This window comes from Cyanobium sp. L1E-Cus (assembly GCF_024345755.1).
In the GTDB taxonomy this organism is placed as follows: domain Bacteria; phylum Cyanobacteriota; class Cyanobacteriia; order PCC-6307; family Cyanobiaceae; genus Cyanobium_A; species Cyanobium_A usitatum.
The window spans coordinates 109141-164291 of sequence record NZ_JAGQBS010000006.1; the positions used below are offsets into that span (position 1 = coordinate 109141).

Consider the following 55151-nt stretch of genomic DNA (forward strand, 5'->3'; position numbering starts at 1 on the left):
CCCATCACCGAGGTTGCCGGGGAAGGTGAGCACCGGCAGAGGCTCTGGCAGATCAGCCAGCACCAAGGAAAGCCCAGGCAGCAGCTGTCCTTTTAACTCGACCGCCGCCAGAGCCAGACCATCGGCCAGCAGGGTGTGGGTGGTGATGCCCCCCTTGCTGATCAGGTAACCCAACTGGGGGGCCAGGGCAGCAGCCAGCCGGGCCATCAGCGCCGCCAGAGCGTCGCCTAAGCGGCGGCGCTGCGCCACTGATGCGCACTGGAGCTCACCCCGGCTGGTGTACAGCACGGGCGTTTGCCCCTGGGCCAGCACCCGCCGCAACTGAACCAGCCAGTCGGCCTCCAGGGAAGCCAGCAGGGGCTCCGGCAGGGGGCCTTCCAGCAGCCGCGCCAGCTTGGCGACGGGCAGCTCCAGCCCCACGCAGCGGGGCTCCGTGAGCAGCTGGGTGAGCTGGGCATCAGCCAAAGGCACGTGGGAGCCCACCAGCACCAGCCCTGGATTGGGGCGGCGCAACCGGGCCAGGGCAGCTCCAGCCAGGGGCTGGGGCGGCAAAGCTGCTAAGGCCTGGATCCAACTGGCCGCCGACTGGGAAAGCACCGCCCGCGGCCAGGCCTGGCGCACCACCTGGGCCAGGGCGGCCAGTTGCTCAGGTCGCTCCCCGTCAACGGCCACCACGGGCACGCCATCTAGGGCCGCCAATCGCTCTGCCAGGGCCTGGCCGCCATCGCTTACGGCGTAATCCAACTCGGCGCCGGTCAGACGCTGGACCTGGTGTGCGGCGATACGGCCCCCGCTTTTTTCCTCCACCCAAACCGGCAGATCGCTGCTGGCGTAGCCAAACAGGCGGTCGCGGGCGAAGGCGGTTTCGTGCACGGGCTGGCCGTGCAAGCGATGCACCCCCTCCACAGTGGTGCGGCCCCCCTCAAAAAAGGCCGGGATCAACAAGGTGGCCGCAAAGGGGCCGAGCTCGGCTGCGATCACCTCCACCTCCAACGGGAAGTGACCCCGCAGGGTGGAGTCGCCGCGACTCACCAGCCACCAACGCTCAATGCCTGCCAGGGGCAGGGCCGCGGCCAGAGCCCGGCAGATCTGGCGTACCCGCTCCGCGGCTGCTTCCGGCGCCAGGGCCCGGGTGTTAGCCAGCAGAAACAGCAGCGGCGAAGAGTGCCGCAGCCCCGCCGCCAGGGTGGCGGCATCCCAGCGCAGCAGCAGCGGGCAGCTGTGCACCGTCTGGGAGCCGGTGGGGTCATCGTCGATGACGATGATTTTGGAGGAGGCGGCCATGGCACCATCGTGCCGTGATGACTCCGGAGCCCAGGGAGCTGCAGGAGCTGGTGCGCGAGCTGCACCAGCAGGCTGCGCCCTGGCAACCCGCCGGCCTGGGCAGCCGACTCAACTGGGGGCCGCCAGTTATGGGCGCCAGCGCCACCGTGAGCTGTAGGCGGCTGAGCGGCATCGTTGAGCACAGCCCTGGCGATTTCACTGTGACGGCCCTAGCCGGCACGCCCCTGGTCGAATTGCAAGCCGAACTGGCCCGCCACAGGCAATGGCTAGCCCTTGACTGGCCCTGGGGCAGCGGCCCAAACGGCCAAGCCAGCGGCAGCCTGGGCGGCCTGGTGGCAAGAGGCCTGGCCGGCGGTCTGCGCCAGCGCTATCTGGGCGTGCGCGACCAGATCATTGGCCTGGAATTGATCCGCAGCGACGGCACCCGCGCCCGGGCCGGGGGCAAGGTGGTGAAAAACGTGGCCGGCTACGACCTGATGCGCTTGATGGCGGGCAGCTGGGGAGCCTTAGGACTGATCAGCAGCCTCACTCTGCGCACCATGCCGGAGCCACCCCAGCGGCGCGGCCTGAAGCTGGCGGGGCCGCTCGAAGCCCTCGGCCAACTGGCCGCCTGGCTGCTGGGCTCAAGCCTCAGCCCGGAGCGGATCGACTGGTGGCGCCCCCCTGGCCCCCAAGAAGAAGACACCGGACTGCTGATCAGCCTGGCCAGCATCAACGCCCTCACTCTCAATGAGCAGATCGGCTGCATCGCCGCCAAGGCTGCTGCCTTGGCAATTACGGCCCAAACTCTTGAACCCGCCGAACTCGCAAGCCTGGTAGGCCAAAGCCAAGGGTCTGAAACTGGGTCCAGCGACTGGTTGCTGCGGCTGGCGGTGCGCCCCAACCAGACGACTGCCCTGCTCAACGATCCAGCCCTGGCCGGCTTGCCGGTGGTCCTAGGGGCTGGCAGTGGCCTAGGAATCGCCTGGGCAACTGCCTCAGCCCTACCGACCTACAAGGTGGAGGCGCTCAGGCGCCATTGCCAGCAGGTTGGTGGCTTCCTGACGGTGCTACGCCAGCCCGCCAGCAGCAAACTGCCGGCCTGGCTGGATGCCCCATCGCGGCCCATGATCGAAGCGATCAAGCGGCAGTTTGACCCGAAGCAGCAACTGTCGCGCGGTCGTCTGCCGGGAGTTGAGCCGCCCCCGAGCTAAGGCCGGCGATCCAGTCGAGCAGGGCAGCATTCACCTGATCTGGCACCTCGTCGTGAGGACAGTGACCCGCCTCGAGCACCACTTCGCTGGTGCCTACCGGAGCATGGCGCTGGAAAGCAGCCCGCCGGCCCACGGCATTGATCCAGGGGTCCCGGATGCCCCAGAGCAACAGCAACGGACATGTCAGCTGGGCAAACAACTCATCGAGGGGCTGGCCTCGGGGGATATCAAACACGGTGCGGAAAACACCGAAGGCTCCCGGATCCAGCGACGGCCGCCGGATCGCCTCAACCAAGGCTTCATCGACGTTGGTCTTGTCGACGTACACCTGGTTGAGGGTGCGGCGAATCGTGGCCGGCCGGCGCAAATTTTCAAACAACAACCGCTGCAGCACCGGGCTTTTGAGCAGGGCTCCCGCAATGGTCTGGCGGGTGATCGCTCCCCAGCCCTTAGGCGGCGCCTGCTCATCGCTGAACGGCCCTGCCGCATTTAGCAGCACCACCCCGGCCGCCTGGTCCCCCAGGGCAGCGCCAGCAGCCAGGGCTGAAAAACCGCCCAGGGAATTACCCACCAGCACCGTCGGTCGGCCGATGCGCTCGCTCACGTATGCGGCCAGCTGGTCGCGCCAGAGGGGGCCGCCATAGGCAAGCTCGGCCGGCTTGGCGCTGCGACCGAAGCCCAGCAGGTCGATGGCGTGCACCTCATGGCGCTGGGCCAGCACGGGAATGTTGTGGCGCCAGTGGTCGGTGGAAGCACCAAAGCCATGCACCAGCAGGATCGCGGGGCCATCGGGATCAGCTGGCGCCGCTGCGATGGCGTGCACTGGATGGCCCGCGTAGCTCCAGGGCTGGGGTGCAGACACGGAAGCCACCTTGATGCGTCCAGGGTGGTCGATGCTAGGGAGATCTGCGGCGCGCCATTGCCCCTCACCAGCCCTGACTGGAGCCCCTTCCTGCCGGGGATTGCCCTGTGGGCCCTGGCCCTATACCTCCCCTTGAGCGGCCCCCTGGGGCGCCTGGAGGAAGCCCTGGCCGCGGGCTCCCTGCCGAGCCCTGTCCAGCAGGTGATGCTGGTGATTAGCAGCTTGCTGCTGGCCCTGGCCATCGGGGTGCTGGCCGACCTGAGCCTGAGCTGGGCCCTAGGCCCCGACTGGGCCAGCAGCCTCGGCCTGATCGCCGCAGGCTGGGGGCTGTTCACAGCGCTCGCCAGTCGAGCCAGGGAAGACGGGGAATGATTGCTGGTGTGCGGGCCCGGTAGGTGGCGTAATCGGGATAGGCAAGCTCAAGGGCCCGCTCCTCGCGGCGTGCCTTACCGCCCAGCACGGCCACCAGGGCCAGCAGCAGGGCCAGATGCAGCAGGCTGCCCAGGGCCAAACTCACCCCCAGGGAACAAAGCAGCACCGCTTGATAGAGGGGGTGACGGCAACGGCCGTAGGCCCCACTTGTCACCAACGGGGCGCCAGGAATCGGATCAGGCAGGGGCGTAAGGCTCGAACCCAGCCCCCAGAACGCCTGGACTGCCAACACCAGACCCAGCAGCAGCAAAATGGCACCGGCTAAGGCCAGCGGCAGGGGCCAGGCATAACCCCAGGCACCGGGGGCAGGCCAGGGCGGCAGCAGGTGGGCGGCAATCAGGGCCAACTGGGCGAGCAGCCACCACTCACCGTGGCGGTTGTCTAGCCAGCCCCCCCAACTCAGGCCCCAGCGGTCAGGTTGGAATTTCGGCAAGTGGATCAAGATCCGGACCTCCAGCGCTGCCACCCAGCACCAGTCTGAGCAGAATCGGCGCCAGGAAGGTGGTGCCGATCACCATCAGCAAGATTGCGGCCTCCAGCGGCTTGGTAAGCAGCCCTGCCTGGGTACCCAGGCCAAGAAAAATCAAGCCCACCTCGCCCCGGGGCATCATCCCCAAACCAACCACCAACCGGTTGGTTTTCTCCTTGCTGAAATAGCTCCAGCCGGTTGCCACCTTGCCGGCAATCGCCACGGTGAGCAGGAAGGCCGCCACGATCAATCCCTCCCGGTTTTCAGGGTTCAGCGGATTGAGCACCGACAGATCCATGCCCGTGCCAATCAGCACAAAGAAGATCGTGGCAAACAGGGCAACTAGGGGCTTAACGGTGTCCTGGATCGCATGGGTGTGCTTAGAAGAGCTGAGAATCAAGCCTGCAGCGAAAGCGCCAAGAGCGGCTTCCAGGCCGATCGCCTGGGCCACAAAACAGCAGAGCGACAACACCACGAAAGCCGCCACGACCACTTCGCCAGGGGCCTTGAGCTGATCGAGCAGCCAGTCGAAGCCAGGAGCAGCAGTGCGGCTCAGGAACAGGGCCGCCGCCACAAACACAGCTGCCGCCGCAACCAACTTCAGGATCGGGCCCACGGTGAAGCCCTCGCCGCCAGCCAGGCTCACCACCACCGCAAGGATCACGATGCCGAGTATGTCGTCGAGTACGGCCGCGCCGATCACCGTCTGACCCTCGCGAGTGCGCAGAAACTTCAACTCACCAAACACACTGGCGGTGATGCCGATGCTGGTGGCCGTCATCGCCGCACCGGCGAAGATCGCCGGAATCAGGGGCACATGGAAGATGTAATAAAGGCCCGCAGTGCCTAGGGCAAAGGGAAGCACCACCCCGGTTACGGCAACGGTGGTGGCCTGGGCACCCACCGCTACCAGCTCCTCGAGCTCGCTTTCCAGTCCGGTGAGAAACAACAGGGCAAACAGACCGATCTGGGAGACCGCTTGCAGATTCGGGAAGGTCTCGGCGTAGATCTCCTGCACCATTTCCGGTGAGAGATCGGCCAGAGAGCTGAGCAAGCCCAAGCCCCAACTGCTGAGTTGGACCTGGGTTTCGGGCGGCACGATCAAATGCAGGCCGGAAACGCCAATAAGAACGCCAGCTACCAGCTCGCCCAGGATCGTGGGCAACTGCACTCGCACCATCAGCTCCGCCAGCAGCCTGGCCGCCACGAAGATCACTAGAAACTCCCCCACCGAAATCAGGGTTTCAGCAACTTCGGCTTGGTGACTGCCGATTTCAAGCAAAAGCGCTGGCAGAACCATGGATAGGTGAGTTCGCGGTAGTGGGAGGCGCGACCATAAAGCCGCCCGCGCCACGGTGTTTGGACCCTGATCACTATCAGGCCGTGGGGTTTGGGTTTGGCAACCGTGGCTACGGTTTGAATAACGAGTAGATGACGCGAGTAATGGCAGAGCAACTGCAGCGTCTTGATTCCTGGTGGCGGGCCGCCAACTATTTAGCGGTGGGGATGATCTACCTGCAGGACAACCCCCTGCTGCGCGAACCGCTGCAACCTGCCCATATCAAGAGTCGGCTGCTGGGGCATTGGGGCTCGAGCCCGGGTCAATCTTTTATCTGGGCCCATGCCAACCGGGTGATCCGGTCCCACGACCTCGACATGATTTATCTGTCGGGCCCGGGCCATGGCGCCCCTGGGGTGCTGGCGCCCACCTACCTCGACGGCTCCTACAGCGAGATCTATCCCGACAAGTCGACGGATGCTGCCGGCATGCAGCGCTTCCTTAAGCAGTTTTCCTTCCCCGGCCACATCGGTAGCCACTGCACACCCGAAACCCCTGGCTCAATTCACGAAGGCGGCGAGCTGGGCTACGTGCTCTCCCACGCCTGCGGAGCGGTGTTCGACAACCCCAGCCTGATCGCCCTGGCCTGCGTCGGCGATGGCGAGGCGGAAACCGGGCCCCTGGCCACCAGCTGGCACATCAACAAGTTCCTCAACCCCGCATCCGACGGCGCCGTGCTGCCGGTGTTGCACCTCAACGGCTACAAAATCGCCAACCCCACCCTGCTGGCCCGCATCCCCAGGGAGGAGCTCGCCAGCTTGATGCGGGGCTACGGCTGGGAGCCCCTGTTTGTGGAAGGCAGCGAGCCGATGGCGATGCACCAAGCCATGGCAGCCGCCATGGACAGCGCCATAAACCGCATCCAAGAGGTGCAGGCGGAGGCCCGCCGCAGCGGCGATCCCACCAACGTCAACCGACCCCGTTGGCCCATGATCGTGTTGCGATCGCCTAAGGGCTGGACAGGGCCGGCGGAGCTGAATGGCAAAAAGCTGGAAGGCTTCTGGCGCAGCCACCAGGTGCCCCTGCCCGATCCCAAGCGAGACCCGGCCCAGCTAGGGCAACTCGAGGCCTGGCTGCATAGCTACCGCCCTGGCGAACTCTTTGATGGGCAGGGCAGCCTGATACCCGAGCTGCGCGCCCTCTCGCCAAGTGGCCAGCGCCGCATGGGCTCCAACCCCCATGCCAACGGTGGGCTGCTGCGCCGCCGCCTGAATCTGCCGCCGGTCCATACCTATGCCGTGCCCGTTGAGCAACCGGGCCAGCACGAGGCCGAAAACACCGCTCCCCTGGGAGAGCTGCTGCGCGATGCAATTGCCCTGAACCCCGATTCCGTGCGCGTGTTCGGACCGGATGAAACCGCCTCCAACCGGCTGCAAGCCATCTACGAGATCAGTAAAAAGGTGTGGATGGAGGAATTTCTGCCGGAAGACCTCAACGGCAGCGAACTCTCCCGCAGCGGCCGCGTTGTCGAGATGTTGAGCGAACACACCTTGGTGGGAATGATGGAGGGCTACCTACTCACCGGCCGCCATGGTTTTTTCCACACCTATGAGGCCTTCGCCCATGTGATTGCCTCGATGTTCAACCAACACGCCAAGTGGCTGGAATCCTGCATTCACCACGCCCCCTGGCGCGCGCCGATTTCCCCCTGGAACTGTCTGATCTCCAGCACCGTGTGGCGCCAAGACCACAACGGCTTCACCCACCAGGATCCTGGCTTCATCGATCTCGCCGGCAACAAAAGTGGCGAGGTGGTGCGGGTCTACCTGCCGGCCGATGCCAACAGCCTGCTGGCGGTAGCTGAACAGGCGCTACAGGAAACGAATGTGTGCAACATCATCGTTTCTGACAAACAGAAGCACCTGCAATATCTAACTCTGGAGCAGGCCCGGGCCCACGTGGCCAAGGGCATCGGCCTATGGAGCTGGGCAAGCAACGACGAATGCGGCACCGAACCAGATGAGCCTGATGTGGTGATGGCCTGCGCTGGCGACATCCCTACTAAGGAAACCCTTGCCGCAGTTGAAATTCTGCGGCGTGAGATCCCGAGCCTAAAAATTCGAGTGCTCAATGTGGTGAAGCTATTTGCTCTCACCACTCCGGGCGAACACCCCCACGGCCTCAGTGATCGGGACTTCAACAGCCTGTTCACCACGAATCGACCGGTGATCTTCAATTTCCACGGTTACCCGTGGCTAATCCACCGACTCACCTACCACCGCACCAACCACGTCAACTTCCATGTGCGCGGATATAAGGAGAAAGGCAACATCAACACCCCTCTGGAGCTGGCGATGAACAATCAGATCGACCGCTTCAACTTGGTTATTGATGTGATTGACCGGGTTGCGGGCCTGGGCTCCCGCGCTGCCCACGTCAAAGAGCGCATGAAGGAGGCGATTTTGGCCAACCGGGCCCACGCCCATGAGCACGGCATGGATGCGGAAGATGTCACCAACTGGCGATGGAACCCACTGCCTGCAGCGGCCCATGCGGGAGAATCACTCAAATGAGCGACCTCCAACCCAGCAACCTGCGTCTGCCCACCCCGGGCTGCTACGCCGACCCAGATCGCAGTGGTCTGACCGCCGAAAACGTGTTCGACGGCATGACCGAACACCTTTTTTACACGCTCGGCAAGCTCGCCCCCACGGCCAGCCGCCACGACCTCTACATGGCCCTCAGCTACGCGGTGCGCGACCGGCTGATGACCCGATACCTGGCTGGCATTGAAGCGCTCAGTGCCACCCCGACTCGAGTGGTGGCCTACCTCTCCGCTGAATTTCTGATCGGGCCCCAATTGGGCAACAACCTGTTGATGCTGGGCATCCAGCAAGAAGCGGCAGAAGCCTTGCGCCGTTTCGGCATCAACGACATCAACGAGATCCTCGATGTCGAAGAGGAGCCTGGCCTGGGCAACGGAGGCCTGGGACGACTGGCGGCCTGCTTCCTGGAGTCGCTGGCCTCGCTGGAAATCCCAGCCACCGGCTACGGCATCCGCTACGAATTCGGCATTTTTGACCAGCTGATTCGCGATGGCTGGCAGGTGGAAATCACAGATAAGTGGCTCAAGAGCGGCTGGCCCTGGGAGCTGCCCCACCCCGATCAAGCCTGCTTCGTGGGCTTCGGTGGCCACACCGAGAGCTACCGCGATGAGCACGGCACCTACCGGGTGCGCTGGATTCCGGCAGAGCACGCCATCGGCATTCCCCACGACGTGCCGGTGCTGGGCTATCGGGTTAACACCTGCGACCGGCTGAGGTTGTGGCGAGCCGATGCCGCCGAATCGTTTGACTTCTATGCCTTCAACAGCGGCGACTATTACGGCGCCGTAGAGGAAAAGGTGGGCTCCGAGACCCTCTCCAAGGTGCTCTATCCCAACGACGGCACGGATGAGGGTCGGCGCCTGCGCCTGAAGCAGCAGCACTTCTTCGTGAGCTGCTCCCTGCAGGACATGATCCGCAACCTCGATGCCCGCGGCCTCCCAATCACGGATTTCCCCGATCACTGGGCGGTGCAGCTAAATGACACCCACCCGGCCATCGCCGTGGCGGAGCTGATGCGCCTGCTACTCGACGACAAGCACCTGGACTGGGAGGTCGCCTGGAACATCACCAGTCGCGCGCTCTCATACACCAATCACACCCTGCTGCCGGAAGCCCTCGAGAAGTGGGGCTTGGGGCTATTTGGCTCCCTGCTACCCCGCCACCTGGAGCTGATCTACGAAATCAACCGCCGCTTCTTGCAACAGGTGCGTTTGAAATATCCGGGCAACGAGCAGATCCTACGCAAGGTCTCGATCATCGATGAGGAGGGCGACAAAGCCGTCCGTATGGCCAATCTGGCCACCGTTGCTTCCCACCACGTCAACGGCGTAGCAGCCCTGCATAGCGAACTGGTCAAAACCGAGCTGTTTCCAGAATTCGCGGCCCTATGGCCCGAGAAATTCACCAATGTCACCAACGGCGTCACCCCGAGGCGCTGGGTGGCCCTGGCCAATCCGCAGCTTTCGGCCCTACTGAATGAATCGATTGGCACCGGCTGGATTAACCGCCTCGATGAGCTGCGCCGCCTGGAGCAGTTTGTCGACGACAGCAGCTTCCTCGAGCGCTGGGAGGCCACCAAGCTGGGCGTTAAGGGCCAGCTGAGTCGTTACATCCATCGCCACACGGGTGTGCTGGTCGATCCCACCTCCCTGTTCGATGTGCAGGTGAAGCGGATCCACGAATACAAGCGCCAGCACCTAAACGCCCTACAGGTGGTGGCCCAGTACCTGCGCATCAAAAATGGTCAGGCTGAGGGTATGGCCCCGCGCACGGTGATCTTCGGCGGCAAGGCGGCACCCGGCTACTACATGGCCAAGCTAATTATTCGTTTCATCAACGGCATCGCCGAAACGATCAACGCAGACCCCGACATGGAGGGCCGGCTGCGGGTGATCTTCCTGGCTGATTACAACGTCAAGCTGGGTGAGCGGGTTTATCCCGCCTCCGACCTCTCGGAGCAGATCTCCACCGCCGGCAAGGAAGCCTCCGGCACCGGCAACATGAAGTTCGCCATGAATGGGGCGCTGACCATCGGCACTCTCGATGGCGCCAACGTGGAAATCCGCGAACAGGTGGGGGCGGAAAACTTCTTCCTGTTTGGCAAGACCGCTGAGGAGATTTCCGAGCTGTCCCAGTCGGGTTATCGCCCCTGGGAGCTGATCGGGGGAATGCCCGAGTTGGCCGAGATCCTGCGACTGGTGGAGCAGGGCCACTTCAGCAATGGAGATGGCGACCTATTTAGGCCGCTGCTGCAAAACCTCACCGGCCGGGATCCCTTCTTCGTGCTGGCCGACTTCAACGACTATCTGCGGGCCCAGTCCGAGGTCGACCTGGCCTGGGCCGACAGGGGTCGCTGGAACCGCATGTCGTTGCTGAATTCAGCCCGCAGTGGCTTCTTCTCTTCAGATCGCTCAATCCGCGACTACGCCGAGCGGATCTGGAAAGCCGAAAGCTTCCCGGTCACGATCACCTGCGAGCTGGACTGAGCAGGGAGATGGTCTAACCGGGCAGGTCTGGAGTTTGGTGGAGCAGCCGATTCAGCCTTAGGCGATCGGCATTAAGCGGATCAGGGGCCAGCTCACCGGCCACTTCCCGAAACTTTTGCTCCACCTCGTCGGGCACCCGCACGTCAAAGATGCGCTCCATCAGCGCCTCAATGGAGAAGAGGTGGGCATTGATGTTTTCCAGGTCCGCCATGGCCTGCTGGAAGGCATCGGGCTCAGCGCCCTCATCCTCAACAGCCCCTGTACCTGCCCCTTGGCCGCCAGGAGCGGCATTGGCCGGACTGGCGGCAGCTTCCGTGGCCTCCTGCTGCTTTTGCAACTCTTCCATCACCCGGCCTGCCAGGGTGCGAAAAGACTGCAGCGCAGCCCAATTAAGCTCCTGCTGCTGACGCAGGGTGGGGTTTTCACGGATCAATCGGTCATGTTCCCGATAGAACCGTTGGCAATCAGGGCATTGGCAGGGCTCTTCTGGCACCGCACTCCCTTTGGATCTCAATCACCATCATGGCACTCACGCCGCCAAGGGGATCTCGATCGAGGTCACCACGTTGATTACGTCGCGCAGCCGCATCGAATCGGCAAACCAGCCCATGGCTTGCTCGGTATCACCACTGCGCTCAGCGTCGGTGGCCTGCTCCTCGTGAGCCTCAGCTAGCAGGGCCAGCCAGCAAAGGCAGCGGGCTTGAACCACCGAAAGGTCGAGCTCATCGGGCTGGCTATCGGCGATGCGTTCGCTCTCCTGCTGCACCAGCAGACGCAGACGCAGATCGTGAAGCTGGGTCATCGCGGTCAAACGACTGGGACCACGCTAGCCCCGGTGCTGCGAATGGGTAGGGCACCACCTGTAGCGCTCGCTACCCCAAGCCGTGAAGGCTGGCTTGGCGAAGCTTCATCGCGTGACTGGGCTTTTAAAGAACGGGGCTGGCGGGACTCGAACCCACGACCTACGGTTTAGGAAACCGTCGCTCTATCCGGCTGAGCTACAGCCCCATCCCGGCCATCCCGCAAGACGTCCGTGTCGGCATTATGGAATGCGAAAGCAGGCGAGGTGATCGCGATCAGGGCTGCGGCACCTCCACGGAGGTAGCTGGAGCGCTTGGTTGAGGAAAGTCCGGGCTCCCCAATGGCCAGGCTTGCTGGGTAACGCCCAGTGCGGGTGACCGTGAGGACAGTGCCACAGAAACACACCGCCGATGGCAGGGGGCTCGCCCCCCGCACAGGTAAGGGTGCAAGGGTGCGGTAAGAGCGCACCAGCAGCATCGAGAGGTGCTGGCTAGGTAAACCCCAGCTAGGAGCAAGGCCCAGGGACAACGGTTGGCCATGACACCCGTCCCGTTTCAAGTGCGCCGCTCGAGGCCGCCGGCAACGGCGGTCCCAGACAGATGATCACCCCCCACCGGCTCGCTGGTGGGAGAACAGAACCCGGCTTACGTCCTGCTTTCACCACTTTTCCCCCGCCAGCCCATGCGGCCCGAACGCCACCAGCAGCTGGTTGCCTTCCTGCGCTCCCTGGGCCTGGAGGTTGGCGACCGTGACCTTGCCCCCATAGAGGAGGCCCTCAGCCACACCTCAGCGGGCCTGGCCCGCAACCACGAGCGCCTGGAATTCCTTGGCGACGCCGTGCTGCGCCTAGCCGCAGCGGAGTTTCTGCAACGGCACTATCCAAACCTGAGCGTGGGGCGCTGCTCTGCCCTGCGAGCCCAATTGGTAAGCGACCGCTGGCTGGCCGAACTGGGCGAGCACTGCAAGATCGAATCCGTGCTGCACCTAGGCCCAATGGCCAGTGGTGATCAGGCCGGACGGGCCACGGTGCGGGCGGAATGCTGTGAAGCCCTGCTAGGTGGCCTCTATGAAACCTGGGGCGCCGGCCAGGGCGGACTGGAGCCGGTGCACCGCTGGCTCTCTCCCCACTGGCAGGGCAGCAGCAGCGAATTGCTGGCCGATCCGGACCGCCACAACTGGAAGTCGGCCCTGCAGGAGTGGACCCAGGCGGCCGGGCTGGGCCTGCCGCACTACGACTGCCAGGAGCGCAGCCAAGTCCACGCTGACCCGCGCCGCTTTTATTGCAGCGTGGCGATTGCGGGCCAGGCAAGCCATACCGGCTGGGGGCCTTCAAGGCGCAGCGCCGAACAGGAGGCAGCCCGGGCCGCCCTCGCTGTGATCAAGCCTGCTCGAGGAGCTTGAGCGGCATGGTGACGAGCTTGTCCCAGTTGCCGCCCTCAAACAGCACGGCGGCCTGCTGACCACTGATCCGTTGCACGAAGCCCCGGTAGCCGTTGTAAATCGAGCGGCCGTCACGCACCACCACGGTGGAGCCCGGCAGGATCGGCAGGTCGGCCATGATTTGAGCGAGGCGTAGGGCCATTATCGGGTGACGCGGGAAGTAGCTGGCCATGGCCGATCAAACCAGCAGCAGCCAGATCGCCACTCCTGCCCCCGACGATCTACTTGTGGTCGGCAAAGTGGTTTCAGCCCAAGGGCTCCAGGGCGAGCTGAGGGTGCTGCCCATGAGCGATTTCCCGGAGCGGTTCACCCGGGCAGGCCGGCGCTGGTTGCAGCGGCGGGAAGAGGCGCCGCGGCAAGTGGAGCTGCTGAGCGGCAGGCAACTGCCAGGCAAGGAACTGTTTGTGGTGCGACTCGCCGCCATCGACAGCCGGGAAGCGGCCGAAGCCCTGGTGGGTGACCAGTTGCTGGTGCCCCTAGCCGACCGCCCCAAGCTGGCCAAAGGTGAATTTCACCTGCTCGACCTGGTGGGCACCGAAGTGCGGCTGCTGGAGGATCAACGGCCCATTGGCAAGGTTCGCGACCTGATCCACGCTGGCAACGACCTGCTGGAGGTAGAGCAGGAAACCCCCGATGGCCCGCGGCGACTGCTGATCCCCTTCGTGACTGCGATCGTGCCAGAAGTCCATCTCGAGGAAGGCTGGATCGGCATCACCCCGCCCCCCGGGCTGCTGGAGCTTTAGGCGACTCTTAGAAGGCAGCCGTTTGCTGGTTAGCCAAAGGTGAACTTGAATGGGTTCAACCCAGTCCGGTCCATGGCAACTAGCCCTAGCTCCCTAAGCAGTGCACTTGTGCCGGTGATCCTGTGCGGCGGCACGGGCACGCGGCTGTGGCCGCTGTCGAGAGCTAGTTACCCCAAGCAGTATTGGCCCCTGGCAGGCACGGGAGAAGACACGCTGCTGCAACAGACCCAGCAGCGCCTGGCGGGTTTGCCGGGTTTAGGAGCCCCTCTGCTGATCTGCAATGAAGACCACCGCTTCATCGTGGCCGAGCAATTGCGCCAGATCGGCGTGGAGCCCCAAGCGATCCTGCTGGAGCCGATCGGCCGCAATACCGCTCCGGCGGTGGCGGTAGCAGCGCTGCAGGCCACCGCCCATGGGGAAGATCCCCTGCTGTTGGTGCTGGCGGCAGACCACGTGATCCGTGATGCCGCCACCTTCCGCGCCACGGTGACTGCGGGGATGGCAGCAGCTGAAGCCGGCCAGCTGGTGACATTTGGAATCGTGCCCACGGCGCCAGAAACCGGCTACGGCTACATCGAAGCCGCCCAGTCGCTGCTCGGTGCCAACGAACCGGTACCAATCGCCCGGTTTGTGGAGAAGCCGGATCGGGCCACCGCGGAGCAATTTCTTGCCACGGGGCGCTTCACCTGGAACAGCGGCATGTTCCTGTTCAAGGCCAGCGCGATCCTGGCCGAATTGGAGCGGCTGGCGCCTGAGGTTGTGAGCGCCTGCCGCTCCTCGCTAGAGCACGACAGCGCCGATCTCGACTTTCTGCGGCTGGAGCGGGAGGCCTTTGCCAGCTGCCCCAGCGTGGCGCTGGATGTGGCGGTGATGGAGCGCACCGACCGCGGCGCCGTGTTGCCCCTGGAGGCAGGTTGGAGTGATGTGGGCAGCTGGAGCGCCCTGTGGGAAACCGCCGATCAAGACAGCGACGGCAACGTGCTGCGGGGACGGGTGATCAGCGAGGGAAGCAGCAATTGCTATCTACGCAGCGAGCATCGGCTGGTGGTGGGACTCGGTGTAGAGGATCTGGTGGTGGTGGAAACCGATGACGTCGTGCTGGTAGCCCACCGCGACCGAGCCCAGGAGGTCAAAGCAATAGTGGGGCGGCTGGAGAGGGAAGGGGCACCAGAGAGCAAGGCCCACCGCAAGATCTACCGCCCCTGGGGCTCCTACGACGGCGTCACCGAGGGTGAGCGCTGGCAGGTGAAGCGGATCGTGGTCAACCCCGGTGCCAGCCTGTCGCTGCAGATGCACCACCACCGCGCCGAACACTGGATCGTGGTGCAGGGAACGGCGGTAGTGGAAAAAGATGGTGGCAGGGAGCTGGTAGGCGAAAACCAGAGCACCTACATCCCCCTGGGTTGCCGCCACCGCCTCTCCAACCCGGGCAAGATTCCGGTGGAGCTGATCGAGGTGCAGAGCGGCCCCTACCTAGGCGAAGACGACATAGTCCGCTTTGAAGATCGCTACGGACGCAGCGACGCCAGCCCAGCTCCAACCCTCACTCAACCGTGACGCTCTTGGCCAAGTTGCGGGGTTGGTCCACATCCAGGCCCCGGTGGGCGGCAATGTGATAGCTGAGCAGCTGCATGGGAATCACAGTTAGCAGCGGGCTGAGTAGCTCGTCTACCGCCGGCACCGGCAGCAAGACATCAAACAACTCAGCGTCTGGGCATTCGGGTGCCACACCGATCAGCTGGGCATCGCGGGCCTTGGCCTCCTGGGCATTGCTGAGCACCTTGTCGAACACCGCACCAGGCATGGCGATTGACACCACTGGCACCTTGGCATCAAGCAGGGCGATCGGCCCATGCTTCATCTCGCCGGCCGGATAGCCCTCGGCGTGGATGTAGCTGATCTCCTTGAGCTTGAGCGCCCCCTCCAAGGCAATCGGGTAGTTGATGCCACGGCCTAGGAAGATCACATCCTGAGTGCCCTCAAAGCGGTGGGCCAGGGAAGCGCAGCGCTGGTCGTGGTCTGCCACCAGGGCCTCCAGCTGCTGGGGCAACTGGCGCAACTGGGCCACCAGCGCCTTGAGCTCCTCGCAGCTGCGGCCCGAGCTAACGCCACCCTGCCGCTGGCCCACTCGCCGCTCCGCAAATGCCAGGGACAACCCGTAGAAAGCCAGCAGCTGGCCAAGGAAGGTCTTGGTCGCCGCAACCCCCACCTCAATGCCGGCGCCAATGTCAAGGATGTGTTCCACCATCCGGGCCAGGGAGCTTTCTGCCCGGTTGGTTATGCCCAGCAGCCGCGGCCGGTAGGCCGGATCGGCCACTAGCCGGCGACGCTCCTGCTCCATCGCCAGGGCCGCCAGGGTGTCGGCGGTTTCCCCCGACTGGGTCACGCCGATCGTGAGCGTGTGGGGGCTAAGCGGCGGCGGCGCATAACGAAATTCACTGGCATAAAAAACGCTTGTGGGGATACCAGCCAGCTGCTCCAGCAGATAGGCGCCCACCTGGGCGGCGTGGCGGCTGGTGCCGCAGGCCAGGATCTGGATCCGCTCCACACCCTCAAACACCTCAGCCGCCAGAGGTAGTGCCACCAATGGAGTCGCTTCCCCTGCCACAACCTCTGGCAGGTGCCGGGCCACCCAAAGGGCGGCCGTTTCAGGCTGCTCGTGGATCTCCTTGAGCATGAAATGGCGGAAGCTGCGCTTATCCGCCACGTGCTCGGTGCCGCTAAGCAGGCTGGGGCTGCGCTGAACCCGCTGGCCCGCGGCGTCATAAAGCTCGATGCCCAGCGGGGTGAGCAGGGCCACCTCGCCGTCTTCCATCGGCAAAATAGTGCGGGTGAAGCCCGCCAGGGCAGGGGTGTCGCTGGCGCAGAGAAACTCTCCCTCCCCCAGCCCAATCAGCAGGGGCGCAGCCTTACGGGCCACCACTAGGGCGCCAGGGGCCTCTGCCCACACCACCGCCAGGGCATAGGCCCCCTGCAGCAACGGCAACACCGACTGCAAAGCAGCCAGTAGCAGCACCGCTGAAGCCTGCTCACCTGCCGCCCGGCGGCGATCCAGCTCCCGAGCCAGCAGGTGGGGAATTACCTCCGTATCGGTCTCGGAGCGGAACAGCACCCCTTGCGATTGCAGCTCCTCCCTCAAGCCGCGGTAGTTCTCGATGATGCCGTTTTGCACCACCGCCAAACGGCCAGAGCCATCGAGGTGGGGGTGGGCGTTGCGCTCCTCCGGCTTGCCGTGGGTAGCCCACCGGGTATGGCCAATGCCGCACTGGCCGGGAGCTCTCTGGACCTCAAAGCGGGTCGTGAGATTGACAAGTTTGCCCTCCGCCTTGAGGCAATGGAGGCCAGCCCCATCAACCGTGGCAATACCGGCGGAGTCGTAGCCGCGATATTCCAGCTGGCGCAGCCCCTCCAGCAGTTGGGGAGCCGCCTCCCGCGATCCAATCAGGGCAACGATGCCGCACATAGGCCTGGGCCAGCGAGGAGCGCAACAAAAAAGCCCGGCGAAGGGCCGGGCTTGAGCTTATTGGCATTAGCGCCAATGATCTTCAGTAGGACAAGCCCATCGAGCGACTGGTTTCGTCGCCCAAGTAAACGCGAATGCTCAGGAAGTCGGTGGGGCAAGCGGTTTCACAGCGCTTACAACCGACGCAATCTTCCGTGCGGGGAGAGGATGCGATCTGGCCGGCTTTGCAGCCATCCCAGGGCACCATCTCGAGCACGTCGAGTGGGCAGGCACGCACACATTGGGTGCAACCGATGCAGGTGTCGTAAATCTTGACGGCGTGGGACATGGGCCTGAGCCGGGAACAAACGGCGTGGAACCCAACGTACCCACAGCCTCCGGACCCACAGCAAAGGAGCCCGCAGCCCGTCACCCTTGTTCATACGCCGGGGGGAGCCCAGCGGGGTGACCCGTAGAGTGCATCGACTCTCACAGCGGCCATGTCCCAGGAAGCGATCTACGAGAAAGTGCGCTCGATCGTTGCCGAGCAGCTCAGCGTTGACGCTGGGGAAGTGAAGCCCGAATCAAACTTTCAGAATGATCTGGGTGCCGATTCCCTCGACACCGTCGAGTTGGTAATGGCTCTGGAAGAAGCCTTTGACATCGAAATCCCTGACGAAGCTGCAGAAGGCATCACCACCGTTGGCGATGCCGTCAAGTTTATTCAGGACAAGCAGGCCTGAGCCACCCCATGGTGCAGGGTCTCCAGCGCGTCGTCGTCACCGGTCTCGGCGCGATCACACCGATCGGTAACGACGTCTCCAGCTACTGGGAGGGTCTGAGCACGGCGCGCAACGGCGTGGCGGGCATCACTCTTTTTGATGCCAGTCGTCATGCCTGTCGCTTCGCAGCTGAAGTTAAAAATTTTGACCCCTCCGGCTGGCTAGAGCCAAAGGAATCCAAGCGCTGGGATCGCTTTTGCCAGTTTGGGGTAATCGCCGCCAAGCAAGCCGTCGCCCATGCGGGCCTCACCATTGATGAGTCCAACCAACACCGGGTGGGCACAGCCATTGGCTCCGGCGTTGGCGGCCTGCTGATGATGGAAACCCAGGCCCACGTGCTCAAAGATCGGGGCCCCGATCGGGTGAGTCCGTTCTGCGTGCCGATGATGATCCCCAATATGGCGACTGGCCTGACGGCCATTGCCCTTGGCGCCAAGGGACCCAGCAGCGCGGTGGCCACCGCCTGCGCCGCAGGCTCCAATGCCATAGGTGATGCCTACCGGCTGATCCAGCTGGGCCTGGCTGACGTGATGGTCGCTGGTGGCGCTGAATCGGCCATTACCCCTTTGGGGGTGGCGGGATTTGCCAGCGCTAAGGCCCTGTCCTTCCGCAACGACGATCCCAGCACGGCCAGTCGCCCCTTCGACGCCGAGCGCAACGGCTTCGTGATCGGCGAAGGCGCCGGAGTGATTGTGCTCGAGAGCCTGGAGCACGCCCAGGCTCGCGGTGCCCAGATCCTGGCCGAGGTGGTGGGCTACGGCATGACCTGCGACGCCCACCACATCACCTCACCTACCCCGGGGGGGGTCGGCGGTGCTGAAGCCATGCGTCTTGCCCTCAAGGATGCCCGGCTTGAGCCAGAAGCCGTCGACTACGTCAATGCCCACGGCACCAGTACTCAGGCCAACGACAGCAACGAAACCTCCGCCATCAAGAGTGCCCTCGGGGATTGGGCTTACCAGATACCCGTGAGCTCCACGAAATCGATGACCGGCCACCTCCTTGGAGGCAGCGGCGGCATTGAGGCGGTCGCCGCGGTGCTGGCTATTGAGCACAACCTGGTGCCACCTACCATCAATTACCAAAATCCGGATCCGGCCTGCGATCTGGATGTGGTTCCCAATCAGGCCAGGGAACACACCCTCAACGTGGTGCTCTCCAATTCCTTCGGGTTTGGCGGTCACAACGTCTGCCTGGCGTTCCGCCGCATGGCGTGAGCCTCCTCCTCCCACTCCCCCACCTGCCTTAGCCATGGTCGCCGCTCCCTCCACATCCGTTGAATCGCTCTGCGTCAACAGCATCCGCTTCTTAGCGATTGACGCGATCAATAAGAGCAATTCGGGCCACCCCGGCCTGCCCATGGGCTGCGCCCCGATGGCCTTCGCCCTGTGGGACAAGGTGCTTAAGCACAACCCCAAGAACCCCAAGTGGTTCAACCGGGACCGCTTCGTGCTCTCGGCTGGCCACGGCTGCATGTTGCTTTACGCGCTGCTGCACCTCACCGGCTACGACTCAGTAACCATCGAAGACATCAAGCAATTCCGCCAGTGGGGTAGCCGCACCCCTGGTCACCCTGAAACCTTCGAAACCCCCGGCGTTGAGGTCACCACCGGCCCCCTGGGCCAGGGCATCTCCAACGCCGTGGGACTGGCTATCGCCGAAGCGCACCTGGCTGCCAAGTTCAACAAGCCCGGCTGCGACCTGGTTGATCACTACACCTACGTGATCATGGGCGACGGCTGCAACCAGGAAGGCGTGAGCGGTGAAGCCGCCTCCCTGGCCGGCCACCTGGGCTTGGGCAAGCTGATTGCCCTCTACGACGACAACCACATCACCATCGACGGCAACACCTCGGTCTCCTTCACCGAGGACGTGCTGAAGCGCTACGAGGCCTATGGCTGGCACACCATCCACGTCAAGGATGGCAACACCGATGTGGCCGCCATTGCCCAAGCCATCGAGGCAGCCAAGGCCGTCACCGACAAGCCCAGCTTGATCAAGGTGACCACCACAATCGGCTACGGCTCGCCAAACAAGGCCAATACCGCTGGAGTTCACGGCGCAGCCCTAGGCGCCGACGAAGCAGAGCTCACCCGCAAAGCCCTCGACTGGAGCTACGGCGAATTTGAGGTTCCCCAGGATGCCTACGACCACTGGCGCCAAGCGATCAGCCGCGGTGAAGCACTTGAAGCCACCTGGAACGCCAGCCTGGCCACCTACCGCAGCCAGTACCCCGCTGAAGCGGCTGAATTCGAGCGCCAGCTTCGCGGCGAGCTGCCCCAGGGTTGGGACGCTTCCCTGCCGAGCTTCAGCCCAGAAGACAAGGGTTTGGCCACCCGCATGCACTCCTACAACGCCCTTAACGCCTTCGGCCCCAACCTGCCCGAGCTAATTGGCGGCTCGGCCGACCTCACCCACTCCAACCTCACCGATATCAAAGGCGAGGCGAGCTTCCAGAAGGGTGCCGAAGCCAACCGCTACCTGCACTTCGGCGTGCGCGAGCACGCCATGGCGGCGATCATGAATGGCATCGCCTACCACGGCAGCGGCCTGATCCCCTACGGCGGCACCTTCCTGGTTTTCGCTGGCTACATGATCGGCGCCATGCGCCTTTCGGCCTTGAGCGAGTTGGGAGTGATCTACGTGCTCACCCACGACTCGATCGGTCTGGGCGAAGACGGCCCAACCCACCAGCCGGTGGAAACCCTCGCCAACCTGCGCGCCATCCCCAACCTGCTGGTGATGCGCCCCGGCGATGGCAACGAGACCATGGGTGCTTATCAAGTAGCTGTCACCAACCGCAAGCGCCCCACCGTGCTGGCCCTCAGCCGCCAAGCCATGGCCAATCAGCCTGGTTCGGCTGCAGCCCATGTGGCCAAAGGTGGCTACATCCTGGAGGACAGCAATGGCACCCCGGAACTAATCCTGATCGGAACCGGCACCGAGCTGGAGCTCTGCACCAAAGCCGCAGCCCAGCTGCGCGCCGAAGGTAACAACGTGCGGGTAGTTTCGATGCCCTGCATCGAGCTGTTCGAAGAGCAGGATGCCGCCTACCGCGAAAGCGTGCTGCCCGCCGCCGTGCGCAAGCGCGTTGTGGTGGAAGCCTCCAGCTCCTTCGGCTGGCACAAGTACACCGGCTTCGATGGCGCCTGCATCTCGATCGACCGCTTCGGCGCTTCGGCACCTGGTCCGGTCTGCCTCGAGAAGTTTGGCTTCAATGTCGAGAACGTGGTAGCAACAGCTAAGTCGCTGCGGTAAGCCGGAGCCAAGAATCCCTCCCTGCCCATCTCCCCCGGCTCAAACCGGGGTTTTTTGTACAAACCCTCCATGTCCTTGGCACCCAAGACAGCTGATAGCCATAAACTCCTGAGCATAAGAACCCGCGCCATTACGATGGCCCTCTGCGTAGGAGCGCTGATATTCAGCCTCTTAGCGTGGAGGCAAGGTTTTGCCTTCTTGTCAAATGGCTCCGGTGATCTCGTCGGAGAACTGTACACAATCAATAAAACCTGCCAACCTGACGCCTACTGGCCAGGGTGGCCGATCAACCCCAATAGAACAGGGATCGCGCTTGGCAATTTTTCGCCCAATCTCGCCCTCTACCTAACACAATTTATCTCATGCAAGCTGAGCCTGGCGCTACACGGCAACAGCTTGCAGACATTTCTAGCCACAGGTATAATCCTGACTTTTTCTTTAGGCTACATTGCATGCAGAATAGCCAAGCTCAGCAGATTTACAAGCCTCTTCAGCGCCATAAGCATGGCCACAGCGCCCTGTGCCTTTTCCAGGGTAGGGCACCTTGGGCACCTTTCCCTATCACAACTATGGCCAGTCCTGCCTACGATCGCTTGCTGCATCGTGATCCTCAATGAATACAAATTGGAACGCTTATCAGGCAACTGGAAACAGGGCATTAAAGGGTATGGGCTTGGCTGCCTTTTTGGCGCCGTTAGCTTCCCAGGCCAAGATTATTATATTATTTTTGGGTCAGCCATTACCATCGCATGCGCGGCCTGGGAATGCACCCGGCCCAGATTGGATAGGGAAATGATCCATGAAGAGCAAGCAGAAAAAACAGGCTCAAAATTAAATTCCCTACCAATTTGCTCAGGATTTTTAACCGTTAATTTCCTGATGTTGCTATCTAAGATATGGCTATGGTCCATTCCAAGCTGGGCAAGCGCAGCCACAAGTCGCCTTCCATCAGAGCAATTCGCTTACGGCTTCTGGCCCTTAGCACTCGCACAATCACCGATTTTTAACGACTTGCTTCTGGAAAAATTCAAGGCCTCTTCACTACCGATTACGGAAACCCCCTTTGGCTCCTCAGGAAGCCTACTTATTCTCATTGGGACCTTAATCGCAATTTCAACACTTAGGGGGCAAAGCGCAAGACAATCGACAGAACTAGACAAAAAGGTTCAACAACTCTTAACGACTGCATCAATTATACTGATAGTTTCATTGTCAATAGCGCTTTTATGCGCGACAAGCGGCGGTCTGGGAACCCTATTTGCTACATTTGTCTCACCTCAGCTGCGCGCCCTTAATAGATTCATGCCATACATATATGCACCTTCAGTAGTGGTCATATCCCTATGGCTAGAATCCTATTTCAATAATTTAAGACAAGCTCATTCGAGCGAGAACAATCAATGAATTTAAAATTTTTTAATATAAAAAAAAGTGCGGCCATTGCTCCTCCGGCGGCAATAATTTTAATCTGGGCAACCGAGTTAGCGATGACTCCGAAAATTTGGCAAGAAATTGCCGTCACTTCAACAATCAGCCCGACTAGCCTCGCTAGCAGCTTAGGGATCAGAAAAGAACAATCAAGCAAATGCGAAAATGAGTCAAAACATCTGAAGATATGGATTTCCCCTTACCGACGTTTTCCAGAGGCCGGAGACCCCGGCAAACATGCTTCACGAGGCCTCGGAGACTATGAATACCTTTCCATTCTAAGCGGAGATCCATGCAAAAAAATTAAGGCTAACTATGGTGCATACAAAAATTCCCCAGCTGATATAGTTTTCGAGAAAGCAAGAAGTCAAGGAACTGCAGCCGAAATACTCAGCGCTAAATCCCTAGGATTTGACACTTTTGCCTTAGACCTTAACAAAGCATGGATCACGAGCGATGAGCTGAAACAGAGCTGCCAACTCTATTCAATATGCAGAATAACATCAGATAACTTTGCTATATTTAGTCTTAAGTCAGACATGGCTGGCTCGAAGGCTATCAAAGCCATGCGTCACGTACATGCAAAGCCAAGCGGGGCACCCATAGAATACGTGAAGAATCTGATGGGTTTCAGATCGAACGAGTGGTGGCCAATCGAGACTTCATTAGACGGGGAAAACCTTTGGTCATGGTCGAAAGGGTTGAGATTGGATAGATCTGTCTCGCTAGCAGGCGAAAACCTAGGCGCTATCCCGATCAACCTCGAAATAATATTAAGGCCTGCACCTGCAATTGCGAAGCTTGATTTGGTGATGAAATGCAAAAATGGTCAAGAATCTAAGAGGCTAACCGCCAGCACAACCGTACCAATCTCCACCACATTAAGGGACTGCCAACCCACAAGTATAGAAGTTGAAAGTTTTACGACGAGGGCTTCAATCACATCAAGATTGTCGAGCGATCAAATTCCACCCCTTGGGCGAAACGACAGCAGACACAGTTTATTCGCAATTGAAGCGAAGCAACTTGAATTATCCGATTTAGCTACCTGGAGGCCTATCACTCGTTGAGGAATCTATTTCGGCGACTTTCAGGACAGATGTCACTCCTCGGCTGCCATTTAGGCAGCCTGGATCAACGGTAGAGCCAGGATTGGAATGGACTCCTCTGTTGGCTTGTTGATCCATTCTTCTAAGGGTTGAAGCCAGCAGCGGGTGGTGCGGCTGCAGCGCGTTAGATTGGCCAGGTGGGCGCTGTCGAATACATCAGCTCGCTGCGGGCAAATGGCCTTGTCGGATCAGTTGGCCCGTTGATGGGGGATTACAAATTTGATCCCGCTGTTCCGGTGCTGGTGGTTGTTCCAATCCACAAATGCCAGTACCCACTTGCAGGCTTCGCCCTTGCTGGCAAAGGGCCGGCTGGGGTAATCAGACCGATATTTGACGGTTCGGATCAGGGCTTCCGAGTAGGAGTTGTCGTCGAACACCCTAAGCGCGGAGAACGAACTCATCACTGCCATCTCCTACAGCTGGGTTTCCAGCATCGCCCCACGCAACTTCTTCGAGAATCCTGCGGTTGGGGATTGCCGTTGTCGGCATGTAGGATCAGTGAGTGCTGCACTGGTGGGCAGCCAAAGCCACTGGGGCTGCGGTAACGCTCCTTGAGACAAGCCCCCTGGTATTCTGAGAGGAGAGGCGTAAACTTTCCTGAAAGGGGCTTTGCTGAGCATACTGCTTGCGGATGGTGGAGGGTTTAAGCATACAAATCATGCTTCTCGCGTCCCACAAGGCAGACTGTGCTGCAGTAGCCGGCAACCACTCTGTGCATCTCAGGTGCCGCGACCCGTTTGGCCATAGCACAATAAGTGTGGGCCGCCACGCTCAAGCGCTTAGGTTTCCTACAGTCTGGAATAATTTGGATGTTCGAAATGCCGCCGACATTCGCCATCAACCCCAGATCAGCGGAAAACAACTGATCATCAGACTATACACAAAGCTGCAGCATCAAGTTGCGATAATTATTTATACCTGGCCGACGATAGCGGCGCCACTTTGAATACGATTTTCCTCTGCACAAGATAAGAGACTGCAATTACGGGCGCCAAGGCCATTGCCCCTGCAGAGTACTGGTCATGTCCAAAATGAACAAACACAGCTATCAGTGTCACATTCAGGAACCATATTGCCAGCCATGCCGGCAAGTAGCGCTGGAAAAAACTTACGCCCGTATTAGAAAACACAAAGCGACCCTGCATTCGAAAACTAAAAACAATCCCGGCAACGGTGGCAGTGAAATTGGCGGGTACAAATTGAAAGCCAGCCCAAATCAAACATGCATAAAGACCATAGGAAAAACCAGTGTTCATGGCGCCCACCAACAAAAAGCGCACGAATTGCTCTATCTTCATGCAGACATCCCTGCGTGCCTGCGATCCACACAATGGCTCAACGCCAAGAACAGGCGCTTCAATAAGGGTTGAACTAGCAAGGAGGCATATCTAGGAAATCCCTGGGTCAAACGAAGCTGCACAAGTTGTGCTTCTGCGAACGAATCTTCGCGGTTAGAGACCGTGATCGACCCAGGGTGCCAGCAGAACACACCCTGTACTGCGGGGCAGCGGGCTAGACGACCTAACGCCCTCAGCCGAAGAATAAGATCTAAATCCATTGCAAATCGTAAATCTTCATTCAAGCCGCCAACACTGATTACGGCTGTTCGCCTAAACACACAAGTCTCAGACTTGATCAGCCCCGGGATGAACTGAATAAGCCAACTTGCCAAGAGCGGGGGCCGTCGAGTAAACATCGCACGCCCAGCTCTGTCGACATAAGCGCAGTCACCAAAGCAGAGTGGCGCATCGGCATTTTTCTCGAGTTGCGCCACTGAGCGCGCCAAAGCACCTTCGGGGATCATATCGTCGTCTCCAATCCATGCCAAATAAGAGTTATCTGGCCCAGCTTCGCCGAAACCACGGTTAATTGATGCCGAGAGATGGCCTTTTTCTACGACTAGTTTCGCTCGAAAGCTGCTGGCTATCGTCTGAAGTGAATCCGAGGCAAAAGGCACAACCAGCACGATGTCCACTTCAATATCGGGCTGAGTACGGAGGGAATGGAGCGTCTGCTCAAGGGTCTGCAGACGCCGACCCAGTGTCGGCACCACAACCAATACACGTAGATTGCGCGAGATATTCACTCGAAACCTTCTTGGGGATTCCCCTGTCTCCGACGTAGCAGAAGCTGGATCTCACGGTATCGCGGAATAGGCAACCCTAAAGACTCCATCATTGCCCATGGCTGCCGAAGGAAGAAGTACTGAACATTGGGAATCGGCCAAACAGCATTCAAGAGCCTCAGCGCAGGAACCAGAATAGGGAATACAAGCCGATCCGACCCGACTTGCAACACCTGGAAACCAGCATCTTCTAAAATAGTTTTCACCTCCTGCACGCTGCTGTACTCGCGTACGTGCGTTGGATCGAGTACACGCCGACCATCAGGAGCCTTGCGGAAGTACCAGGCACCTCTTTTTCGAAGCACGGTTGTAAGAAATAGCATACCCCCCGGCTTGGTGATTCTTGCTAATGCTGAGGCGTAGGCTTCATCATCGGACACGTGCTCCATGACCATTGTACTTATGCAAATATCGGCCACCGCATCGGGCATTTCCGTTAAACTTTCTCCATTAGCTAGCAATGCTGGCCACTTTGTTAATCGCTGGAAGCGCTCAATACGCACCGGAGATATATCAACACCAAGAAAGCTTGCCCTTGGCGGAAGAGAATCTGTCTCCATCAACGCCCAGGCCAACTGGCCATCGCCACATCCCACATCTACCACATGCGTACCACTAGGGCTTGAAGCCAGTGCCTCACGCAGCCTTGGCGGCACACGCCGGCTGAAGAAGTGGACTGTCTGCTGGGCATGCCGCTCGAAATCGGCGTCCGGCAGTGTCTGTTTCTTGGCTTTGACGGATCGTTGTGTCACTGATTTACTTAAAGTTGGCCATCACGCACCGGTTTCCCGATATGAATATGGACTTGCTATAGAAATAGACAACCGGCACCCAAGGCAGGCGTTGTCAAGCCAGTTCATAATTACCCCCTGAAGCTTGGTAAGCTGATAAAAGACTCAGCAACACACTGCAGCATGTTACAACGGCGACAAGCGGTTGCGAGCAAGCAGGAAAGGACTGGCCACCTTTTCTCGTACAGGCTGACCTCAAAGATGTCACCGTTGTGGACTAGGCTTTGGTAACAGACATTCTTTAAATCCATCTTCTGATAGGATTTCAGAGTTTGGTGGCGTTGCTGAATCTCATTTCCAGACATGTATTAAACGTATGGCTCTCGAATAGCCAGAATACTGAGCTATTTCTGGATGCCTTGGAGATGGCCTTCTCGGTTGGCCGCAGGCCAGCGCTCTTCCATTCAGACTAGGAATGCCAATCCATAACTGCAGACCTGACTGCCAGGCTGCAGGCCTAGAATATCAAGAACTAATGACCAGGTCGAAAGCTCTCCGAGGCTAACATTCTGGTGGAACATATCTGAAGGGAAATAAAGCATGAAAAGCTGTACGTGCGCGTCTACAGCGATGACCAAGAACCCTAAATGAGCCTAGCCCGTGTCCTGTGGTGATATGGCCATGTAAGACCACATAGATATCAAGGAAGCAGAACTCCATGTGAGGACTGCACTCAAACCCAAACTCATCCCTCTCGCCGATGCGTAGTGATATCCTGGGCAGCATCTTTCCAACAAGAGGCAAACATCACAATTCTTGAACTGGCCCTCACCCTTGAGCAAGGTCATATTCTGCTTGTGAACAGCTCGATAGTACCCTCCTGCAGCTTGGGTTTCGAGTGGCTGAACTAGATCGGATGAATGGCAAGACCAGCGTCGATCTCCAGATAGACTTACTGCAACTAATCGCATGAATAGCGACCATTGTCTTGAACTCTGGTCGGTGGGTCCGACACCTCTCTATCGAGTGGATCAGCCCTTTCGCACAGGTACTTTCGGCCACAAATAAGATGTATTATTAGCGACTTTCACCAAGGTTACCAGCCTTGGGCCGACAGCTTGTGCACATTTTAATCAACCACACTTCTCCAGCAAATCTTTGCAAATGCCGCTAATCAAAACAACTTGGCGAGATGGGCGAGATGCAATTGATCAAACTCCCGGCTGATTACAAGGAATGAGGGTGAACCACTAGACCGCATGAACAGAGCAGATAAAAACTTTAAAGAATAAATTCCGTAGGCTACCAGCAGCAAGTTAGTTATAATCCCAAGTGAAAATAAACTCAGCCAACCGGGAGCTATCCGCCTCACTTCGCCCAGCGCTCCCAGCAGCATCAACGATAATGCAAAGACAATCAATGGAAGAGCTATCAATAATCCAAGACTAGCCATAATTCTCAGGCCGCTAAACTCAGCAGAAAGAATAAGACGCGCGTAATGTCGGAAAAGCTTCTTCAAACTGTACCCACTTGCTCCGGAATCACGTGAATCAGCAAATGCTGCATAAAAGACACTGCGCCTAGATGCGCTGGTAACTGAATACAAGACTGCATCTAAATAAGCCATGCCATCAATCGAAATAGCTATTGATCGCGCAAGCTCACCCCTAATGAGACGGAAACTAGAAATGATCGAATAATCTTCATTGGTAAAGATTCTCATACACAGCTTGCTCGCTCTCGAGGCAAAGTCTCTATAGAAACTAGACGTATGAACGCGAGTCGTCGACTTGACATAAAGTAGATCAAGGCCCTGATCCAGCGCTTCGATTAGAGCTTGAGCCATCATTTCGGGAGGATGTTGAAGATCCTCATCCAGCGTCAGAACCCAGTCGCCAGAGGAATAAAGAATGCCCACCGCAGTGGCAAGGTGCTGCCCACTGTTACGTGCCAGAGAGATGACCCGAACCCAGTCAAGTTGTTTGGCTGCCTCAACAAGCAAGGACTCAGATCCATCGATCGGCTCATCACAGACGAAGATCAGCTCATGCAACAGATCACGAGGGATACCACCATTGCCATCACGAATGGCCGTGCATCGCTTGATCAGACCTGGCAAGGTCTGCTGTCCAGCGTAGACAGGAACAACTACGGAGACAAGTGGACAGACCGGTTCCATTGCCAGCTCACCCACTCACTAATTGGATCATTAACAATAACCCTAGCACCATGTACAGCACCGGGGTAATGGTGCTCCGCATCAACGAGTGAATGCTCCATTAGTTTGAGCATGGGACGCTGCCTGACTGCACGGAAGAAGGAGCTACAGACATCGAACACCGAGTGATTGATGGAAGACTGAATATTCAGGCAGCCATTCGCTTCAATCAAAGCACCACCCGGCCGATCACGAACCAGCAGGGCGGCCAAACGTCGAATCGAAAGGTAATTACGCCGGGTTTCGAGACGGGCGTAGATCCCTGTGGGGCAGCGAATCTTGAGATTGCGCAGGATCACCCCTATCAGACCATGGTATCGCTGCGCCCGATCATGGTAACCATAGAGGCTAGGTAACCTCAGTATCAATCCGCGCTCGCCAAAGTTGACCAGTACGGCCTCCTCATTGCTGCGAACCAGCTGTGAATAGGGTGCTCCAAGCCTTGAGCACTGGGCCCCTAGCGAAGAAACGAAAACGAACTTGTCGAGGTCTACTGATGGAGCCAAAAGCCGGCAGAATTTATCAAAGGCCTGATACTGCTGTTCCGCACTCGCATAGGCAAGAGAGAAACCACCCTTTCCAGCACAGAATACAAGCCGCAACGGATGACAGCTTGATCTGCTCAGTACCAAGTCAAGGCACGCCTCCGCGTAGCTGTCATGGGGATGAACCCGCACATCCACAGGCAGGCTGCCACCGATATACGAAGACCGAAGCAAGGCTTGGGTCAGCTCACTCCCGACGGCGCCATTGCTGCCCACCACCAACCAATCGCGCTTAGGACCCGAAAGAAGGGTGGTCTCCATCAGGCTTGGTACTCTCTTTCCATGAACCACGCAAGCTAGCTAAACCCAATCAGCTTAAAGCCCCGAGATAGAGATGCTTAATGCACAACAAGCATGTCTTAGCTATCGCCCATGGGCTCGAAAATAATATAACCAATCAAAGAATACATCGATTCAAACCCTCTACTCAACTTTCAACCACAAAAAACCCGGGAATAAGCCCCGGGCCCTCAAGCTTCCAACGCTGAACCACTGGCCGCTCAGACCACTACTGCGGCGACCCCTGCTTTCTGCTCCGCCAGCACCTGCTCAAGCCCTTCCAGATCCTCATCAGTGATCTTGGTTTGCATTGGGCAGTGCTTGGGGCCACACATCGAGCAGAACTCGGCCTGTTTATAGATATCTGCAGGAAGAGTTTCGTCGTGATACTCGCGAGCCCGCTCTGGATCAAGCGAGAGATCGAACTGCTTATTCCAGTCGAAGGCGTAGCGGGCGCGGCTGAGTTCATCGTCGCGATCGCGGGCGCCGGGGCGATGGCGGGCAATGTCGGCAGCGTGGGCAGCGATCTTGTAAGCGATCAAGCCTTCACGCACATCTTCGGCATTGGGCAGGCCCAGGTGCTCCTTCGGAGTCACGTAGCAGAGCATGGCCGTGCCATACCAACCGGCCATCGCCGCGCCGATGGCACTGGTGATGTGGTCGTAGCCGGGGGCGATGTCGGTGACCAGGGGGCCGAGCACATAGAAGGGCGCCTCACTGCACTCCTCCATCTGCTTTTTGACGTTGAATTCGATCTGATCCATCGGCACATGGCCCGGACCCTCCACCATCACCTGGATGTCGTGCTCCCAGGCGCGGCGGGTGAGCTGGCCGAGGGTTTTGAGCTCAGCCAGCTGGGCGGCGTCGGAGGCGTCGTGCTGGCAACCCGGACGTAGGGAGTCCCCAAGGGAGAAGCTGCAGTCGTAGCGCTTGAAGATTTCGATGATGTCATCGAAATGGGTAAATAGGGGGTTCTGTTTGTGGTGATACAGCATCCACTGGGCCAAGATCCCGCCACCGCGGCTCACGATGCCGGTGAGGCGACCCTTCACTAGCGGCAGGTGCTCAATCAGCAGGCCGGCATGAATCGTTTGGTAGTCAACGCCCTGCTGGCAGTGCTTCTCGATGATGTGCAGGAAGTCGTCGGCGTCGAGCTTCTCGATGGAGCCGTGCACGCTCTCGAGCGCCTGATATACGGGCACGGTGCCGATCGGCACCGGCGAGGCATTAATAATCGCCGTGCGCACCTCATCGAGATTGACGCCGCCGGTGGAGAGATCCATCACCGTGTCGGCGCCGTATTTCACCGCTAGGCGCAGCTTGGCCACCTCCTCATCGAGATCGGAAGCATTGGGGGAGGCGCCGATATTGGCGTTCACCTTGCAGCGGCTGGCGATGCCGATCGCCATCGGCTCCAAATTGAGGTGGTTGATGTTGGCCGGGATGATCATGCGGCCCCGAGCCACCTCCTCCATCACCAACGATTCGGGCAGGTTTTCCCGCTTGGCCACATAGGCCATCTCCTCAGTCACTACGCCCTGGCGGGCGTAATACATCTGGGAATAGTTCGCGGTGCCGCGACGCTTCTCAATCCAGGCGCTACGCATGTGAGGCTGCAGATAGGGCGGGGCGCAGCCTGAGAGTGGTTTCACAATCCAATTCCACTTCCCTGCGCCGGCATGACCCGGATCAGGTTCGGAGGGTGTGATCTCAGCCCGAAGCTGCACAACTGGTTAAGGCTGGCAGCGGGGCACCCCTAGTGACCCATCCAACCTAGCTCTGCAGACCATTGAGCGCCGCGGCCACCACCCGGTGGTCGGGGTCGGCCTGGAGCTGCTGCAAAAGGGCCCGGGATTTGGCATCGCCCTGCTCCCGCACCAGGCGAGCCAGGATCTCGGCGCCGCCCACCCGCACCGTGCCATCGGCGTCTGTGATCGCCATCGAAGCCAGCTCCAGCAACCAGGCCGGATCAATGGCTGGCTGCTCAGCAAGAGCCGAAAGGATGCTGCAGCGCACCAGCCACTGCTGATCGGCTGCAAACCCATCACGCAGCAGGGGCCAGGCCCTCTCAAGGCTGTGGCTCACCAGGGAGTTAGCAGCTTCGGCCCGCACATTGGCGTCCTCATCGCCCTGCATCGCGGCCACCAGCGCCTGCCAGCCGGCCTCGTTTTGCTTCACCCCGAGGCCAGCGCAGCTGAGCGAGCGCACCATGAACATGCTCTGCTCCAGCCCGAGCAGCAGTAATGGCACGGCCTGCTCCACCGCCACCTCCCGCAAACCCACCAGGGCGGGCATGGCCCGGCTGGGGTCTCCGCAAAGGATGGCCTCACGTAGGGCCGATAGATCGGGGGAGGGATTGGTCATACATCCCCATCGTGGCGCAGGGCCGCCAGCAGCTCACGCCGTCGCCGCCGCCGCCCCACGGCACTGGTAACAAGCAGGCCGGTGCCGATCAGTAGGGCCGGCAGGGCTGGGATCCGATCGACGCCGCGGCGCTGCAGCAGCACAAGCAATGCCAGCAGGATCAAAAGGGGCGAGGAGAGGGCCAGCAACCCCCGCAGCCAGGGCCTTTGCCTCACGGGCGCCGCTCCATCCAGCGCAACAGGCTCAAGGTGAGCACGCCAATGCCCACCGGCAGGGCCGCTTCGTCCGGAGCGAAGCTGTTGCTATGCAACGGCGTGCAGCCCTGAGGCCCCGCCACCCCCAGCCGAAACATGGTGCCGCGGATGCCATCGAGCAGTTCGGCGAAATCCTCTGCTCCCAAAGACGGCTGCTCGAGCCACTGCACCTGCTGGCGGCCGAGCAGCTCCACCCCAGCATCCGCCACCAGCTCGGTGAGGGCAGGGTCGTTGTGCACGGGCGGTGAAATCACCCGATAGCGGACCCGGGCCTCGCCGCCATGGCCGCGGCAGAGGGCCTGCACCGTGTCTTCGATCCACCCTGGCAGCTGGGCGTGCACGTCGGTGTCGAGGCAGCGCACCGTGCCGAGCAGGCGCACATGGTCGGCGATCACGTTGAAAGCCTTACCGCCCTCGATCCGCCCGAAACTCACCACCACCGGATGCAGGGCATCAAGGCGGCGGCTGATCGCCTCCTGCAGACCACTCACCACCCGCGCCGCAATCCAAATGGCGTCAGTGCTCTGGTGGGGCCGGGCGCCGTGGCCGCCCTCGCCCAGCACCTCCACCTCCAGCTCACCGGCCGCCGCCGTAAGGCTGCCGCTGCGCACGCCGATCGTGCCCGCCGCCAGGCTGGGAAACACGTGCACACCAAACAGGGCTGCCACGCCGTCCATGGCGCCATCGGCCTTCATCCAGGCCGCCCCCTGGGCCGTTTCCTCAGCGGGCTGAAACAACAGCCGCACCCTGGCCGTGAACAGCTCGGGGTGGCGCTCGGCAAGCTCCGCCAGCAGGTAGGCCACCCCCAGCCCCACGGCGGTATGCAGGTCGTGGCCGCAGGCATGCATCAGGCCCTGCTGGGTGGAGGCGTAGTCGAGGCCGGTGCGCTCCTCCACAGGCAGGGCATCCATATCCACCCGCAGGGCCACCAGGGGGGCGGGCAAGCCATCAAGCCCCTGCTCTGGCCCCAACTCCGCCAGCACGCCGGTGCGGCCGACACCCTCGCGCACCTGCCAACCCCAGCGCCGCAGCTCACCTGCCACCAGGGCAGCGGTCTGCTGCTCATGGCCACTTAGCTCGGGATGGCGATGGATATGACGCCGCAACTGGATCAGCTCCGGCAGCACCTCGGCCAAGGCCTGCTCAAGCCCCAGGGCCTGCCAATTCCAGCTGCAGGGTGTTGCCGTCATTCGAGGGCCATCGTTCAGGGGGCCAAAGCGAGGAATTGCGCCAGAGCTGCCACCGGCTCGGGGGGCCAACGCCGCGTCGCAAGCAACCATTCTTGCTGCCGGTAGCGGGGATCGAGGCCGGAGGCCGCGGCCCAGTTGCTTTCGGCCTCACCGCGAGCCCCCTTCTGCCAGAGCAGGGCGGTGAGACCAGCTCGGGCATCAGCAAACAGGGGATAGCGGCGGATCAGGTTGCGCAGCTGCCGCTCGGCCTCAGCGCGATCGCCCAGCTGGAAGGCCGCCAGGGCGGCACTGGAGCGGGCCATGGCAAAGCCTGGCCTAGCTAGGGAAGCGGCTTCAAAGCAACGGCGCGCCTCCTGCCAGTCACCCAGGGAGCCCTGCACGTTGCCGAGGTTGTAGAGGGCCGAGGCGCGCGGTTCACCCTCATCGCTGGGGGCGCGCTCCAGGATCCAGCGATAGTCGGCTTCGGCGGCAGCCCACTGGCCCAGGGCCTCCTCGGCTGTGCCGCGATTGAGGTGGGGATCGGGGCTCTCGCCGTCGAGCTGCATCGCCTTGGTCTGGTCAGCAATAGCAGCGCGGGGATCGCCCAGGGCGAGCTGCACATTGCCGCGATTACTCCAGGCCGCCGCATCCTCCGGGGCCACCTCCAGCACCTGGTTCCAGAGGGGTAGAGCCTCATCAAAGCGCCCCTGCCGGCTGGCGCTGAGGGCCTGATCAAATAGCTGGGGCAGCAGCAGTTGCAGGCCCAGCAGCAAGGAAAACAACGTAGGAATCATTGTTGGCTGCTGGTCATGCGGCCGCATTAGCCGGCCAGCCCAGGTGGTTGCGGCCCGCCGGGGTAACCAGCCGGCCCCGGGGGGTGCGCTGCAGAAAACCCAGCTGCAACAGGTAGGGCTCCACCACCGCTTCGAGGGTGGAGGAATCTTCGCCGAGACCGGCAGCCAGGGTGTCGAGGCCCACGGGGCCGCCGCCGTAGCCCTCGAGCATCAAGGTGAGCAAACGCCGGTCACTGGCATCGAGGCCGCGGTCGTCAACGCGATGCAGGCTTAGGGCCTCCGCAACTAGGGGCGCTCCGATGCGGCCATGGCCCCGCACCGATGCCACATCGCGCACCCGACGCAGCAGGCGATTGGCAATGCGGGGGGTGCCGCGACAGCGGCGGGCAACTTCCAAGGCGGCCCCACCCTCCAGCTTGATCTGGAGCAGGCCAGCAGCCCGCTCCACAATTTGCTGAAGCTCATCGAGTCCGTAGAACTCAAGCCGCTGAATCAGGCCGAAGCGATCCCGCAGCGGTGAACTCAGCGATCCGGCCCGAGTGGTGGCGCCAACAAGCGTGAAAGGGGGCAGATCCAGGCTGCGGGTGCGGGCCGTCGTGCCCTTACCCACGGTGAGATCGAGGCGGTAATCCTCCATCGCTGGATAAAGAATTTCCTCAGCCACCCGGTTGAGCCGATGAATCTCGTCGATGAACAGCAGCTCATGGGGCTGCAGGTTGACCAGCAGGCCAACGATGTCGCGAGGGCGCTCTATGGCCGGGGCGCTGGTGATGCGGCAGCGCACGCCCAACTCCTCAGCCAGCACCAAAGCCATGGTGGTTTTGCCCAGGCCCGGTGGGCCGTAGAGCAGCACGTGGTCGAGGGCCTCTTGGCGGGCGCGGGTGGCCTCCACCGCGATGGCCAGCACCTGCTTGAGCTCGCTCTGGCCGATGTAATCGGCAAGGCGCTTGGGACGGAGACTGTCCTCCCGGGGCAGGCCACTGGCTACAGAGGGGAGCTCCTCGAGCACGGGAGCGGGATCCACAAGACGCGCTGGTGGCTCGTCGCGGCTGGGGCGGCCGCGGGGCGCCGAAGATCCCGAGGAGACGATGGCCATGCAGCGAGGGTACCGGGGGCTCCCTAGGGTCGGGAGATCAAGGGGACGGTTGCGGAGCAGCGATGGCCAAGGGCGGGGGCAAGAAGAGCGCTAAGGCCCAGCGCGATGCCGCCAACAAGCTGCTGGCTGACAACCGCTTTGCCCGGCATCAATACGAAATTCTGGAAACCCTGGAGTGTGGCCTGGAGCTATTTGGCACCGAGGTGAAGTCGATCCGGGCCGGGCAATCAAACCTGCGCGATGGCTTCTGCCTGATTCGCAAGGGAGAACTGCAGCTGCACAACGTGCACATTTCGCCCCACAGCCATGCCAGCGCATTTTTTAACCACGAGCCGTTGCGGGTGCGCAAATTGCTGGCCCACCGCCGCGAAATTGACAAATTGCGGATTGGCCTAGATCAAAAAGGCCTCACCCTGATTCCCCTGAACCTGCATCTCAAGGGCTCCTGGATCAAGTTGACAATCGGTCTGGCCAAGGGCCGCAAGCTGCACGACAAGCGTCACGAGGAGCGGCGCAAGCAGGACATCAAGGACGCCAAGGCCGCAATCGCCCGGCTCTGAATTGGGGGGCCGGAGCGCTCGACCTACCCGCCCATATGCCTCCCGGATTCCGTACAACTTTCACTGAACCCGGGAGATGCCCAACACCCCACCCCCTCGCTGGAGTCAGTTCACTGGCGGTGGCACGGGCGGTGGTGGCGCGGCGGCGGGCTGTTCGAGCACTGCCGGAGCCTGGGGAGGCTCTGGCTGGGCCGCCGGCGCCTGCGGTGAGGGTTCGGGGACGGCCACCGGCGGCGTCTCGACAGGGGGCGGATCGGCCCGCAACGACAGGGTGATCAGAGCCGGCGCCACGCCCTCGTTGGTCACCAGCAACTGCACTGGGGAGTTCTTTTGCACCCCCAAACTGACCACCCGCAGGGGCCCCTTGGCTTCCAGCAGCTCGCCATCGGCACCAAACACACTCATCTGCATCAAGGGCGAGCCGTTCACGCCCAGCACCAGGCGATAGCCCGGCGGCAACCGCACCGGGAACAGCCGGGCACCACCAGCCTCCACCTGAGCTGAAATCACCTGGGTTGCCTGGGCCTGGGCCTGAATCGCCTCGATCTGCACGTTGGCCAGGCCCTGCTCCGCCGCGGCAAACCACAGCTGGCGAAATGGCTCGGCAGGGATGTCAGCGCCGGGGCGGCCGGGCAGCAGGCTCTGGGCACTGCCCGACACCAGCTGGCGCAACACCGCCGAGCTGAGTCCCTGGCTAACCAGGGCCTGCTGACGCTTCTCCCAGTCACCGTTTGTGTAGGAACCCAAGCGGCGCCGAATCTCGAGGGGTAGCTGCTCCACCCGAGCCAGCCACTCCTCTGCAAGCTCATTCCAAACCTTGCGCAGAGGGGAGTCGTCGAGGGAATCGCTGGGCAGGCGGCCGCCCCGCTCTGGAAACTGGGCCAGCAGGCTGGCATCCACCAACTTCAAGAACCAGCCCCGATCCACCTGCATAGCCCTCAGCCGGTTAAGCAGCTGCTGGCGCTGATCCACCTCCGCCGGCGGCAGGCTGTTGGGCAACTGCAGGGCCGCATCAGGAATGGGCATGGTCAAGCGACCGCGGCTCAGCCACCACCAGCCCAGGGCAGTGCCCACGACCGCCGACAGCACCAGGGCAATCACCACCGGCCAGACGCCGCCTTCAGCGACCTCCTCGCGCTCCTCCAAGCGGCTACGCAACGAGGGCGAAGGCGGCTGGGGCGGCTCCAGTGCGGGTTCAGCAGGAGCTTCAGGTGCTGCGGGTGCTGGTGCTGCGGGTGCTGGTGCTGGAGGTGCTGGTGCTGGAGGTGCAGGTGCGGGAGGTGGTGGGGGCACCAGGGCGACGGTGCGGTCGGCGCGGGGCACCGGACCGGTGCTCTCTGGCATGGGTATGGCCTGAAAGGCAGCCAGGGCCTGGAAGGCGGAAGCGAAGCGCTCGCCGGGCTGGCGCTCCAGCAAGCGGCCGATTTGAGCCTGCAAGGCCGGTTCAGCCGTGAGGGCCGCCGGCCAGCGCCAGTCCATGGTGACCGGATCCAGTAGCCGGCCGGGCTCCTCGCCGCTGAGCAGCACCAGGGCCACCACCCCAAGGGCGTGCAGGTCCATCCAGGGCTCGGGATCGGCGACCCGAACCCGCTCGGGTGGGGCGTAGCCCGGGGTAGCGGCGGCCGTGCCTGCCACCAGGCCGAAATCGAGCAAGACCGGCAGCCCGTCGCTGTCGCGGCGCAACAGGTTGGCGGGGCTGAGGTCGCCGTGCACCAGCGCCTGGCTATGCAACACGGCCAGCACCGGCAGCAGCTGGCGCAGCAGCAGCAGCACCTCGCCGGCACCGAAGACCAACTGGCGCTCGGCACGGGCCTGCAGCAGCAGTTGGTAGGTACGGCCGGCCTGCCATTCGCGCACCAGCCACAAACCCTCCTGGGCCTGAATGGCCGCCCCGAGCCGGGGCACCTGGGGATGGAGCAGCCCCTGCAGCTGGCCCCAGAGCTGGCGCGCCCGAGCCGGGTCGATCGCTGGGCCCAGCAGCCGCAAGGCCATCGGCGCCTCGGCGGCTAGCTGATCGCTAGCGCGCCAGAGTTCCCCCTGGGGAGCCTCTGCCGGCGGGGCGGAGCTGAGGCGTTGCTCGAGCCGGTAGCGCTCGCCGATCAACTGACCCACCTGCACCGCCATCAGCCCACCTCCAGCGAGGGCCGCAGGGGTTGGTGTAACCCCTTGCCCACCAGCCAATCGGCTTCATAAAGCCGAGATCGGTAGCGATCGCCGCTATCGCACAACACGGTCACGATCGTGTGACCAGGACCAAGCCGCCGGGCCGTTTCCACCGCCGCGGCCACATTGATGCCCACCGAGCCGCCCAAAAACAGGCCCTCCTGCCACAGCAGCTGATAGATCGTCTCGAGCGCGGTCTGGTCGTCGATGCGCACTGCATCATCGATGGGAGCACCCTCCAGGTTGGCGGTAACGCGGCTGTTGCCAATCCCCTCGGTAATCGAACTTCCCTCACTGACCAGCTCACCCCGGCTGGCCCAGCTGTGTAGGGCACTGCCGTGGGGGTCGGCCAGCACGCAGCGCACGGCTGGGTTCTGCTGCTTCAAATACAGGGCAACCCCGGCATAGGTGCCGCCGGTGCCAGTGGCCGCCACCCAGGCATCCACCGCCCCATCGGTTTGCTGCCAGATCTCCGGGCCGGTGGAGTTGAAGTGAGCGCGGCGGTTAGCCAGGTTGTCGAACTGGTTGGCCCACACTGCCCCTGGCGTTTCGGCGGCGATACGGCCCGAAAGCCGCACGTAGTTGTTGGGGTCGCGGTAAGACACCGCCGGCACCGTGCGCACCTCGGCGCCAAGGCTGCGCAGCAGGCCGATCTTCTCAGCCGACTGGGTGTCGGGAATCACGATCAGGGCCCGGTAGCCGCGGGCGTTGCAGAGGTGGGTGAGGCCAATGCCGGTGTTGCCAGCGGTGCCTTCCACCACCGTGCCTCCAGGCTGCAGCAGCCCCTGCTCCTCCGCCTCCAGCAGGATGCCCAGGGCGGCGCGATCCTTCACCGACCCCCCAGGATTCATGAACTCGGCCTTGCCGAGGATCTCGCAGCCCGTTTGCTCGCTCAGGGCATTGAGCCGGATCAGGGGCGTGTTGCCAACGGCGCCCACGAACCCTGAAGTGATGCCGGCCATATCCGCGTGCAATGCGTGGCGGGATCGTAGGCAAGGTCCCTAAGGTCGGGCCTGAATTAGCCCCAGATTGGCGGCAGCGGCATGGGGCAGGAGCTGAAGGCGCGCTATGCGCAGGTGCGCCAACGCAGCCTCGAGCTTGTGGCTCCCCTGCAGCCCGAAGACGTGTGCCTGCAGGGCATGGCCGATGCCAGCCCGCCCAAGTGGCACCTGGGCCACACCACCTGGTTTTTTGAGCAGTTTGTGCTGCGCAGCCCCGTGTCGCCAGAGGCCTGGGGCTTTCTTTTCAACAGCTATTACGACTCAGTAGGAGCCCGCCACCCCCGGCCCCAGCGGGGCCTGCTCAGCCGGCCGGCCCTGGCCGAGGTGCTGGCCTGGCGGCAGCGGCTGGATGGGGCCCTGCTCAGCCTGCTGGAGCAGCTGGAGCCGGGCGATCCCCGGCTGGAGCTGGTGGAACTGGGGCTGCAGCACGAGCAGCAGCACCAGGAGCTGCTGCTGATGGACCTGCTGGATGGCTTCAGCCGCAACCCGCTCGAGCCGGCATATGGCCCAGAGCCGGAGGCTGCCTATCAAGCGAGCGTTGCCCAAGAGCCCACCTGGCTGCAGCACGAGGGGGGGCTGGTGGAGATCGGCCATCCAGGTGGCAGCTTTCATTTCGACAACGAGGCGCCCAGGCACCGCCAATGGCTCGAACCCTTTGCGCTTAGCTCCCGTTTGGTGAGCAACGGCGAATTTGCAACCTTCATTGCCGATGGCGGCTACAAGAGGCCGGAGCTGTGGATGAGCGAGGGCTGGGCGGTGGCGCAAGCCCGAGGCTGGCAGGGACCGCGCTACTGGCGCGACGGCGACGAGGAGTTTTCACTGGCGGGGCGTCAGCCGCGGCGCCCCGAGTTGCCGGTGCGGCACCTGAGCTGGTTTGAAGCCGATGCCTACGCCCGCTGGGCGGGTGCCCGGCTGCCGGGCGAAGCCGAATGGGAGCTGCTGGCACCCCAACTTGACCAGGCCTTCGGGGTGCTCTGGCAGTGGAGCGCCAGCCCCTACCGGCCCTATCCGGGCTTCGCGCCAGCGGCCGGGGGGGTAGGGGAATACAACGGCAAGTTCATGAGTTCCCAGATGGTGCTGCGCGGCAGCTGCTTCCTCACCCCGCCTGGCCACGAACGGCTCACCTACCGCAACTTCTATCCACCGGCGAGCCGCTGGCTGGCCGGTGGCCTACGCCTAGCCCGCGATGGCGGCTGACATGCAACTGATCGACCTCCACCCCGAACCGGCCGACATGCGGCGGCTGGTGCGCGAGGGCATGGCCCAGCAACCGCGTCAGCTGCCGGCCTGGCTGCTGTACGACGCCGAAGGCTCACGGCTGTTTGAGGCGATCTGCGAGCAGCCGGAATACGGGCTCACCCGCACCGAAACTGCCCTGCTGGAAGCGCGGGCGCCTGGGCTGGCGGCGGCCCTTGGGGAAGGGGTGCTATTGGAGTTTGGCGCCGGCAATGCCCGCAAGGTGGGGCCCCTGCTCGAGGCGCTGCAGCCACCGGCCTATGTAGCCCTCGACATCAGCGCCGATCATCTTCAGCAGAGCTGCGTGGCCCTGCAGGCGCGCCACCCGGCAGTGCCCGTGCTCGGCATCTGTTGCGACTACAGCGCCCTGCGGCAGCTGCCCGAGCACCCCTTACTCAGCGGCCAGCGGCGCTTGGGTTTCTATCCAGGCAGCTCAATCGGCAACTTCAGCCCCGAGGAAGCGCAGGCGCTGCTGCAGCAGCTGGGCCAACTGCTGGGCCCTGGCGCCAGGCTGCTGATCGGCATCGACCAGCCCAAAGCCGTGGCACGGTTGGAGGCCGCCTACAACGATGCCGCCGGCGTGTCGGCGGCCTTTGCCCGCAACCTGCTGATACGGCTCAACCGCGACCTGGCGGGCAGCTTCAACCCCGACGCCTTCGCCTACTCCGCCCGGTGGCAACCCGAGCACAGCCGCATCGCCATGGCCCTGGTGAGCCGCGAAGCGCAAACCGTGCAGCTGGCGGGGGAGGCCTGGAGCTTTGCGGTGGGCGAGCCGCTGATCACTGAGTACAGCGTCAAGTACGACCCGGTGGCCTTCCTCGCCCTCGCCGCCCGCGCCGGCTGGCGGGGCGCTGGCCGTTGGAGCGATCCGGCCGACGACCTTTCGCTGCACCTGCTGGTGACGGCAGACTCCTGACATCAGGTAGGAGATCCATGGGTCGTGAAGAGCAACGGGCCACCATGCGCCAGGTGCGCGAGGGCCTGATCACCGAGCTGGAGGAGCTGTATAGGGGCGCCTTTGATCGCATCGGCAGCCAGGACCTAGGCGAAGGGGCAATCGCCCGACTCACCCAGCTGCTGCTGCGCTCCCGCGAAGCGGCGATCACACCGCTCCAGCAAGAGATCGAGGCGCCATTGATCACCACGCCCGCCGGGCAGCCCGCCCCGTGAGCTGGCTCGACGAGCTGGAGGCGCAGCTGGATCAGCAACTTGCGGCCTTTCTCGCCGCCAACCCCAGCCAGGAAGCCCTGCTTGGCGAGCAGGAAGCGCGGGATCGCCAGGCCCGACTGGTGGGGCAGCGGCGCCAGTTGCAAAGGCAGGCGGAACAGGAGCGCCAGGCCCTGCTGCAATTGGCCGCTGAAATCCGCTGCTGGCAGGAACGGCTTGCCAAGACCCGCGCCGCCGGCGCCACAGCCCTGGCCGAGCGGGCTGAAGCCCACCAGCTGGGCCTGATGGAACAGGGCCGGCTGCGCTGGCAACGCCTCGGGGAACTGGGGGTGAGCTTCGCGGCCGTGGAGCGCGATCTGCGCGAACTGGAGAGCCGTCCCCGCCCGCCAAAGGCCTCCAGCCTGGAGCAGGACTGGGCCAGCTTCGAGGCCGAACAGGCCTTGGAGACGTTGCGCCGGCGCCAGGGCTGAAAACAAAAGCAGAGCTACGCCGGAGTCTCCTGTCGTGTCGCTCCACCGTTCGACGCGTTCCAAGCCCGAGCCCTGCTGTATTCCGTACAGGCTGTACAGAATCCTGGAGAGCCCACAATCACAGCCGCTGACGCCCAGCCCAACCACCTGCCGCCATGGGTTTTCTGTTGTCCAAACTGCTGCCGTTGCTGCTCTACCCGCTGGGTCTAGGGCTGCTGCTACAACTCCTGGGCCTGGCTGCGGCGGCCAAAGGCAGTGAGCAAGGCAGTCGCCGGCGACGTCAGGCCAGCCTCTGGCTAAGTGGCACGGGGGTGGGACTGATCTGGCTGTGTGCCATGCCGCTCAGCAGCCGCCAGCTGATCTGGGGCTTGGAGGATCGGGCGGCGGCGCTCACCCCGCGGCAGCTGCCCCGTGCCGACGCGGTGGTGGTGCTGGGCGGCGGCTTGCGGCCGGCCCTGCCACCCCGGCAGGGTGTCGAAGTGGCGGAAGGGGGCGACAGGCTGCTGCGCGGCGTGCAACTGGTGCGCAGGGGCCTGGCTCCCCTGCTGGTGACCAGCGGTGGACGGGTGAGCTTCACGGGCCATGATCCCGCCCCACCTGAAGCGCTCTGGGCAAGGGATCTGGCCCAGGAGCTAGGGCTGCCAGCCGATCGGATCCTGATCAACCCCGGCTCCCGCACCACCGCCGAGGAGGCTCGCGACATCGGCGCCCTGGGCCGGCGGCGGGGCTGGACCCGGGTTCTGCTGGTCACCAGTGCTTTTCACATGCCCCGCTCTCTGGCCACCTTCCAGCGGCGCAGCGGCCTGACGGTGGTGCCGGTCGCCTGCGACTACCAGCTGCCGGATCGTGCCCACTACGGCAAACCCACCTTGGGCAACACGCTCAAGAGTTTGTTGCCCGACGCCGAAGCGCTCTACCTGAGCACCTTGGCCCTGAAGGAGCACTTGGGGCTGGCGATCTATCGGCTACGGGGCTGGAGTTGATCGAGCTGGCTTGTGGTAAGGCCTGTTGACCTTCAAGCCTTTTGGCGTTCAAGCCTTTGGGCGTTCAAGCCTTGGGCGCCGGGGGCACCAGGCTGACGCCATCGGGTGGCGGAGTGGGATCGGGATCGGCGATCAGCATGTGCTGCAGCACGATCTCGGGACGTTCACTATCCCGCCAACGAATTCGGTAGGCGGGCATCTTGGTGCCACGGCTGGTGGTCTGCTCCACCGGCTCCATCACCCAGCCCCGGCGCGAGCGACCCTGGGGGTTGCGCTTCACCACAGCATCCGCGTGTTTGAAGCGAAAACCAACGCGCTCGCCACTCATGGAATCGCTGACCCCGGATGGGGGAGATTGCCTACTAGAGGGATTATCCCATTGCGCCAGGCCCAACCTCCTGACGGGCCTCCGAACGCACCTCCGGACGTAAGAGGGGGAAGGCGATCACATCACGGATCGAGGGGCTGTCGGTGAGAAGCATCACCAGTCGATCAATGCCAATTCCCAGGCCGCCCGTGGGGGGCATACCCACCTCCAGTGCTTGGATGAAGTCCTCGTCAACGCCTTGCGCCTCTTCGTCGCCGGCAGCACGGCGCTCCTGCTGGGCCTCAAGCCGCTGGCGCTGGTCCACCGGATCGATCAACTCGCTGAAGGCGTTGGCGGTTTCACGGCCCACGATGAAAAGCTCAAACCGCTCCACCATGCCGGGCTTGCTGCGATGGGCTCGGGCCAGGGGTGAGTTCTCCACGGGGTAGTCGATCACGAAGGTTGGCTGGATCAGATCCGCCTCCACTCGCTGCTCGAAGGCCTCCACCAACAACCGGCCGACGGAATCGGCCAGGGCTGGCACCTCCAGCCCCTGGGCTCCCATGGCTGCAGCCGCTGCCTCTCGGCTATCAAAAGAATTGAAATCAAGGCCGGTGGCGGCTTGCACCAACTCGTGCATGGTGGCCCGCCGCCAAGGGGGCGCCAGGTCGATGTCGGTGCCCTGATAGCTGATCTCGGTGCTACCGCACACCTGTTGGCATACGTGGGCAATCAGCTGCTCAGTGAGCGCCATCATGTCGGTGTAGTCGGCATAAGCCTGGTAGATCTCCACCGAGGTGAACTCGGGGTTGTGGCGGGTGCTGATCCCCTCGTTGCGAAAGATGCGCCCCAGCTCGTAGACCCGCTCAAAGCCGCCCACTACCAGCCGCTTGAGGTGCAGCTCGGTGGCGATGCGCAGGGTGAGGGGTAGATCGAGGGCGTTGTGGTGCGTCTCAAACGGGCGAGCATCAGCACCACCGGGCACGCTCTGCAGCACCGGCGTTTCGATCTCCAAAAAGTCGCGCTCATCGAGCCAGCGACGCATGGAGCTCACCGCCACGGCCCGGCGCCGGAAGGTTTCGCGGGTGTGGGGCGACACGATCAGATCCAAGTAGCGCTGGCGGTAGCGCTTCTCCACATCCGCCAGGCCGTGCCACTTATCGGGCAGGGGCTGGAGGCTCTTGCAGAGCATGGTCCAGCCCTTGACCTTCACCGAAAGCTCACCGCGATCGGTGCGGCGCAGGCTGCCCTGCACGCCGATCAGGTCACCGGCATCCACCAAAGAAGTGAGGTGAGCGAAAGCCTCGGGGTCCTCCGGCATGGACGCCTCGAGGGTGGGCTTCTCAATAAACAGCTGAATCGGACCGGTTTCATCAGCCAGGGTGAAGAAGGCGAGCTTGCCCATCACGCGGCGAGTCATCACCCGGCCTGCCACGGCCACTTCCAGTTGCCGCTCCTCTCCGTTGGCTAGGTCGACATGGTCCTGCTGCAAAGCCGCCGTGCGGTGGCTGGGCTCAAAGCGCAGGCCGTAGGGACCCTGGCCGAGGGCGGCTAGGGCGGCGGCTTTCTCCAGACGGGTCTCGCGCAGATCCGACAAGGCAGACAGGGGACTGAATCGGCCCATCCTGCAGGAGCGCTAGCCGTTTGCAGCCAGGCTTGCTTCCGCCATCCGCTGGGAGGCGTAGCCAGTGCCGCGAACCGTGAGGATCAGCTCCGGATTGCGGGGGTCGGGCTCGAGTTTGCCGCGCAGGCGAGCTACGTACACGTCCACCACCCGCAAGTCGGCGGCGCGGCGGGGGGGATAGCCCCAAAGCTGCTCAAGGATTTCGGCCCGGGGCACCACCCGACCCGGTTCTCGGAACAGCAGCTCAAGCAGGCTGAATTCGGTGTAGGTAAGCCCGATGCGCTCGCTGTCGCGGGTCACTTGGCGGCGGTTGGTGTCCACCACCAGATCACCCACCCGCAGCACACCGCTGCCGCTGGGCACCTCGCGAGGCTCGGCAGAGGCTGAACCGCGGCCAACCCGTCGCAAAATTGTGGCGATGCGGGCTTCGAGCTCCTTGGGGCTGAAAGGCTTGGGCAGATAGTCGTCAGCCCCGAGGTCTAGGCCCGACACCCGCTCGGCGATTGCATCAAGGGCCGAGAGGAAAATGATCGGCACGCAGGATTCAGCCCGCAGCCGGCGGCAAACCGCAAAGCCGTCCAACTTGGGCAGCATCACATCGAGCACGACGAGATCGGGCTGCTCTTGGTGAAACAGGCTGAGGGCTTCCTCGCCGTCCTCAGCGCAGATCACCCTGTAGCCAGCCAGCTGCAAGCGCATCACCAGCACCCGGCGCACGGCGGCTTCGTCATCTACCACCATCACGGTGGCTTTGGGCTCGACCGGGGCAGGCCCCAGGGAATCGGAGAAGGCGTCTGAAATGGGCCTGTCCTCCGAAGGCATGGGCGGTGCGCCGGGATGAAGAATCGTAACCATACCGCTCGATGCCCCCTGGGGTCACCCCCAACGGGCTCGGGAGTAGCGGTTCCACTCGTCAGCCGCAGCAGTCAAGGCCGCATCACTGGCCACCTGGCCAAGCATGGCGCGCTGCAGCTGGGTGTACACAATCGCCTGCAGTCGTTTCACCCCCGGGCTCGCAGGCACCAGCACCCTGGCCTGGCGAAGAGCCTGGGCCGACAGCAACCGGGCCCGCTGAACCAGGGCCTCTTGCGCCCCAGCCCCAGCCCCAAGAGCAGTAGCAGTCGCCAGGCTGGCCTCCAGCTGCTGCAGGGCTTGCCGGTTGGAGGGCAGCACCCGCGCCTGCTCGGCGAAGGCCAACTGGTTGGGGCCATTGGTGAGAAATAGGGCGAAGCGGGCCGCTTCGGCCGCCAGGACGCTCTGCTTGGGCACCACCAGATTCATCACCGCCACGTTGGCCTCAGCGCTGGCACCCGTGAGCGGCGCAAAGGGTGCCGTGACCGCTGCAATGCCGGGAGCATTGGTCTGCAGGTTGCGCAGGAAGTCGGGGCCCGTGGCCACCTGGGCCAGGTCGCCCGATTGGTAGAGCTCGATGGCTCTCCGGTAGCCCTGGCTCACCACCTCCCGCGGCAGCAGACCGCGACGGTAGAGGTCACTCCAGAAGGCAAAGGCACGCCGCCCTGCGGGGCTATTAAAGGCGGCTCGTTGCTCCCCATCCAGCAACTTCACCCCCATCTGCACCAGGGTCTCGAGCAGCTCGGCGGAGTCGTCGGGCACCACGGTGACAAACAAGGCGTAGCGGCCCGTGCGGCGGCGCACGGCCTCGGCAAAGGCCGGCACCTGGTCCCAGGAAGCCGGTGGGGCGCTGTAGCCGGCCCGCTCAAGCAGCCGGCGGTTGGCCATGGTGATCCGCGCGGTCAAATACCAAGGAATGGCAAATTGCTGGCCCCCCTGCCCCTGGCGGCCTGCCTCCCAGATCGCTGGCAAATAGGCATCAGCAGCCCCCTCCGGCAGCACATCACTTAGATCAAGCAGCCCCCCCTTGCTGGCCAGGTTGGCCGCGAAAGGGGGGTTGAGATTCACCAGGTCCGGGGCGGTGCGGGCAAACACAGCCGCCAGCAACTTGCGCTCTACCGAGCTCCAAGGCACGTCGGTCCAGCGCACCTGCAACCCGGGGTTCTGGCCCTCCCAGGCTGCGATCAGCTCCCGCAAATAGCCGTTGAACTTGGGGGCCAGGTCCAGGGTCCAGAAATTCAGCACCTGGGCCGCCGCGGAATCAGTCCCCGGACCAGTCCTGCCACAACTGCCCAGGCCCGCTGCCAGCAGGGCAGCAGCGGAGCCGCCACCAAGAAGCTCAAGGAAACGCCGCCGTGTCTGGATCAATGCCATCTACTCAGCCTCGCCCGCCCTGGATCTGCTGGCGCCAGAGCAGCAGCTGCAGGGAGCAAAGCAGCGGTGCCAGCAGGGCCGTGAGCAGGGTTTGGGCCAGCCAGGTGTGCAATGCGGGCTCAAGGGGCCAGGGGCCCAGCAACCGGCTCTGCAAAATCAGGCTGCCGCCAAGCAGGGCCGCACCCAACAGGGCCAGCAGGCCAAGACTGAAGCTGCGCTCGATCGGCGGCCCCTGGCGGCCCAGCCGGCCCCACCACCAGCCCAGCAGGGCCAGGGCAGGAATCTGCGTAATAGACCCGGGGTGCAAAGCATCAAGCAGCAGTCCCAGCCCAGCCCCAGCCAGGGCGCCGGAGAGGGGTCCATCGGCCAGGGCCCAGGGCAGCAGCCAAAGCACGGACCAAGCCGGGGGAATGCCCGCCAGCTTTAGGGGCCCGGGCGCAGCAAGCACCAGCCAGGGCACTACTAAAGCCGTAGCCACACACCAACCGTGGCGGGCCAGCCGACTCATGGCAGCCGCACCTGCACCCAGTCGACCGCCTCAAGCGGAGCACTCAGCTGCACCACGGCCTCGGTCGCCGGTACGGCCCGGTCGTCGACCGACTGGATCACACCCACCGTGAGGTTGGGAGGCACCAGGGTGCTGGCGGGGGAGGTGACGACCACATCCCCCGGGCGCACGCCTGGATCCTTCTCCAGAAAGCGCAGCAAGGGGCGGCTGGTGCCAATTCCCGTGAGCAAACCATGGCGCCGAACCCGTCCCACCCAGACGCCAACCCGGCTGCCGGGATCGGTTAGCAGGGTGACGCTGGCAGTAGTGGGAGTAACGCCGGCAATCCTGCCAATCAGCCCCCCCGGCGCCGTCACCGCCATGCCGGGCCGTAGGCCCTGCAACTCGCCGCGGCCAATCACGAGCTGCTGCCACCAGCCCCCTGTCTGGCGCGAGATCACTGCTGCCGCCAATTCGCGGCCCCCCTGACCCTGCAGCTCGAGCAAGCTGCGCAGCCGTCGGTTGTCGGCATCCAGCTGGCGCAAGCGGGTTTGATCGTTGAGAGCCTGGCCGCTACGCACCCACTCACCCTGGGCACTACCGGGCCAGAAAGGCCTGCTCAACAGGGCGTAAGCATCAGTAAAACCCACTCCTTTGCTGAGCCGCACGGCCAGCAGGGCCAGCACCAGCAAGGCCCAGGGCCAGGCCTGAACTACAGCGCCCAGGGCGGGAAGGCGAAGCCTGCGGCCGGCCTGCATCGGGATCAGGCGGTCTGACGCACGAAGTCAGGGGTGTCGAGCACGCGCTGCAGCCGCTTGTAGTCCTCAAGCACCATGCCGCAGCCGTTCACCACGCACAGCAGCGGGTCTTCTGCCACATGGGTAAGGATGCCGGTCTCGTGGCTGATCAGGTCGGTGATGCCGCGCACTTGGGCACCACCACCGGCCAGCATGATGCCGCGATCGACGATGTCGGCGGCCAGCTCAGGCGGCGTGCGCTCCAATGTGCGCTTAACGGCTTCCACGATCACGTTGAGGGGTTCGGCCATGGCCTCGCGAATATCGCCGGCGCGGACGTTGATGGTGCGGGGCAGACCGGAGAGCAGGTGCAGGCCGCGCACATCCATGGAGGTGTTGTCGTGGGCATCGTCAGGGAAGGCGGAGCCGATGCGGATCTTGATGTCCTCGGCGGTGCGCTCGCCCACCACCAGGTTGTGCACCTTCTTGAGATAGACGCCTATGGCGTCACTGAGTTCGTCGCCAGCCACCCGCACCGACTCGCTCAGCACGGTGCCGCCCAGGCTGAGCACGGCCACTTCAGTGGTGCCGCCACCTATATCAACAATCATGGTGCCCACCGCCTCGGTGACGGGCAGGCCCGCGCCGATGGCGGCCGCCACCGGCTCATCAATTAGGTGCACCTCACGGGCGCCGGCCAGGCCGGCTTCCCGCACAGCACGGCGCTCCACACCTGTAACTCCACTGGGGATGCCGATCACCAATCGGGGCGCCACGATGCCGCGGCCTTCATTGGCCTTGCGAATAAAGGTTTTGATCATCTGCTCGGCGGCGTCGAAGTCGGCGATCACGCCGTCACGCAGGGGCCGCACGGCGCGAATGTTGCCGGGGGTTCGGCCCAGCATCATCTTGGCCTCATCACCCACGGCCAGGGGCACACCCCGCTCCAGATCCATGGCCACCACAGAGGGCTCCTGGAGCACGATGCCTTTGCCCGACACGAAGATCAGGGTGTTGGCGGTGCCCAGATCAATACCGATATCGCGCGAAAACTGGAAACGACGGAAAAACACGGACGCCCGGCCTGCAAGGGCCGAATCATACGAGGGTGTTACAGACGGCTCTAACGGTGGAACTGATGAAAGGTGGCAGCCGAACCGGGTGCCGCATCATTGATCCATCAGCAACAGGAGACATCAACCATGGGCGTGAATTCCATCACCCTTGTCGGCCGGGCCGGCCGCGACCCCGAAGTCCGCTATTTCGAATCAGGCAGTGTGGTGGCCAACCTCACCCTCGCCGTCAACCGCCGCAGCCGTGACGACGAGCCCGACTGGTTCAACCTCGAAATCTGGGGCAAACAAGCCCAGGTAGCCGCCGACTATGTCCGCAAAGGGGCCCTGGTGGGCATCATCGGCAGCTTCAAGCTTGACCGCTGGACCGACAGGGCCAGCGGTGAGGAGCGCACCAAGCCCGTGATCCGGGTAGACCGGCTGGAATTGCTCGGCTCTAAACGCGACGCCGAAGGTGGCGGCGGCATGGGAAGTGGCATGGGAGGAGGCTTCGGTGGTGGCTCTCCAAGCGAGGAGGAAGTGCCCTTCTAAGCCGGGTCTGGCTCAGTGGGAATCGCGGCGCTTCTTCCAGATGCGCAGCCCCAGCCAGACGGCGCCAGCGGCCAAGGCCAGCAACAGCACCAGCTTCACAGCCTTGGCCACCGGCTCGATCCACTGCTCCACATTTGTGTAGCCCTCACCCAGGGCCAGGCCCGCCAAGGTGAGCGATAGGGTCCAGATAAGGCTGCCGGCCGTGGTCCAAAGCAGGAAAGGCGCTATGGGCATCATCTCGATGCCCGCGGGCACCGATATCAAGGTGCGGATGCCAGGCACAAGCCGGCCCCAAAACACCAAAGCGGTGCCGTATTTGGCAAACCAATCGCGGCTGCGGTGCAGCTCCTTAGGGCTAATACCAATCCAGCGGCCGTGGCGCGCCAGCCATTGCTCAAGGCGCTGCTCGTTTATCAGCCGGCCAATGCCATACCAAGGCAAAGCCCCCAGCACGGTGCCGAGCAGCCCCGCCACTACTACTGGCAGCAGGGCCAATTGGCCCTGCTGCACATAAAAGCCCCCGAGGGGCATAATCAATTCGGAGGGGATCGGCGGGAAGAGGTTCTCAAGGAACATCGCCGCAAAGATCGCTCCATAACCAAGCCAGGGATTGGCCTCCACTGCCGCACCGATCAGCTGAGGCAGCTGTTGCACCAGTTCGCCAATCCCCATCGGGCTCGCCTCAGTAGCGGTAGTGATCGAGCTTGTAGGGCCCGGCTACCGGCACGTTGATGTAATCGGCCTGCTCCTGGGAGAGCTCGGTGAGCTTGGCGCCGATCTTGTCGAGGTGGAAGCGGGCCACCATCTCATCGAGGTGCTTTGGAAGCACATACACCTGCTTGGCATACTGGTCGCCCTTGGTGAACAGCTCAATTTGAGCCAGCACCTGGTTGGTGAAGGAGGCGCTCATCACAAAACTGGGATGGCCTGTAGCGCAACCCAAATTCACCAAACGGCCCTCAGCCAGAAGAATGATTTTGTTGCCGCTGGGCAGCAAGATGTGATCAACCTGAGGCTTGATGTTGTCCCAGGCGTACTGCTTGAGGGATGCCACATCGATCTCATTGTCGAAGTGACCGATGTTGCAAACGATCGCCTGATCCTTCATCTGAATCAGGTGCTCGTGGCGGATCACCTTGAAGTTGCCCGTGGCAGTCACGAAGATGTCCACATCGCCCACCACGTCATCAAGACGCACGACGCGATAGCCCTCCATTGCGGCCTGCAGGGCGCAGATGGGGTCAACTTCGGCGATCATCACCGTGGCGCCAAGACCGCGCAGGGACTGAGCTGAGCCCTTACCCACATCGCCGTAGCCAAGCACCAAGGCAACCTTGCCGGCCACCATCACATCAGTGGCGCGCTTGATGCTGTCCACCAGGGATTCGCGGCAACCATAAAGGTTGTCAAACTTGCTCTTGGTAACCGAATCGTTGACGTTGATCGCCGGGAAGGGCAGCTCACCGCTCTTCTGCATTTGATAGAGACGGGCCACACCGGTGGTGGTCTCCTCGGTAACGCCCTGAATTTCGGCGTAGATGCGGGAGTAGAAGCCAGGCTGGGCGGCCAGCTTTTGGCGAATGCTGTTGAAGAGGGCAGTCTCCTCTTCGTTAGAGGGGTTATCTAGAACTGAAAGATCGCTTTCAGCCTTCGAACCCAGCACCACGAGTCCAGTGGCATCGCCACCGTCGTCAAGAATCATGTTGGGCGTGCCGCCATCGCCCCACTCAAGAATGCGGTGGGTGAAGGCCCAATACTCATCAAGGGTTTCGCCCTTGTAGGCAAACACTGGAACGTTGGCCGCAGCAATCGCGGCAGCAGCGTGATCCTGGGTTGAAAAGATGTTGCAGCTGGCCCAGCGCACTTCGGCGCCAAGGGCGACCAAAGTTTCAATCAGAACCGCAGTCTGAATCGTCATATGCAGGGAACCTGCAATGCGCGCGCCCTTGAGGGGCTGCTCAGCGCCAAACCTGGAGCGCAGGGCCATTAGGCCAGGCATCTCAGTTTCAGCAATTGCAATCTCCTTGCGGCCAAAATCGGCCAGGCCGAGATCGGCAATCACATAGGTGTTGGTGCTGTGCAGCACGGGCGCGGAGGCCGTTGAGGCGGGTGAAGCCACCATGGGTTTTGTTGGGGTACTGCTCGCTCCCGGCTGGGAGGGCGTGGTTTGGAAATATCTGCGGAGACGCCGAGGCTTCGGGCTCGCTGAAAATGCAATCTACAAGGAGCACCTCAACTCTCGTGATCCAAGCCCCGTGATCCAAGCCCTGTGATGCAAGCCCTAAGAGATGCCGCCGCCACCCAGTCCTTCGGGCGGCAACTGGCGCTGCGTCTACCCGCTGGCAGCATCCTTTTGCTGGCAGGTGACTTGGGGGCCGGCAAAACCTGCCTGGTGCAGGGCCTGGCCGCCGGCCTCGGAATTGAGGAACCAATCACCAGCCCCACCTTCGCCCTCGCCCAGCACTACACGCTGCCGAAGGGCGGCGGGCTGGTGCACCTCGATCTCTACCGGCTGGAGCTGCCCGCCGCCGCCGACGAACTATTTGCCCAGGAGGAGGAGGAAGCTCGATCCCTAGGCGCCCTGCTGGCGGTGGAGTGGCCCGAGCGACTCAGCAGCGCACCGGCCGGCTGCTGGCAGATCCAGCTCAGCTTGAGCGACCCCTTCAACCCAGAAGCTGGACGCCTGATTGAGGTGCGTTCGCCGAGCTGATCGACCGACCGGGGCAGCTTGCTGTTTTATTTGACTAGCTAAGTCTTGGCTTAGCTAGCTGCCGCGAATGAAGGGGCCGCCGCCAACAGCGCAGCAATAATCTGGGTGTTAGCCGCCGGGAAGGGATATTCGCCCAGCTGCTCAGGCCGCACCCAGCGCACCTGCTGGGAGGCCAGCGGCTGGGGCTCGCCGCTCAACCAGGTGCAGAGATGCACCACAAAGCACAACCTCTTATGGCTGTAGGCGTGCTCCACCACGATCAGCTCCTCGCCCACCTCCACCTCAATCGCCAACTCCTCCTCCAACTCACGGCGGATCGTTTCAACGATCGGCTCACCCGGCTCCTGCTTGCCACCAGGAAATTCCCACAGCCCCCCCAGCAAACCCTCATTGAGCCGCTGATCGATCAGCACCTCACCGGCGCCGTTGCGCACCACCCCCACGCCGATCACCTGGAACGGCAACTCGCTGGGGGCATCCATCACGGCGTGGCAGCGGCATGGGCGGCAGCGTAGACAGCGCCCCGTAAACGTTTGTGGCACGGCCAATTGAGCCCGAATATTTTGGCGCCATGAGCTACCTGCCTACAGAACCCGAGGACTTCGCCAGCAAAGCCATCGACGGCTTTGTGGCTGCCCATCCCCGCCACGTTCAGCGCACCGATGGCGGCGTGATCCGCTTAGCACCGATCCCCAGCGGCCAGGTGGGTGTCGTCGTGGGCGGCGGCTCCGGCCACTATCCAGCCTTTGCCGGCCTGGTGGGCCGGGGTCTGGCCGCCGGGGCCGTTTGCGGCAACATCTTTGCTTCGCCCTCGGCAGGTCAGGTGCTGCGGGTGGGATCGGCCGTGGAACGGGGAGCAGGCCTGCTGCTGAGCTTCGGCAACTACGCCGGAGACGTGTTGCACTTCACGCTCGGAGCCGAAAGGCTGCGCCGCCAGGGAATCGACGTGCGCATCGTGACGGTCACCGACGACATCGCCAGCGCCCCCATCGACCAACCAGAACTGCGGCGTGGCATCGCCGGTGGCTTAGTTGTGTACAAGGTGGCAGGTGCGGCCGCCGAAGCCGGACTGCCCCTCGACGAGGTGGAGCGGCTGGCCCGCAAAGCCAATGGCCGCACCCGCAGCCTGGGGGTGGCCTTCAGTGGCTGCACCCTGCCGGGAGCCAGCCAGCCGTTATTTGAAGTGCCCAGCGGCCGCATGGCCATTGGCATGGGGCTCCACGGCGAACCGGGGCTGTCGGAAGGGCCCCTCACCGATGCCGACAACTTGGCGGCACTACTGGTGGAACAGCTGCTGGCCGAACGGCCGGCGGATGTACCCGAGGACCAGCAACGGCTGGTGGTGCTGCTGAACGGGCTGGGCAGCTTCAAATACGAAGAGCTGTTCGTGCTCTTCGGGGCCGTAAACCAGGAGCTCCTGGCCAGGGGGGTGGTGCTGGCCGACTGTGAGTGCGGCGAGTTGGTCACCAGCCTGGATATGGCCGGAGTTTCACTCAGCCTCTGCTGGTTGGATGCGGAACTGGAAGGCTTCTGGAGCGCCCCCGCCGATAGCGCTGCCTTCCGCCGGGGCGCCCTTAGCCCTATCCCGGCGGCAGATCCCGCGGCGGAACTGGACTCCAAACAGCAAACAGCTGTCAGCAAGACTGCTACGCAAGACAGCCCAGAGTTCACAGCAGCCCAAAACTCCCTACTGGCCCGCTTCGAGGCGGTGGAAAAGGCCTTGGAGCAGCGGGCTGAGGAACTCGGGGCTCTAGATGCCGTGGCCGGCGATGGTGACCATGGCCTCGGAATGCTGCGGGGCATTCGGGGCGCCCGGCAGAGCGCCATCCACGCCTGCACCCGGTGCTGCAGCACCGGGGAAGTGCTGATGGAAGCAGGAGAAGCCTGGTCTGACCACGGCGGTGGCACCTCCGGAGCCCTATGGGGTGGAGCCCTGCTGGCTGCCGGCAACTCGATAGCTCAAGCAAGTGAAGTTGGAGCTACAGAGATTGCAGCAGCTTTCGACGCCGCCCTACAGGCCGTGGTCGGCCTCGGCAAGGCGGTTCCCGGCGACAAAACCATGGTGGATGCCCTCCAGCCCTACTGCCTACAGCTGCGCTCGGAGCTGCAGGCCGGAGTGGCCCTCGATCAAGCCCTGCAGAACGCTGCGGAAACCTGCCTAGTGGCGGCTAAAGCAACCGCAGAAATGCTGCCAAAATTGGGGCGAGCACGCCCCCATGGCAGCCGCAGCCTGGGACATCCAGACCCTGGTGCCATGTCGCTGGCCTACTGCTTGATCGCAGCAACCCAGGCTCAACCTGCTACGTAAGCCTCTACGGCATCGCTGATGCGGCGCAGGCCGGCCAGGCCGTCACGCTCCAGGTTGCGCACCCGATCACGGCTGATGCCGAGGATGCGGCCGATACCGGTGAGGCTCATCGGCTCGCCACCCTCAGGGTTGTCGGCGCAGGGGATGCCATAGCGCATCTTCAGCACCCGCCCCTGCAGCTCCGGCAGTTGCTCCAGCAGCGCTCGCAGGTCGCCCTTTAGGCACTCTCCATCCACCCGCTCCTCCGGCAGTTCCGCATCTCCTGCCAGCAGGTCCAGCAGTTCGGTGTCATCACCGTCGCCCACCTTCGTCTCCAAGCTCACCGGTTGGCGCGCACGGCACAGCAGATCCTTCACCTCTTCTTCTGGCAGTTCCACCG

Annotated in this window: 54 protein-coding genes, 1 tRNA gene, 1 other RNA gene, 1 pseudogene and 1 riboswitch (1 of these 58 running past the window's edge); of the genes and pseudogenes, 22 read left to right on the forward strand and 35 right to left on the reverse strand. The window is 62.7% G+C overall.

The annotated features are described in order from the left end of the window. Positions 1–1284: the 5' portion of a four-carbon acid sugar kinase family protein gene (locus KBZ22_RS07565; protein WP_255021583.1), read on the reverse strand. 54 nt of this gene lie to the left of the window's left edge; the window shows 1284 of its 1338 coding nt (coding positions 1–1284); the start codon lies at positions 1282–1284; the stop codon falls past the left edge of the window. A 17-nt stretch (positions 1285–1301) separates the two neighbouring features. Here KBZ22_RS07565 and KBZ22_RS07570 point away from each other — a divergent pair, with 17 nt between their 5' ends. Next, a complete protein-coding gene (locus KBZ22_RS07570; protein WP_261353974.1) occupies positions 1302–2477 on the forward strand; it encodes an FAD-binding oxidoreductase in 1176 nt (391 codons plus the stop codon). Here KBZ22_RS07570 and KBZ22_RS07575 read toward each other — a convergent pair. After that, positions 2404–3339: an alpha/beta fold hydrolase gene (locus KBZ22_RS07575; RefSeq protein WP_255021585.1), complete on the reverse strand. Its 936-nt coding sequence runs from the start codon at positions 3337–3339 to the stop codon at positions 2404–2406. The two genes, KBZ22_RS07570 and KBZ22_RS07575, sit on opposite strands and share 74 nt — an antisense overlap. 57 nt (positions 3340–3396) lie before the next feature. On the opposite strand from KBZ22_RS07575, the gene KBZ22_RS07580 reads away from it, so the two are divergent. Then, on the forward strand, positions 3397–3711 hold the full coding sequence (locus tag KBZ22_RS07580) for a hypothetical protein (RefSeq protein WP_254941465.1): 315 nt from the start codon (positions 3397–3399) through the stop codon (positions 3709–3711). On the opposite strand, the gene KBZ22_RS07585 is transcribed toward KBZ22_RS07580, so the two are convergent. After that, the gene (locus tag KBZ22_RS07585; protein ID WP_255021586.1) at positions 3671–4204 is read right to left on the reverse strand and encodes an isoprenylcysteine carboxylmethyltransferase family protein; all 534 of its coding nucleotides are present in this window, start codon (positions 4202–4204) and stop codon (positions 3671–3673) included. The genes KBZ22_RS07580 and KBZ22_RS07585 overlap by 41 nt on opposite strands. Next, positions 4185–5540: a cation:proton antiporter gene (locus tag KBZ22_RS07590; RefSeq protein ID WP_255021587.1), complete on the reverse strand. Its 1356-nt coding sequence runs from the start codon at positions 5538–5540 to the stop codon at positions 4185–4187. Before KBZ22_RS07590 ends, KBZ22_RS07585 begins: the two co-directional genes overlap by 20 nt. A 143-nt stretch (positions 5541–5683) precedes the next feature. Between KBZ22_RS07590 and KBZ22_RS07595 the strand changes: the two genes are divergently transcribed. Together KBZ22_RS07595 and KBZ22_RS07600 are read left to right on the forward strand one after the other, a co-directional pair. Continuing rightward, the gene (locus KBZ22_RS07595) at positions 5684–8092 is read left to right on the forward strand and encodes a phosphoketolase (RefSeq protein WP_255021588.1); all 2409 of its coding nucleotides are present in this window, start codon (positions 5684–5686) and stop codon (positions 8090–8092) included. Beyond that, the gene (locus KBZ22_RS07600; RefSeq protein WP_254941454.1) at positions 8089–10611 is read left to right on the forward strand and encodes a glycogen/starch/alpha-glucan phosphorylase; all 2523 of its coding nucleotides are present in this window, start codon (positions 8089–8091) and stop codon (positions 10609–10611) included. The genes KBZ22_RS07595 and KBZ22_RS07600 overlap by 4 nt, the downstream gene beginning before the upstream one ends. Positions 10612–10624: 13 nt before the next feature. Here the strand turns inward: KBZ22_RS07600 and KBZ22_RS07605 are convergent, their stop codons facing one another. The 3 genes from KBZ22_RS07605 to KBZ22_RS07615 form a co-directional block, all read right to left on the reverse strand. Beyond that, a complete protein-coding gene (locus KBZ22_RS07605) occupies positions 10625–11104 on the reverse strand; it encodes a hypothetical protein (protein WP_254941453.1) in 480 nt (159 codons plus the stop codon). Positions 11105–11140: 36 nt separating this feature from the next. Next, positions 11141–11413 carry a hypothetical protein gene (locus tag KBZ22_RS07610; RefSeq protein ID WP_106632938.1) on the reverse strand — a complete coding sequence of 91 codons (273 nt, stop codon included), beginning with the start codon at positions 11411–11413 and terminating at the stop codon, positions 11141–11143. 132 nt (positions 11414–11545) lie between these two features. Next, a tRNA-Arg gene (locus tag KBZ22_RS07615) sits at positions 11546–11619 on the reverse strand. Between the two features lie 45 nt (positions 11620–11664). Between KBZ22_RS07615 and rnpB the strand changes: the two genes are divergently transcribed. Next, positions 11665–12075, forward strand: an RNA gene (gene rnpB / locus KBZ22_RS07620) — RNase P RNA component class A. Between the two features lie 18 nt (positions 12076–12093). Continuing rightward, entirely contained in the window at positions 12094–12813 is a 720-nt protein-coding gene (locus KBZ22_RS07625) for a ribonuclease III family protein (protein ID WP_255021589.1), read from the forward strand. On the opposite strand, the gene KBZ22_RS07630 is transcribed toward KBZ22_RS07625, so the two are convergent. Continuing rightward, complete coding sequence (locus KBZ22_RS07630; protein WP_106632954.1) at positions 12791–12970, reverse strand: NAD(P)H dehydrogenase subunit NdhS; 180 nt, start codon at positions 12968–12970, stop codon at positions 12791–12793. The two genes, KBZ22_RS07625 and KBZ22_RS07630, sit on opposite strands and share 23 nt — an antisense overlap. Positions 12971–13022: 52 nt before the next feature. On the opposite strand from KBZ22_RS07630, the gene rimM reads away from it, so the two are divergent. Together rimM and KBZ22_RS07640 are read left to right on the forward strand one after the other, a co-directional pair. Then, the gene (gene rimM / locus KBZ22_RS07635; protein WP_106632936.1) at positions 13023–13595 is read left to right on the forward strand and encodes a ribosome maturation factor RimM; all 573 of its coding nucleotides are present in this window, start codon (positions 13023–13025) and stop codon (positions 13593–13595) included. A gap of 72 nt (positions 13596–13667) precedes the next feature. Beyond that, positions 13668–15152, forward strand: coding sequence for a mannose-1-phosphate guanylyltransferase/mannose-6-phosphate isomerase (locus KBZ22_RS07640; protein ID WP_255021590.1), 1485 nt, complete (start codon positions 13668–13670; stop codon positions 15150–15152). On the opposite strand, the gene glmS is transcribed toward KBZ22_RS07640, so the two are convergent. Beyond that, positions 15139–17058: a glutamine--fructose-6-phosphate transaminase (isomerizing) gene (glmS, locus tag KBZ22_RS07645; protein ID WP_255021591.1), complete on the reverse strand. Its 1920-nt coding sequence runs from the start codon at positions 17056–17058 to the stop codon at positions 15139–15141. The two genes, KBZ22_RS07640 and glmS, sit on opposite strands and share 14 nt — an antisense overlap. Before the next feature lie 82 nt (positions 17059–17140). Continuing rightward, positions 17141–17386: a photosystem I iron-sulfur center protein PsaC gene (gene psaC, locus KBZ22_RS07650; protein ID WP_006042515.1), complete on the reverse strand. Its 246-nt coding sequence runs from the start codon at positions 17384–17386 to the stop codon at positions 17141–17143. A gap of 151 nt (positions 17387–17537) precedes the next feature. Between psaC and acpP the strand changes: the two genes are divergently transcribed. The 5 genes from acpP (at position 17538) to KBZ22_RS07675 (ending at position 23575) form a co-directional block, all read left to right on the forward strand. Then, on the forward strand, positions 17538–17780 hold the full coding sequence (acpP, locus tag KBZ22_RS07655; RefSeq protein ID WP_106632933.1) for an acyl carrier protein: 243 nt from the start codon (positions 17538–17540) through the stop codon (positions 17778–17780). A gap of 8 nt (positions 17781–17788) precedes the next feature. Then, positions 17789–19036 (forward strand): beta-ketoacyl-ACP synthase II, encoded by a 1248-nt coding sequence (gene fabF, locus KBZ22_RS07660; RefSeq protein WP_255021592.1) that lies wholly within the window; start codon positions 17789–17791, stop codon positions 19034–19036. A gap of 34 nt (positions 19037–19070) precedes the next feature. Then, on the forward strand, positions 19071–21077 hold the full coding sequence (gene tkt / locus KBZ22_RS07665) for a transketolase (RefSeq protein ID WP_255021593.1): 2007 nt from the start codon (positions 19071–19073) through the stop codon (positions 21075–21077). A 603-nt stretch (positions 21078–21680) separates the two neighbouring features. Beyond that, positions 21681–22481: a hypothetical protein gene (locus tag KBZ22_RS07670; RefSeq protein ID WP_255021594.1), complete on the forward strand. Its 801-nt coding sequence runs from the start codon at positions 21681–21683 to the stop codon at positions 22479–22481. An 83-nt stretch (positions 22482–22564) separates the two neighbouring features. Beyond that, positions 22565–23575, forward strand: a complete 1011-nt coding sequence (locus KBZ22_RS07675; protein WP_255021595.1) for a hypothetical protein — start codon at positions 22565–22567, stop codon at positions 23573–23575. A gap of 227 nt (positions 23576–23802) precedes the next feature. On the opposite strand, the gene KBZ22_RS07680 is transcribed toward KBZ22_RS07675, so the two are convergent. The 12 genes from KBZ22_RS07680 to ruvB all read right to left on the reverse strand — a co-directional run bounded on the left by KBZ22_RS07680 (position 23803) and on the right by ruvB (position 35189). Then, positions 23803–24015 carry a hypothetical protein gene (locus KBZ22_RS07680; protein WP_255021596.1) on the reverse strand — a complete coding sequence of 71 codons (213 nt, stop codon included), beginning with the start codon at positions 24013–24015 and terminating at the stop codon, positions 23803–23805. 507 nt (positions 24016–24522) lie between these two features. Next, positions 24523–24912 (reverse strand): GtrA family protein, encoded by a 390-nt coding sequence (locus KBZ22_RS07685; protein ID WP_255021597.1) that lies wholly within the window; start codon positions 24910–24912, stop codon positions 24523–24525. After that, positions 24909–25700, reverse strand: coding sequence for a glycosyltransferase (locus tag KBZ22_RS07690; protein ID WP_255021598.1), 792 nt, complete (start codon positions 25698–25700; stop codon positions 24909–24911). The genes KBZ22_RS07685 and KBZ22_RS07690 overlap by 4 nt, the downstream gene beginning before the upstream one ends. Next, positions 25697–26491, reverse strand: coding sequence for a bifunctional 2-polyprenyl-6-hydroxyphenol methylase/3-demethylubiquinol 3-O-methyltransferase UbiG (locus KBZ22_RS07695; RefSeq protein ID WP_255021599.1), 795 nt, complete (start codon positions 26489–26491; stop codon positions 25697–25699). The genes KBZ22_RS07690 and KBZ22_RS07695 overlap by 4 nt, the downstream gene beginning before the upstream one ends. 1153 nt (positions 26492–27644) lie before the next feature. Further along, positions 27645–28664, reverse strand: coding sequence for a glycosyltransferase (locus KBZ22_RS07700; protein WP_255021600.1), 1020 nt, complete (start codon positions 28662–28664; stop codon positions 27645–27647). Further along, a complete protein-coding gene (locus KBZ22_RS07705) occupies positions 28619–29494 on the reverse strand; it encodes a hypothetical protein (protein WP_255021601.1) in 876 nt (291 codons plus the stop codon). Before KBZ22_RS07705 ends, KBZ22_RS07700 begins: the two co-directional genes overlap by 46 nt. A gap of 239 nt (positions 29495–29733) precedes the next feature. Further along, complete coding sequence (gene thiC / locus KBZ22_RS07710; RefSeq protein ID WP_255021602.1) at positions 29734–31119, reverse strand: phosphomethylpyrimidine synthase ThiC; 1386 nt, start codon at positions 31117–31119, stop codon at positions 29734–29736. A gap of 42 nt (positions 31120–31161) precedes the next feature. Next, a riboswitch (TPP riboswitch) is annotated at positions 31162–31280 on the reverse strand. 5 nt (positions 31281–31285) lie between these two features. Further along, complete coding sequence (locus KBZ22_RS07715) at positions 31286–31876, reverse strand: HEAT repeat domain-containing protein (protein ID WP_255021603.1); 591 nt, start codon at positions 31874–31876, stop codon at positions 31286–31288. After that, positions 31873–32091: a DUF3188 domain-containing protein gene (locus KBZ22_RS07720; protein WP_241518347.1), complete on the reverse strand. Its 219-nt coding sequence runs from the start codon at positions 32089–32091 to the stop codon at positions 31873–31875. Before KBZ22_RS07720 ends, KBZ22_RS07715 begins: the two co-directional genes overlap by 4 nt. Beyond that, positions 32088–33320, reverse strand: coding sequence for an amidohydrolase (locus tag KBZ22_RS07725; RefSeq protein WP_254941445.1), 1233 nt, complete (start codon positions 33318–33320; stop codon positions 32088–32090). The genes KBZ22_RS07720 and KBZ22_RS07725 overlap by 4 nt, the downstream gene beginning before the upstream one ends. 14 nt (positions 33321–33334) lie before the next feature. Beyond that, a complete protein-coding gene (locus KBZ22_RS07730; RefSeq protein ID WP_255021604.1) occupies positions 33335–34093 on the reverse strand; it encodes a tetratricopeptide repeat protein in 759 nt (252 codons plus the stop codon). 13 nt (positions 34094–34106) lie between these two features. Next, positions 34107–35189, reverse strand: coding sequence for a Holliday junction branch migration DNA helicase RuvB (gene ruvB, locus KBZ22_RS07735; RefSeq protein WP_255021605.1), 1083 nt, complete (start codon positions 35187–35189; stop codon positions 34107–34109). 62 nt (positions 35190–35251) lie between these two features. Here ruvB and smpB point away from each other — a divergent pair, with 62 nt between their 5' ends. Continuing rightward, positions 35252–35749, forward strand: coding sequence for an SsrA-binding protein SmpB (gene smpB, locus KBZ22_RS07740; protein WP_254929619.1), 498 nt, complete (start codon positions 35252–35254; stop codon positions 35747–35749). A 105-nt stretch (positions 35750–35854) separates the two neighbouring features. On the opposite strand, the gene KBZ22_RS07745 is transcribed toward smpB, so the two are convergent. Together KBZ22_RS07745 and KBZ22_RS07750 are read right to left on the reverse strand one after the other, a co-directional pair. After that, a complete protein-coding gene (locus KBZ22_RS07745; protein WP_255021606.1) occupies positions 35855–37873 on the reverse strand; it encodes a protein kinase domain-containing protein in 2019 nt (672 codons plus the stop codon). Then, positions 37873–38874, reverse strand: a complete 1002-nt coding sequence (locus tag KBZ22_RS07750; protein ID WP_255021607.1) for a cysteine synthase A — start codon at positions 38872–38874, stop codon at positions 37873–37875. Before KBZ22_RS07750 ends, KBZ22_RS07745 begins: the two co-directional genes overlap by 1 nt. An 81-nt stretch (positions 38875–38955) precedes the next feature. Here KBZ22_RS07750 and egtB point away from each other — a divergent pair, with 81 nt between their 5' ends. The 5 genes from egtB to KBZ22_RS07775 all read left to right on the forward strand — a co-directional run bounded on the left by egtB (position 38956) and on the right by KBZ22_RS07775 (position 42769). After that, positions 38956–40110: an ergothioneine biosynthesis protein EgtB gene (gene egtB / locus KBZ22_RS07755; RefSeq protein ID WP_255021608.1), complete on the forward strand. Its 1155-nt coding sequence runs from the start codon at positions 38956–38958 to the stop codon at positions 40108–40110. A 1-nt stretch (position 40111) separates the two neighbouring features. After that, positions 40112–41065: an L-histidine N(alpha)-methyltransferase gene (egtD, locus tag KBZ22_RS07760; protein WP_255021609.1), complete on the forward strand. Its 954-nt coding sequence runs from the start codon at positions 40112–40114 to the stop codon at positions 41063–41065. A 17-nt stretch (positions 41066–41082) separates the two neighbouring features. Continuing rightward, positions 41083–41319, forward strand: coding sequence for a hercynine metabolism small protein (locus KBZ22_RS07765; protein ID WP_254941439.1), 237 nt, complete (start codon positions 41083–41085; stop codon positions 41317–41319). Beyond that, on the forward strand, positions 41316–41786 hold the full coding sequence (locus KBZ22_RS07770; RefSeq protein ID WP_255021610.1) for a hercynine metabolism protein: 471 nt from the start codon (positions 41316–41318) through the stop codon (positions 41784–41786). Before KBZ22_RS07765 ends, KBZ22_RS07770 begins: the two co-directional genes overlap by 4 nt. A gap of 155 nt (positions 41787–41941) precedes the next feature. Then, positions 41942–42769 (forward strand): YdcF family protein, encoded by an 828-nt coding sequence (locus KBZ22_RS07775; protein WP_255021611.1) that lies wholly within the window; start codon positions 41942–41944, stop codon positions 42767–42769. Positions 42770–42833: 64 nt separating this feature from the next. Here KBZ22_RS07775 and KBZ22_RS07780 read toward each other — a convergent pair whose 3' ends face one another. From KBZ22_RS07780 to KBZ22_RS07810, 7 genes are read right to left on the reverse strand one after another with little or no spacing between them, the layout of a single operon-like run. Next, positions 42834–43097, reverse strand: a complete 264-nt coding sequence (locus KBZ22_RS07780; RefSeq protein WP_094559041.1) for a hypothetical protein — start codon at positions 43095–43097, stop codon at positions 42834–42836. 43 nt (positions 43098–43140) lie between these two features. Further along, on the reverse strand, positions 43141–44673 hold the full coding sequence (gene lysS / locus KBZ22_RS07785; RefSeq protein ID WP_255021612.1) for a lysine--tRNA ligase: 1533 nt from the start codon (positions 44671–44673) through the stop codon (positions 43141–43143). A 39-nt stretch (positions 44674–44712) separates the two neighbouring features. Then, complete coding sequence (gene rpaB, locus KBZ22_RS07790; RefSeq protein WP_396093328.1) at positions 44713–45522, reverse strand: response regulator transcription factor RpaB; 810 nt, start codon at positions 45520–45522, stop codon at positions 44713–44715. A gap of 54 nt (positions 45523–45576) precedes the next feature. Then, complete coding sequence (locus KBZ22_RS07795; RefSeq protein ID WP_255021613.1) at positions 45577–46926, reverse strand: ABC transporter substrate-binding protein; 1350 nt, start codon at positions 46924–46926, stop codon at positions 45577–45579. A gap of 4 nt (positions 46927–46930) precedes the next feature. Next, complete coding sequence (locus KBZ22_RS07800; RefSeq protein ID WP_106632917.1) at positions 46931–47434, reverse strand: rod shape-determining protein MreD; 504 nt, start codon at positions 47432–47434, stop codon at positions 46931–46933. Beyond that, positions 47431–48171 (reverse strand): rod shape-determining protein MreC, encoded by a 741-nt coding sequence (gene mreC / locus KBZ22_RS07805; protein WP_254941434.1) that lies wholly within the window; start codon positions 48169–48171, stop codon positions 47431–47433. The genes KBZ22_RS07800 and mreC overlap by 4 nt, the downstream gene beginning before the upstream one ends. 5 nt (positions 48172–48176) lie before the next feature. Further along, positions 48177–49223, reverse strand: a complete 1047-nt coding sequence (locus KBZ22_RS07810) for a rod shape-determining protein (protein WP_106632915.1) — start codon at positions 49221–49223, stop codon at positions 48177–48179. Positions 49224–49352: 129 nt separating this feature from the next. Here KBZ22_RS07810 and KBZ22_RS07815 point away from each other — a divergent pair, with 129 nt between their 5' ends. After that, entirely contained in the window at positions 49353–49754 is a 402-nt protein-coding gene (locus KBZ22_RS07815; RefSeq protein WP_254941433.1) for a single-stranded DNA-binding protein, read from the forward strand. A gap of 12 nt (positions 49755–49766) precedes the next feature. On the opposite strand, the gene KBZ22_RS07820 is transcribed toward KBZ22_RS07815, so the two are convergent. After that, positions 49767–50426: a DedA family protein gene (locus tag KBZ22_RS07820; RefSeq protein ID WP_255021614.1), complete on the reverse strand. Its 660-nt coding sequence runs from the start codon at positions 50424–50426 to the stop codon at positions 49767–49769. 10 nt (positions 50427–50436) lie between these two features. Beyond that, on the reverse strand, positions 50437–51876 hold the full coding sequence (gene ahcY, locus KBZ22_RS07825; protein WP_255021615.1) for an adenosylhomocysteinase: 1440 nt from the start codon (positions 51874–51876) through the stop codon (positions 50437–50439). A gap of 150 nt (positions 51877–52026) precedes the next feature. Here ahcY and tsaE point away from each other — a divergent pair, with 150 nt between their 5' ends. After that, positions 52027–52464 (forward strand): tRNA (adenosine(37)-N6)-threonylcarbamoyltransferase complex ATPase subunit type 1 TsaE, encoded by a 438-nt coding sequence (gene tsaE, locus KBZ22_RS07830; RefSeq protein ID WP_255021616.1) that lies wholly within the window; start codon positions 52027–52029, stop codon positions 52462–52464. 50 nt (positions 52465–52514) lie between these two features. Here the strand turns inward: tsaE and mutT are convergent. Continuing rightward, positions 52515–52949: pseudogene (mutT, locus tag KBZ22_RS07835) on the reverse strand (8-oxo-dGTP diphosphatase MutT); the annotation flags it as partial. An 86-nt stretch (positions 52950–53035) separates the two neighbouring features. On the opposite strand from mutT, the gene KBZ22_RS07840 reads away from it, so the two are divergent. Further along, positions 53036–54772, forward strand: a complete 1737-nt coding sequence (locus KBZ22_RS07840; protein WP_255021617.1) for a dihydroxyacetone kinase family protein — start codon at positions 53036–53038, stop codon at positions 54770–54772. On the opposite strand, the gene KBZ22_RS07845 is transcribed toward KBZ22_RS07840, so the two are convergent. Further along, positions 54757–55151, reverse strand: a 395-nt coding sequence (locus tag KBZ22_RS07845) for a sigma factor-like helix-turn-helix DNA-binding protein (protein WP_315858603.1), incomplete at its 5' end; no start/stop codon positions are given. The genes KBZ22_RS07840 and KBZ22_RS07845 overlap by 16 nt on opposite strands.

Excerpts from the sequence above, each read along its gene's own strand:
- KBZ22_RS07730 (WP_255021604.1), bottom strand. The coding sequence starts at position 34,093 with ATGATTCCTACGTTGTTTTCCTTGCTGCTGGGCCTGCAACTGCTGCTG.
- rpaB (WP_396093328.1), bottom strand. The coding sequence starts at position 45,522 with ATGCCTTCGGAGGACAGGCCCATTTCAGACGCCTTCTCCGATTCCCTG.
- KBZ22_RS07815 (WP_254941433.1), top strand. The coding sequence starts at position 49,353 with ATGGGCGTGAATTCCATCACCCTTGTCGGCCGGGCCGGCCGCGACCCC.
- KBZ22_RS07750 (WP_255021607.1), bottom strand. The coding sequence starts at position 38,874 with ATGGCCGGCATCACTTCAGGGTTCGTGGGCGCCGTTGGCAACACGCCC.
- fabF (WP_255021592.1), top strand. The coding sequence starts at position 17,789 with ATGGTGCAGGGTCTCCAGCGCGTCGTCGTCACCGGTCTCGGCGCGATC.
- KBZ22_RS07775 (WP_255021611.1), top strand. The coding sequence starts at position 41,942 with ATGGGTTTTCTGTTGTCCAAACTGCTGCCGTTGCTGCTCTACCCGCTG.
- ahcY (WP_255021615.1), bottom strand. The coding sequence starts at position 51,876 with ATGGTGGCTTCACCCGCCTCAACGGCCTCCGCGCCCGTGCTGCACAGC.
- KBZ22_RS07640 (WP_255021590.1), top strand. The coding sequence starts at position 13,668 with ATGGCAACTAGCCCTAGCTCCCTAAGCAGTGCACTTGTGCCGGTGATC.
- KBZ22_RS07795 (WP_255021613.1), bottom strand. The coding sequence starts at position 46,926 with ATGGCATTGATCCAGACACGGCGGCGTTTCCTTGAGCTTCTTGGTGGC.
- KBZ22_RS07630 (WP_106632954.1), bottom strand. The coding sequence starts at position 12,970 with ATGGCCGACCTGCCGATCCTGCCGGGCTCCACCGTGGTGGTGCGTGAC.
- ruvB (WP_255021605.1), bottom strand. The coding sequence starts at position 35,189 with ATGGCCATCGTCTCCTCGGGATCTTCGGCGCCCCGCGGCCGCCCCAGC.
- KBZ22_RS07685 (WP_255021597.1), bottom strand. The coding sequence starts at position 24,912 with ATGAAGATAGAGCAATTCGTGCGCTTTTTGTTGGTGGGCGCCATGAAC.
- smpB (WP_254929619.1), top strand. The coding sequence starts at position 35,252 with ATGGCCAAGGGCGGGGGCAAGAAGAGCGCTAAGGCCCAGCGCGATGCC.
- egtB (WP_255021608.1), top strand. The coding sequence starts at position 38,956 with ATGGGGCAGGAGCTGAAGGCGCGCTATGCGCAGGTGCGCCAACGCAGC.
- KBZ22_RS07680 (WP_255021596.1), bottom strand. The coding sequence starts at position 24,015 with ATGAGTTCGTTCTCCGCGCTTAGGGTGTTCGACGACAACTCCTACTCG.
- tkt (WP_255021593.1), top strand. The coding sequence starts at position 19,071 with ATGGTCGCCGCTCCCTCCACATCCGTTGAATCGCTCTGCGTCAACAGC.
- psaC (WP_006042515.1), bottom strand. The coding sequence starts at position 17,386 with ATGTCCCACGCCGTCAAGATTTACGACACCTGCATCGGTTGCACCCAA.
- KBZ22_RS07595 (WP_255021588.1), top strand. The coding sequence starts at position 5,684 with ATGGCAGAGCAACTGCAGCGTCTTGATTCCTGGTGGCGGGCCGCCAAC.
- KBZ22_RS07820 (WP_255021614.1), bottom strand. The coding sequence starts at position 50,426 with ATGGGGATTGGCGAACTGGTGCAACAGCTGCCTCAGCTGATCGGTGCG.
- KBZ22_RS07610 (WP_106632938.1), bottom strand. The coding sequence starts at position 11,413 with ATGACCCAGCTTCACGATCTGCGTCTGCGTCTGCTGGTGCAGCAGGAG.
- KBZ22_RS07705 (WP_255021601.1), bottom strand. The coding sequence starts at position 29,494 with ATGGAGACCACCCTTCTTTCGGGTCCTAAGCGCGATTGGTTGGTGGTG.
- KBZ22_RS07780 (WP_094559041.1), bottom strand. The coding sequence starts at position 43,097 with ATGAGTGGCGAGCGCGTTGGTTTTCGCTTCAAACACGCGGATGCTGTG.
- KBZ22_RS07675 (WP_255021595.1), top strand. The coding sequence starts at position 22,565 with ATGACTCCGAAAATTTGGCAAGAAATTGCCGTCACTTCAACAATCAGC.
- KBZ22_RS07625 (WP_255021589.1), top strand. The coding sequence starts at position 12,094 with ATGCGGCCCGAACGCCACCAGCAGCTGGTTGCCTTCCTGCGCTCCCTG.
- KBZ22_RS07590 (WP_255021587.1), bottom strand. The coding sequence starts at position 5,540 with ATGGTTCTGCCAGCGCTTTTGCTTGAAATCGGCAGTCACCAAGCCGAA.
- glmS (WP_255021591.1), bottom strand. The coding sequence starts at position 17,058 with ATGTGCGGCATCGTTGCCCTGATTGGATCGCGGGAGGCGGCTCCCCAA.
- KBZ22_RS07840 (WP_255021617.1), top strand. The coding sequence starts at position 53,036 with ATGAGCTACCTGCCTACAGAACCCGAGGACTTCGCCAGCAAAGCCATC.
- KBZ22_RS07715 (WP_255021603.1), bottom strand. The coding sequence starts at position 31,876 with ATGACCAATCCCTCCCCCGATCTATCGGCCCTACGTGAGGCCATCCTT.
- rimM (WP_106632936.1), top strand. The coding sequence starts at position 13,023 with ATGGCCGATCAAACCAGCAGCAGCCAGATCGCCACTCCTGCCCCCGAC.
- KBZ22_RS07800 (WP_106632917.1), bottom strand. The coding sequence starts at position 47,434 with ATGAGTCGGCTGGCCCGCCACGGTTGGTGTGTGGCTACGGCTTTAGTA.
- acpP (WP_106632933.1), top strand. The coding sequence starts at position 17,538 with ATGTCCCAGGAAGCGATCTACGAGAAAGTGCGCTCGATCGTTGCCGAG.
- KBZ22_RS07745 (WP_255021606.1), bottom strand. The coding sequence starts at position 37,873 with ATGGCGGTGCAGGTGGGTCAGTTGATCGGCGAGCGCTACCGGCTCGAG.
- KBZ22_RS07765 (WP_254941439.1), top strand. The coding sequence starts at position 41,083 with ATGGGTCGTGAAGAGCAACGGGCCACCATGCGCCAGGTGCGCGAGGGC.
- tsaE (WP_255021616.1), top strand. The coding sequence starts at position 52,027 with ATGCAAGCCCTAAGAGATGCCGCCGCCACCCAGTCCTTCGGGCGGCAA.
- egtD (WP_255021609.1), top strand. The coding sequence starts at position 40,112 with ATGCAACTGATCGACCTCCACCCCGAACCGGCCGACATGCGGCGGCTG.
- KBZ22_RS07570 (WP_261353974.1), top strand. The coding sequence starts at position 1,302 with ATGACTCCGGAGCCCAGGGAGCTGCAGGAGCTGGTGCGCGAGCTGCAC.
- mreC (WP_254941434.1), bottom strand. The coding sequence starts at position 48,171 with ATGCAGGCCGGCCGCAGGCTTCGCCTTCCCGCCCTGGGCGCTGTAGTT.
- thiC (WP_255021602.1), bottom strand. The coding sequence starts at position 31,119 with ATGCGTAGCGCCTGGATTGAGAAGCGTCGCGGCACCGCGAACTATTCC.
- KBZ22_RS07600 (WP_254941454.1), top strand. The coding sequence starts at position 8,089 with ATGAGCGACCTCCAACCCAGCAACCTGCGTCTGCCCACCCCGGGCTGC.
- KBZ22_RS07725 (WP_254941445.1), bottom strand. The coding sequence starts at position 33,320 with ATGACGGCAACACCCTGCAGCTGGAATTGGCAGGCCCTGGGGCTTGAG.